Annotated in this window: 53 protein-coding genes, 2 tRNA genes, 2 rRNA genes, 1 other RNA gene and 3 pseudogenes (1 of these 61 running past the window's edge); 30 read left to right on the top strand and 31 right to left on the bottom strand. The window is 33.1% G+C overall.

What is annotated here, in order from left to right; all coding sequences use genetic code 11:
- Positions 1–104 carry the beginning of a DUF1801 domain-containing protein gene (locus AMD28_RS04940; protein WP_055443052.1) on the bottom strand. Its footprint begins 265 nt before the window's first position, so the window shows 104 of its 369 coding nt (coding positions 1–104); its start codon is at positions 102–104; its stop codon lies off the left edge, out of view.
- Between the two features lie 26 nt (positions 105–130).
- Here AMD28_RS04940 and AMD28_RS04935 point away from each other — a divergent pair, with 26 nt between their 5' ends.
- The 9 genes from AMD28_RS04935 to AMD28_RS04895 all read left to right on the top strand — a co-directional run bounded on the left by AMD28_RS04935 (position 131) and on the right by AMD28_RS04895 (position 5,888).
- A complete protein-coding gene (locus AMD28_RS04935) occupies positions 131–1,144 on the top strand; it encodes a transglutaminase domain-containing protein (protein WP_055443051.1) in 1,014 nt (337 codons plus the stop codon).
- Positions 1,145–1,213: 69 nt separating this feature from the next.
- Positions 1,214–1,822, top strand: a complete 609-nt coding sequence (locus AMD28_RS04930; protein ID WP_055443050.1) for a hypothetical protein — start codon at positions 1,214–1,216, stop codon at positions 1,820–1,822.
- Positions 1,819–2,139: a hypothetical protein gene (locus AMD28_RS04925; protein WP_055443049.1), complete on the top strand. Its 321-nt coding sequence runs from the start codon at positions 1,819–1,821 to the stop codon at positions 2,137–2,139. Before AMD28_RS04930 ends, AMD28_RS04925 begins: the two co-directional genes overlap by 4 nt.
- The gene (locus tag AMD28_RS04920; RefSeq protein WP_055443048.1) at positions 2,140–2,595 is read left to right on the top strand and encodes a hypothetical protein; all 456 of its coding nucleotides are present in this window, start codon (positions 2,140–2,142) and stop codon (positions 2,593–2,595) included. It begins immediately after the preceding gene.
- Between the two features lie 31 nt (positions 2,596–2,626).
- Positions 2,627–2,920, top strand: a complete 294-nt coding sequence (locus tag AMD28_RS04915; protein WP_055443047.1) for a winged helix-turn-helix domain-containing protein — start codon at positions 2,627–2,629, stop codon at positions 2,918–2,920.
- 92 nt (positions 2,921–3,012) lie between these two features.
- Entirely contained in the window at positions 3,013–4,383 is a 1,371-nt protein-coding gene (creD, locus tag AMD28_RS04910) for a cell envelope integrity protein CreD (RefSeq protein ID WP_055443046.1), read from the top strand.
- Positions 4,384–4,541: 158 nt separating this feature from the next.
- Positions 4,542–4,850, top strand: coding sequence for a hypothetical protein (locus AMD28_RS04905; RefSeq protein WP_055443045.1), 309 nt, complete (start codon positions 4,542–4,544; stop codon positions 4,848–4,850).
- 2 nt (positions 4,851–4,852) lie between these two features.
- The gene (locus AMD28_RS04900; RefSeq protein WP_055443044.1) at positions 4,853–5,230 is read left to right on the top strand and encodes a ribosomal maturation YjgA family protein; all 378 of its coding nucleotides are present in this window, start codon (positions 4,853–4,855) and stop codon (positions 5,228–5,230) included.
- Positions 5,223–5,888 carry a DUF1361 domain-containing protein gene (locus AMD28_RS04895; RefSeq protein ID WP_083478241.1) on the top strand — a complete coding sequence of 222 codons (666 nt, stop codon included), beginning with the start codon at positions 5,223–5,225 and terminating at the stop codon, positions 5,886–5,888. The genes AMD28_RS04900 and AMD28_RS04895 overlap by 8 nt, the downstream gene beginning before the upstream one ends.
- On the opposite strand, the gene AMD28_RS04890 is transcribed toward AMD28_RS04895, so the two are convergent.
- Both AMD28_RS04890 and AMD28_RS04885 read right to left on the bottom strand, forming a co-directional pair.
- Positions 5,885–6,667 (bottom strand): SDR family NAD(P)-dependent oxidoreductase, encoded by a 783-nt coding sequence (locus AMD28_RS04890; RefSeq protein WP_055443042.1) that lies wholly within the window; start codon positions 6,665–6,667, stop codon positions 5,885–5,887. The genes AMD28_RS04895 and AMD28_RS04890 overlap by 4 nt on opposite strands.
- 21 nt (positions 6,668–6,688) lie before the next feature.
- Positions 6,689–7,891: an NAD(P)-dependent oxidoreductase gene (locus AMD28_RS04885; RefSeq protein WP_055443041.1), complete on the bottom strand. Its 1,203-nt coding sequence runs from the start codon at positions 7,889–7,891 to the stop codon at positions 6,689–6,691.
- Between the two features lie 352 nt (positions 7,892–8,243).
- Here AMD28_RS04885 and ssrA point away from each other — a divergent pair.
- Both ssrA and AMD28_RS04880 read left to right on the top strand, forming a co-directional pair.
- Positions 8,244–8,637: a transfer-messenger RNA gene (gene ssrA / locus AMD28_RS18335) on the top strand.
- A gap of 322 nt (positions 8,638–8,959) precedes the next feature.
- Complete coding sequence (locus tag AMD28_RS04880) at positions 8,960–9,205, top strand: GIY-YIG nuclease family protein (protein ID WP_055443040.1); 246 nt, start codon at positions 8,960–8,962, stop codon at positions 9,203–9,205.
- 126 nt (positions 9,206–9,331) lie between these two features.
- Here AMD28_RS04880 and AMD28_RS04875 read toward each other — a convergent pair whose 3' ends face one another.
- The 4 genes from AMD28_RS04875 to AMD28_RS04860 all read right to left on the bottom strand — a co-directional run bounded on the left by AMD28_RS04875 (position 9,332) and on the right by AMD28_RS04860 (position 11,399).
- Entirely contained in the window at positions 9,332–9,721 is a 390-nt protein-coding gene (locus tag AMD28_RS04875; RefSeq protein WP_055443039.1) for a rhodanese-like domain-containing protein, read from the bottom strand.
- A gap of 15 nt (positions 9,722–9,736) precedes the next feature.
- Positions 9,737–10,048, bottom strand: a complete 312-nt coding sequence (locus AMD28_RS04870; RefSeq protein ID WP_055443038.1) for a rhodanese-like domain-containing protein — start codon at positions 10,046–10,048, stop codon at positions 9,737–9,739.
- Between the two features lie 101 nt (positions 10,049–10,149).
- A complete protein-coding gene (locus AMD28_RS04865; RefSeq protein ID WP_055443037.1) occupies positions 10,150–10,770 on the bottom strand; it encodes a thioredoxin family protein in 621 nt (206 codons plus the stop codon).
- A gap of 95 nt (positions 10,771–10,865) precedes the next feature.
- Positions 10,866–11,399, bottom strand: coding sequence for a TlpA disulfide reductase family protein (locus AMD28_RS04860; protein ID WP_055443036.1), 534 nt, complete (start codon positions 11,397–11,399; stop codon positions 10,866–10,868).
- Between the two features lie 428 nt (positions 11,400–11,827).
- Here AMD28_RS04860 and AMD28_RS04855 point away from each other — a divergent pair, with 428 nt between their 5' ends.
- From AMD28_RS04855 to AMD28_RS04795, 13 genes are all read left to right on the top strand, one after another.
- Complete coding sequence (locus AMD28_RS04855; RefSeq protein ID WP_055443035.1) at positions 11,828–13,228, top strand: anthranilate synthase component I family protein; 1,401 nt, start codon at positions 11,828–11,830, stop codon at positions 13,226–13,228.
- A gap of 395 nt (positions 13,229–13,623) precedes the next feature.
- Positions 13,624–14,193: an anthranilate synthase component II gene (locus tag AMD28_RS04850; protein ID WP_055443034.1), complete on the top strand. Its 570-nt coding sequence runs from the start codon at positions 13,624–13,626 to the stop codon at positions 14,191–14,193.
- 243 nt (positions 14,194–14,436) lie between these two features.
- The gene (gene trpD, locus AMD28_RS04845) at positions 14,437–15,429 is read left to right on the top strand and encodes an anthranilate phosphoribosyltransferase (protein ID WP_055443033.1); all 993 of its coding nucleotides are present in this window, start codon (positions 14,437–14,439) and stop codon (positions 15,427–15,429) included.
- 324 nt (positions 15,430–15,753) lie between these two features.
- Positions 15,754–16,539 (top strand): indole-3-glycerol phosphate synthase TrpC, encoded by a 786-nt coding sequence (gene trpC / locus AMD28_RS04835; RefSeq protein WP_055443031.1) that lies wholly within the window; start codon positions 15,754–15,756, stop codon positions 16,537–16,539.
- Positions 16,540–16,626: 87 nt separating this feature from the next.
- Complete coding sequence (locus AMD28_RS04830) at positions 16,627–17,262, top strand: phosphoribosylanthranilate isomerase (protein WP_055443118.1); 636 nt, start codon at positions 16,627–16,629, stop codon at positions 17,260–17,262.
- Between the two features lie 20 nt (positions 17,263–17,282).
- Positions 17,283–18,464, top strand: a complete 1,182-nt coding sequence (trpB, locus tag AMD28_RS04825) for a tryptophan synthase subunit beta (protein WP_055443030.1) — start codon at positions 17,283–17,285, stop codon at positions 18,462–18,464.
- A gap of 41 nt (positions 18,465–18,505) precedes the next feature.
- Positions 18,506–18,742, top strand: coding sequence for a GIY-YIG nuclease family protein (locus AMD28_RS04820; RefSeq protein WP_241492442.1), 237 nt, complete (start codon positions 18,506–18,508; stop codon positions 18,740–18,742).
- 109 nt (positions 18,743–18,851) lie between these two features.
- Positions 18,852–19,616, top strand: coding sequence for a tryptophan synthase subunit alpha (gene trpA, locus AMD28_RS04815; RefSeq protein WP_055443029.1), 765 nt, complete (start codon positions 18,852–18,854; stop codon positions 19,614–19,616).
- A gap of 74 nt (positions 19,617–19,690) precedes the next feature.
- Positions 19,691–19,840, top strand: coding sequence for a hypothetical protein (locus AMD28_RS18695; protein WP_162838498.1), 150 nt, complete (start codon positions 19,691–19,693; stop codon positions 19,838–19,840).
- A gap of 85 nt (positions 19,841–19,925) precedes the next feature.
- On the top strand, positions 19,926–20,585 hold the full coding sequence (locus AMD28_RS04810; RefSeq protein WP_055443028.1) for a hypothetical protein: 660 nt from the start codon (positions 19,926–19,928) through the stop codon (positions 20,583–20,585).
- A gap of 10 nt (positions 20,586–20,595) precedes the next feature.
- Entirely contained in the window at positions 20,596–20,820 is a 225-nt protein-coding gene (locus AMD28_RS04805; RefSeq protein WP_055443027.1) for a hypothetical protein, read from the top strand.
- Positions 20,810–21,262, top strand: a complete 453-nt coding sequence (locus tag AMD28_RS04800; RefSeq protein WP_055443026.1) for a tRNA (cytidine(34)-2'-O)-methyltransferase — start codon at positions 20,810–20,812, stop codon at positions 21,260–21,262. Before AMD28_RS04805 ends, AMD28_RS04800 begins: the two co-directional genes overlap by 11 nt.
- Before the next feature lie 91 nt (positions 21,263–21,353).
- Positions 21,354–21,578 (top strand): hypothetical protein, encoded by a 225-nt coding sequence (locus tag AMD28_RS04795; RefSeq protein ID WP_055443025.1) that lies wholly within the window; start codon positions 21,354–21,356, stop codon positions 21,576–21,578.
- 26 nt (positions 21,579–21,604) lie between these two features.
- Here AMD28_RS04795 and AMD28_RS04790 read toward each other — a convergent pair whose 3' ends face one another.
- From AMD28_RS04790 to porU, 11 genes and pseudogenes are all read right to left on the bottom strand, one after another.
- Complete coding sequence (locus AMD28_RS04790) at positions 21,605–22,285, bottom strand: SDR family NAD(P)-dependent oxidoreductase (protein ID WP_055443024.1); 681 nt, start codon at positions 22,283–22,285, stop codon at positions 21,605–21,607.
- Between the two features lie 4 nt (positions 22,286–22,289).
- On the bottom strand, positions 22,290–23,381 hold the full coding sequence (locus AMD28_RS04785; protein ID WP_055443023.1) for a M48 family metallopeptidase: 1,092 nt from the start codon (positions 23,379–23,381) through the stop codon (positions 22,290–22,292).
- Complete coding sequence (locus AMD28_RS04780) at positions 23,381–24,349, bottom strand: YjgN family protein (protein ID WP_055443022.1); 969 nt, start codon at positions 24,347–24,349, stop codon at positions 23,381–23,383. The genes AMD28_RS04785 and AMD28_RS04780 overlap by 1 nt, the downstream gene beginning before the upstream one ends.
- A 112-nt stretch (positions 24,350–24,461) precedes the next feature.
- Complete coding sequence (locus AMD28_RS04775; protein WP_055443021.1) at positions 24,462–25,472, bottom strand: M20/M25/M40 family metallo-hydrolase; 1,011 nt, start codon at positions 25,470–25,472, stop codon at positions 24,462–24,464.
- A 107-nt stretch (positions 25,473–25,579) separates the two neighbouring features.
- Positions 25,580–27,121: an aryl-sulfate sulfotransferase gene (locus tag AMD28_RS04770; protein ID WP_055443020.1), complete on the bottom strand. Its 1,542-nt coding sequence runs from the start codon at positions 27,119–27,121 to the stop codon at positions 25,580–25,582.
- A gap of 69 nt (positions 27,122–27,190) precedes the next feature.
- Entirely contained in the window at positions 27,191–28,786 is a 1,596-nt protein-coding gene (locus AMD28_RS04765; RefSeq protein WP_055443019.1) for a pyruvate dehydrogenase complex dihydrolipoamide acetyltransferase, read from the bottom strand.
- 3 nt (positions 28,787–28,789) lie between these two features.
- Positions 28,790–29,788, bottom strand: a complete 999-nt coding sequence (gene pdhA, locus AMD28_RS04760; protein WP_055443018.1) for a pyruvate dehydrogenase (acetyl-transferring) E1 component subunit alpha — start codon at positions 29,786–29,788, stop codon at positions 28,790–28,792.
- A 198-nt stretch (positions 29,789–29,986) separates the two neighbouring features.
- Positions 29,987–30,468, bottom strand: a pseudogene (gene cdd / locus AMD28_RS04755) (cytidine deaminase).
- Between the two features lie 240 nt (positions 30,469–30,708).
- Entirely contained in the window at positions 30,709–31,950 is a 1,242-nt protein-coding gene (gene porV, locus AMD28_RS04750) for a type IX secretion system outer membrane channel protein PorV (protein ID WP_055443017.1), read from the bottom strand.
- A gap of 34 nt (positions 31,951–31,984) precedes the next feature.
- Positions 31,985–32,188: a hypothetical protein gene (locus AMD28_RS19060; protein WP_338035223.1), complete on the bottom strand. Its 204-nt coding sequence runs from the start codon at positions 32,186–32,188 to the stop codon at positions 31,985–31,987.
- Between the two features lie 38 nt (positions 32,189–32,226).
- The gene (gene porU / locus AMD28_RS04745; RefSeq protein WP_338035222.1) at positions 32,227–35,865 is read right to left on the bottom strand and encodes a type IX secretion system sortase PorU; all 3,639 of its coding nucleotides are present in this window, start codon (positions 35,863–35,865) and stop codon (positions 32,227–32,229) included.
- A 265-nt stretch (positions 35,866–36,130) separates the two neighbouring features.
- Here porU and gldJ point away from each other — a divergent pair, with 265 nt between their 5' ends.
- Positions 36,131–37,810: a gliding motility lipoprotein GldJ gene (gene gldJ, locus AMD28_RS04740; protein WP_152975548.1), complete on the top strand. Its 1,680-nt coding sequence runs from the start codon at positions 36,131–36,133 to the stop codon at positions 37,808–37,810.
- 155 nt (positions 37,811–37,965) lie between these two features.
- Entirely contained in the window at positions 37,966–39,243 is a 1,278-nt protein-coding gene (locus AMD28_RS04735; protein ID WP_055443016.1) for a UDP-N-acetylmuramoyl-tripeptide--D-alanyl-D-alanine ligase, read from the top strand.
- A gap of 182 nt (positions 39,244–39,425) precedes the next feature.
- Here AMD28_RS04735 and AMD28_RS04730 read toward each other — a convergent pair.
- The 10 genes and pseudogenes from AMD28_RS04730 to AMD28_RS04685 all read right to left on the bottom strand — a co-directional run bounded on the left by AMD28_RS04730 (position 39,426) and on the right by AMD28_RS04685 (position 48,758).
- Positions 39,426–39,500 (bottom strand) — tRNA-Val (locus AMD28_RS04730).
- 470 nt (positions 39,501–39,970) lie between these two features.
- A tRNA-Val gene (locus AMD28_RS04725) sits at positions 39,971–40,045 on the bottom strand.
- Between the two features lie 119 nt (positions 40,046–40,164).
- Positions 40,165–41,382, bottom strand: a complete 1,218-nt coding sequence (locus AMD28_RS04720) for a bifunctional folylpolyglutamate synthase/dihydrofolate synthase (RefSeq protein WP_055443015.1) — start codon at positions 41,380–41,382, stop codon at positions 40,165–40,167.
- 1 nt (position 41,383) lies between these two features.
- Positions 41,384–42,232 (bottom strand): hypothetical protein, encoded by an 849-nt coding sequence (locus tag AMD28_RS04715; protein WP_055443014.1) that lies wholly within the window; start codon positions 42,230–42,232, stop codon positions 41,384–41,386.
- Between the two features lie 36 nt (positions 42,233–42,268).
- Positions 42,269–43,534 (bottom strand): energy transducer TonB, encoded by a 1,266-nt coding sequence (locus AMD28_RS18500; RefSeq protein WP_055443013.1) that lies wholly within the window; start codon positions 43,532–43,534, stop codon positions 42,269–42,271.
- Positions 43,535–43,664: 130 nt separating this feature from the next.
- Positions 43,665–44,057: an ExbD/TolR family protein gene (locus tag AMD28_RS04705; RefSeq protein WP_055443012.1), complete on the bottom strand. Its 393-nt coding sequence runs from the start codon at positions 44,055–44,057 to the stop codon at positions 43,665–43,667.
- Positions 44,058–44,145: 88 nt separating this feature from the next.
- Positions 44,146–44,847: a MotA/TolQ/ExbB proton channel family protein gene (locus tag AMD28_RS04700; protein WP_083478239.1), complete on the bottom strand. Its 702-nt coding sequence runs from the start codon at positions 44,845–44,847 to the stop codon at positions 44,146–44,148.
- A 152-nt stretch (positions 44,848–44,999) separates the two neighbouring features.
- A complete protein-coding gene (nhaD, locus tag AMD28_RS04695) occupies positions 45,000–46,394 on the bottom strand; it encodes a sodium:proton antiporter NhaD (RefSeq protein ID WP_055443011.1) in 1,395 nt (464 codons plus the stop codon).
- A 9-nt stretch (positions 46,395–46,403) separates the two neighbouring features.
- Positions 46,404–47,629 (bottom strand): annotated as a pseudogene (locus AMD28_RS04690) (Glu/Leu/Phe/Val dehydrogenase dimerization domain-containing protein).
- Between the two features lie 71 nt (positions 47,630–47,700).
- A pseudogene (locus AMD28_RS04685) lies at positions 47,701–48,758 on the bottom strand (anhydro-N-acetylmuramic acid kinase).
- A 91-nt stretch (positions 48,759–48,849) separates the two neighbouring features.
- On the opposite strand from AMD28_RS04685, the gene AMD28_RS04680 reads away from it, so the two are divergent.
- The 4 genes from AMD28_RS04680 (at position 48,850) to AMD28_RS04665 (ending at position 54,067) form a co-directional block, all read left to right on the top strand.
- Positions 48,850–49,992 carry an acyl-CoA dehydrogenase gene (locus tag AMD28_RS04680; protein WP_055443010.1) on the top strand — a complete coding sequence of 381 codons (1,143 nt, stop codon included), beginning with the start codon at positions 48,850–48,852 and terminating at the stop codon, positions 49,990–49,992.
- 370 nt (positions 49,993–50,362) lie between these two features.
- Positions 50,363–51,844: an SUMF1/EgtB/PvdO family nonheme iron enzyme gene (locus AMD28_RS04675; RefSeq protein WP_055443009.1), complete on the top strand. Its 1,482-nt coding sequence runs from the start codon at positions 50,363–50,365 to the stop codon at positions 51,842–51,844.
- 10 nt (positions 51,845–51,854) lie between these two features.
- The gene (locus AMD28_RS04670) at positions 51,855–53,243 is read left to right on the top strand and encodes a hypothetical protein (RefSeq protein WP_152975547.1); all 1,389 of its coding nucleotides are present in this window, start codon (positions 51,855–51,857) and stop codon (positions 53,241–53,243) included.
- 95 nt (positions 53,244–53,338) lie between these two features.
- The gene (locus AMD28_RS04665) at positions 53,339–54,067 is read left to right on the top strand and encodes a T9SS type A sorting domain-containing protein (protein ID WP_055443007.1); all 729 of its coding nucleotides are present in this window, start codon (positions 53,339–53,341) and stop codon (positions 54,065–54,067) included.
- Positions 54,068–54,155: 88 nt separating this feature from the next.
- Here AMD28_RS04665 and AMD28_RS04660 read toward each other — a convergent pair whose 3' ends face one another.
- From AMD28_RS04660 to AMD28_RS04650, 3 genes are all read right to left on the bottom strand, one after another.
- Positions 54,156–56,591, bottom strand: a complete 2,436-nt coding sequence (locus AMD28_RS04660) for a helix-turn-helix domain-containing protein (RefSeq protein ID WP_055443006.1) — start codon at positions 56,589–56,591, stop codon at positions 54,156–54,158.
- 308 nt (positions 56,592–56,899) lie between these two features.
- Positions 56,900–57,006, bottom strand: a 5S ribosomal RNA gene (rrf, locus tag AMD28_RS04655).
- A gap of 109 nt (positions 57,007–57,115) precedes the next feature.
- Positions 57,116–57,671 (bottom strand): 23S ribosomal RNA (locus tag AMD28_RS04650); the annotation flags it as partial.

The following is a 57,671-nucleotide window of genomic DNA, read 5'->3' as shown; positions in this document are numbered from 1 at the left end:
AATGCTGCTTCAGGTAAGGTATGTTCTATAACTACTTGCAAATGCATTAAGATAGAACGATATGGTTCTGGTTGATTGATTATATATTGCTCTGCTGGATTCATAGTTTTATTTTATGTAAATTGTAATTATGAAACTACTAATATCTACATTTTTTTTCCTAATTTCTCTAGCGTGTCACTCTAATATATATGAGTATAACTCTAATATATATGAGTATAACTCTATAGATAAAAAAGTAGCGAGCTATCCTACTTTCAGAGATGCAAAAACTTTAACCATTAGAATTTCTAATGATTTTAAAACCGACATCGAAAAAGCTAGAGCTATTTTCACTTGGATTGCGTTAAATGTAAAATACAATGATGATTACAATAGTATATACATCAATAAAACACATAACATTTACTTTTCAGAATATCAAAAAAATAGAGCCCGACAAAAAAAAGAGGCCGATATAATAAAATACGTTTTTAATTCCAAAGAGGCGAACTGTTATGGGTACTCGATTTTATATAAAACGTTATGCAACAAACTACATATAGAATCTCAAATAATTTATGGTTTAACGAAATCTAGTATTAATGATATTGGTATAGATAGAGTAATTAAAGATCACGCATGGAATTCTGTAAAAATAAATAACAAATGGGAACTTATTGATGTTACCTGGTCTGCAGGATATCAAGACATGCTAACCAAAAAATTTATTAAAAGCTTTAATGATTTCTATTTCTTGACTTCTCCAAAAGAATTAATAAACGATCATTTTCCTGCGAAAAAGCAATGGCAATTAATAGAAAACACCATCAATCTTGAAGAATTCTTTGCTACTCCTATATTATATTCTGCTTATTTTAATTCGAATCTAAAAATAGCCAAGCAACATAGTGGCATACTTTATATCACTAAAAACACAAAGACTATCACTTTACATTTTGACACCATACCCCAAAAAACCAATTTGCACGCACTAATGGATAATGACTTTAGAGCAAAAAAAATAGTCGTTAAAAAGAATAAAATAAGTGGGTATTTGGTGACATTAAAAGTTAAAAACAAAAACGCTAAAAGTCTTACCATATTTAATAATGGAGAAGCAGTTATTGGTTTTAAAATAGAAACTCAAAACAACAATTTATAAATCTTAACAAAAAATTATGTTGGTAGATTCCTTTAATTTTATTTACTTTGTAATTCAAAGTACTTTTATATGGAAGCCAAAGATTATTTAAAAGACATCAGTGAGATTAAAAACCTAATGAATAAATCCTCCCGTTTTATTTCATTAAGTGGTTTATCTGGAATATTAGCAGGAGTCTATGCACTTATTGGTGCAGCTGTAGCTTTTTGGTTGGTTACCAATCATAGTTATGGTACATTACTTGTAGATGGTTGGGTTTTTAAAACGTGTGTGTTGATTTTAGCTTTAGTTGCTTTTTTTAGTATTACAACAGCAATATTTTTAACCACCAGAAAAGCAAAAAAGAACAACGAAAAAGTTTGGGATGGCACTTCTAGACGTCTTATTCTTAATTTTTTAATACCGCTTGTTACTGGGGGTATTTATATACTAATCATTTTAGCACAACAAAAATACGGACAAGCAGGAGCGTTAATGCTAATATTTTATGGTCTTGCTTTAGTCAACGCATCTAAATACAGTATTGGAGATATTAGATATTTAGGTTTCATAGAAATTATTTTAGGCTTAATTTGCGCACTATTACCTGGATACGGTTTTATCCTTTGGGTTCTTGGTTTTGGTGTCTTACACATTATTTACGGAACCATCATGTATATTAAATACGATAAAAAATGAGTAAAGCAATAAAAATTGGGTTCATAGCAACGATACTAGTTTATCTACTTGGAGTAACGTACACGTACTATTCCAATCAAAAATTCAGTCAGCAGTTTGAACGTTTTGATATAGACAAAAATGGTACTATTGATGATTATGAAAATTCTATACAAGCAGAATTATACCTCAGCCAAATGGCGAAACGAAAAACAACAAACCAAGGAATTATTATATTAATACCAGTTTCTATACTAATTGGTTTTATTTGTTTTGCAATGGCTATTCTTTTTAATAAGATGAAAACTATTGATGATAATGAAATTAATTATCAGTAGATGAGTATTCTAATAATTCTTATTCTAGCAATTCCATCCTACTTTTTATCGAAGTATGTTTTAAAAAAGCTACATCTAGGAAACGAGAAAAACAGAAAATTAATAGCCATAATTCCAGCTATATTTTTGAGTCCTATAATTTATTTCGGATTAATTTATTTATGGATATTTTCGGTTTCGTATTATCCTTCAAATGATTTTGATAAACAAGAATGGGAAACAAATATTGAGGAAAGATATAAAATGTCTGAAGATATCATGGAAAGCAAAATATTAATCGGAAAAACGAAAGAAGAAATAACGGAATTATTAGGAAAAGATTTTTACTCCTACAACCAAAATCACATTGCCTATGGCATTGGATTTGTTCCTGGACTTTTTAATATAGATCCAGACGTATTAGACATCTATTTTGAAAATGGAAAAGTAACCAAAGTACTGCAACACCAAAATTAAATAAAAAGATTCCTGCCAACACAGGAAATGTATGAGCATAATAACAAACATAAATAAAGCATTCGATCATCGCATTAGATTAGGCATCATGTCTATTTTAATGGTAAATGAGTATGCCGATTTTAAAACCTTAAAAGAGTTGCTAGAAGTTACAGATGGTAACTTAGCAAGTCATACCAAAGCGTTAGAAACAGCAGAATACATTACCGTAGAAAAACAGTTTATTGGCCGAAAACCCAACACACGTTATGCAACCACAAAACTTGGTAGAGCAGCATTTAAAAAACATATTGAAGCCCTAGAAAAAATAATTAATAAACAATAGTTTCCCTCCTTTTAGGGGATAATAAAAAAGCACAGGCTTTTTTTTTGAATCTTTTACTTTGAAATTCAAAGTACTTTATAAACTCAATTATCATGGAAGAAATACAAAAACAACACACAAACAAATTTGGCAACTGGATAAAAACATCCATTACAGCTAGAATGCTAATGATTGGCTTTTTAACCTTAGTATTATTAGTGCCTTTATCTTTTATAGAAAGTTTAATAAAGGAACGCTCCTTCAGGCAACAAGATGTAGTAAGTGAAATAAACCAGAAATGGGGAAATCATGTTTTAGTATACGGACCCATTTTAAAAGTGCCTTACAAAACCTATAGCGAAACCAAAACCTATAACGAAAAGACAAAAACCTATTTTAAAGAAACCCAAACGCATACCAATTACGCGTATATTTTTCCAGAAAAACTGGATACCAAAACAACTGTAGCATCTAAAACGCTAAACAGAGGCAACTTTGAATCTGCTGTATTTTCAACCAATATGGACTTTTCAGGAAACTACATTCCTACAGATCTTTCCGCTAAAGGAATAAAAAAAGAAGACATCATTTGGGACAAAGCAACGGTAATCATTAAAACCTCGAACCTAAAAGGAATTAAAAGTGAAATGCTTTTAAAACTAAACAGCAACACCTATACGTTTCAAACCAATTTTAACGATACAAATAGCAATAACCATTTAGATATTTTAGAATCTGGTTTTCTAAAAGAAGAGGATATTACCAAAACCGAAAACACCAATTTTAGTATCACCATGTCCTTTAATGGTAGTCAGCAAATAGAGTTAATTCCAATTGGTAAAACAACCACCATGAGCATGACTTCTAATTGGGCAGACCCAAGTTTTATTGGAAACTATTTACCAAACGACGAAACCAAAACCATCACCAAAGACGGTTTTCAAGCCGACTGGAAAATCCTACATATCAACCGAGCATTCTCGCAACAACACCTCAACAAAATACCAAACCTCAACTCTTTTGCTTTTGGGACCAAATTTATGGTCATGGTAGACGAGTATCAAAAATCCGAACGCTCGGCAAAATACGGTTTCCTAGTAATCGGTTTAACCTTCCTTATATTCTTCCTCATCCAAACCATGAGCAAAATAAATATTCACCCATTTCAATATTTAATGATCGGTATTGCACTCACCATGTTTTACACCTTACTCGTTTCCATATCCGAACACAGTAACTTTTTAAAAGCCTATCTCATCGCAGGAATCTCGGTAATTGCGCTCATCACGCTCTACTCTAAATCCATCCTAAAAACCTTTAAATTCCCATTATTTATCGGTTTATCACTAACCGCATTATACACCTTTATTTACGTAATCATTCAGTTAGAAAACTACGCACTATTAGTTGGTAGCATTGGTTTATTCATCATACTTGCAACCGTCATGTTTGTATCTAGAAAAATAGATTGGACTAACGGATAATTAATAACTAGGGCGTTACCCTCTTTCGCAAAAAGCTTCAGAGGGTCGGGCTTTCACTACTCGCTTTTTTGTATTTCAACTTAAGCGTAATCCATAATCTTTTATCACAAAAAGAGCTCAAACAAACCGTTCCATCCCTAACGCAAATAATAACTACAATGAAAAATATAATTTTAACAGGAAAAATAACAGCAGCATCTAGTTTTATAATTGGTACATTATTATTGGCTGTTTATCTATATTTTGATAATCCTTTTGGAATAGAAAAAATCGGATTTGGCTTTACATTAATTGCATTTTGGGTAAACCTCATTTTATTAATAATCCTAATCATCTCGGCATTTGTATCTCCACGTTTTAAAATAGAAATACTAAAAACTTGTGGCATCATGCTATTAAACATTCCAATAGCATATGGATATATTCTTTTGGTAATATGGTCTTTAGATTCGGGTAATACTTTTTAATCATGAAACTACAGTGCAACAAAACCTACCTAATTGCTTCTATAATCCTTTTTATAGTAGAAGTTTTAATCGCTATCTTTTTAAAAGATGGTTTTATACGCCATACTTTTGGAGATTACCTAGCAGTAATTCTACTCTATTGTATGTTTAAAAGCTGCATTACAACCAAACCCTTTTATATAGCAATAGTAGTTTTAATTATTTCTTACGGCATCGAGTTTTTACAACTCACCAATTTTCTAGAAATCACAAACCTAGACAACAACAAACTAGCAAAAATTATTTTAGGAAGTACTTTTAGCCTTTCCGATCTAATAGCATACACACTAGGTTTTATTAGCATCCTCATATTCGAATTCAAAACACAAAAACATGCATAATTTAAAACCCGTTTTATTTAGCCAATTCAAAGTCATTGCGATACTAAGCGTGTCTATGTTTTTAAGCATATTCTTGCTCATGGTACGCATGAAAATCACACATACTTTTTTCTTCATATTCTTAATATGGAATCTATTTCTAGCCGTGATCCCTTATGCTATAACCACCTATTTAAAAAGTAAAAAGAAAACCAATAAATGGCAGCTTGCAATCTGGTTTGGCATTTGGTTACTCTTTTTGCCAAATGCACCTTATATTGTTACCGACTTAATCCATTTAAAAATAAGCGAAAACCCATACTTTTGGTTAGATGTTTTAGTAATAACTTCTTTTGCATATAATGGTTTAATACTTTTCTTTTTAAGTCTAGCAGATATAAAAGAAGTATTACAAATGCATATCCGTACATCCAAAGTAAGCTATGTTATTTATGCGCTCTTTCCGCTAACCGCTTTTGGGATTTACTTAGGTAGATTTTTAAGATATAATTCTTGGGATATTTTACAAAACCCTATTACCCTTTTTAACGATATTTTAAACATGATTATACAACCATACCAACATTTAGAAGTTTGGCTATTCACAATTACTTTTGGTAGTTTTTTAGCAATTAGCTTTCGAATGTTTCAAGTATTTCAAAAAACAGAAAAAATTTAATCTTCTCTGTTCTTTTCTTGTAGTTTTCTAACAATATTGGCTGCAACCTTTCTAGGAAGTAATCTTGGTAAGGTAGCCAAGAACTTATTAAAGCCACCCGGAATAGCACATACTTTTCCTTTAAGCATGGCTTTATAACCATAAGCTGCTACTTCTTTTGCACAAGCCATATTAAAGGTTATTTTATTGTCTTTGCTATCTTCGGAAACGGTTTCTTGAAAATGCGTTTTTGTTGGTCCGGGACATAATGCCGTAACCGTAACTCCTGTTCCTTTTAACTCACAAGCAATAGCTTCAGAAAAAGAAAGCATATATCCTTTAGACGCATAATAAATAGACATTAAAGGTCCTGGTTGAAATGCTGCCAATGACGACATATTTAATATTTTTCCAGAACCACGTTCTACCATCCCTTCTAACACTAATTTGGTTAAATGGGTTGTAGTCATGATATGCACGTGTAACATCGCAGATTCACGTTCCCAATTGGTTTCATAAAAATTACCGAACAAACCAAATCCCGCATTATTTACAAGTACATCAACTGGTGCATTATCTATAGCATCCATGATTTCTTGTGCTATATTTGGAAGACTTAAATCTTTAGTTAGCGTTATTACTTCGACTTTAAAATCACGTTCTAATTCGGATTTAACTTTAGCGAGATTTTCTGCATCAATATCTACTAGAATTAATTTATAAGCATCTTTCGCTAATAAAAGAGTTAGTTCATAGCCTAATCCAGATGCTGCTCCTGTTATTAATGCTGTTTTGGTCATGGGAGGTTTTAAATCTTAAAATTATTTTCCGTTTACGTAATCTTGTAAATACGAGAATCTTTCTGTTAGTTTTTTATTTTCTGTGATTTTTGCACGTTTTAAAATACCACGCTTATCTTCATTAAAGAATGCAGGAATTACGTGTTCTAAAAACATTTCGCCAAAACCTTCACTTGCGTCTTTTGGTAATTCACAAGGCAAATTATCTACAGCCATAACCGTTATAGCGGCTTTTGCATTGAAAGCAACTTCGCTTTCGGTTTTAGCATCATATCCGTAAAAAGGATCTGCAATAGTGGATGCTTTTAATGTGGAAGCTACTGGTCCATCTACATCACAAGAAATATCTGTTACTAAATTAATTTTAAAGTCTGGTGACTTAGCATCTTCTCGGGTAAACAAATAAGGCGCATTGTTACCATAGAAATGTCCAGCGATAAAGAAATCGGTTTCTTTGGCATACGGCATAAAGTTACTTTCATATCCTGTTGGATCTTTATAAAAAGCCCACTTATCACCTACTTTACCATCTTTACGCTTTGCGTATTCCATCACATCTGCCATTACATAAACGGGTTCTGTAAATTTAGAGGTTAGGTAAAGTGCATCACTTACTTCTTTTATTTGCAAATGGTCTAGAATTTCTTTAGCACCAAGTGCTACTTTTCCTGTTCCTGTAAGTAGTATTTTTATATTTGGAAGTGTTATTTTATCTAGTTCTGCTTTTACAGCATCTAAGTCGGCAAGACCTTCTACTTTAGGCAAGTTAAATAATCCATCACGTAAACCTAGTGCTCTAAACCCGTTGTATGCTCCAACCAATCCTGCATAGCGCCCAAAACCAATAAGTCTTGCGCCACTTTGTTTTACAATAGTTTCATGATCATACATCTCGATGTTTCTTTCTAGCATTGCTAGAAGTAACTTACGGTTGTATGGTTGTTTTTTTATGGTATGTGAAAAGTAGAAATATTTCTTATTGGGAATTAAATTTTCAATAGGCACTTCCTTTACACCAATCATGACATCTGCATCTGACACATCATCTGTCACCTCAAAACCTAATGCTTTGTATGCTGCATCTGGAAATACGCGAATATCGCTAGACTCTACAACAAAAGTTGCTTGTGGAAATTGGGCACGAGCTTCGGCTAGTTTTTCTGGGGAGAAAACCACACGTCTGTCTGGTGGGTTTTTGCGTTCTTTTATGATGGCGAATTTCATTAAAAATTTATTTTTTCATTCTCACATAAGTGGGAGTCTGATGGTTATACTATTGGATTTATTCTAGCTACGAGTTCACGAATATTTGTCAGGAACGTGTGGTTGGAATAATTTTTGCACTAAAGTAATAGGAATTGCGAGGTTATACAAACTTTTTAATAACTTTGCATTTGTAAACCGATGCTTTTGTGTAGGTTTGCGCGCGTTAAGGATTGAGGCATTGTTGAAGCTCTTTTTTGTTTTTCCCAAAAAAAGCGACTGCCGAAAGCCTGACGTTTTATGATCCTGACAGGTTTTAAAAACCTGGGAGGTATGAATAAAAGGTAACGCACTAATTACCATTATAAATTTTGGGGTCGACTGGTTTTGACAGCGAGATTAACGAAACGGTAAGCACGTCGAGTAATGAAATTATACTCGTAAATACTTATTTCAACTTTTTAAACGGCGAGAATAACTACGCTTTAGCTGCCTAATCCGAATTATAGTAGGATTAAGCCTCGGCTCACTAGGTGAGCGAGCTTTATGTCTCCGGAAAGCCTTAGTTAATGGCGTTCCATTTGAGATATCGTAAAAATTGACTATGATTGTGTAGCGCTTTGATGCACTTTCGAGATAAAGAAGATAAGTTGTAAGTGGGTTGTCTTTAACCAGCTTGCAATCGAAAACCTAAGAAAAGAATAAACGTGTAGAAAGCTCTTTGGTTACTTGTTTGGACGAGAGTTCGATTCTCTCCGACTCCACAACACTCACAACTGCGTTGTGAATGAAAACAAAAGAAATCCGTCAAGTTTGCTTGAACGGATTTCGTTGTTTTTAATCCTCTGCCTTGTAAAGACAGGCAGTTGTAATTGCACCTTTTAAGTCACTAGAGAACAACAAAGTTATTCTCTCTGACTCCACCTTCGCCCTACGAAGCTTCATTTTTTTTTGAAGCGAAGTAGGGCTTTTTTATGTTTAATTCTTATTGGATATTAAATCTTTAGGACTTCGGTGGACTCGTCCATTTTTTTTACAAAGTTTCAAAATTAAAGAATCGAAGCAGAATATTTTCCTTAATTTAGAGATATGGAATTATCTTATGCTGTTTATATTTTAAAATGTAATAATGAAACCTATTATACGGGTTTCACTACTAATATTAAGAATAGATTAAAAGCGCATAAGAATAAAGAAGTACATTATACAAAAGACAAACTTCCTATTGAGTTAGTTCATTTATCTCAATTTATAGACAAACAAAAAGCTTACGATTTTGAACGCTATTTAAAAATGAGTTCTGGAATTGCTTTTAGGAATAAGAGATTGATTTAAAATTCACATATAAACTAGAACACAAAAAATCATCCAATTTGAAAACATAAAAAAACCAGAGAAGTTAATTTCTCTGGTTTTTTATTATAATTTATTAAATCGGTCAAACTATTTCTGGACAGCTCATTACTTAACAGCCAACCCTTCATGTTTCCATCGGGATATGCCGCCTTCTAAATCGTAGATTTTAGTAAATCCTGCTAACTGAAGTTTTTCTGCACATTTGGCACTTCTCCCTCCAGACTTACAATATAATAATACTGGTTTATCTTTATCTAACTTTAAAATGTCTTCATCAAAAGTTGGCGAAAAGAAGTCTATATTCTGAGCAGTTTCAATATAACCACTTTTAAATTCCTTTGGAGTTCTTACATCTACCAACTGCACTTTATCCATCTTTAAAAGCGCCTGCATTTCCTGTGTAGAGACTACTTCTATATTCGTTCTATCTGTGTCTTTACAGCTAAAAACACTTAAAGTTAGTACAGCAATTAATAGTATGGATACATGTTTCATTAGTTAGTTATTTTTTTATTTAGTTACTTCTCCTGTCCACTCACTAAATCCACCAAGTAGGTTGTGTGCGTTTTCAATACCTAGTTGATTCATGATAGCGCAAGCTTGTGCACTTCTTCCTCCAGATCTACAATATACGTAAAAGGTCTTAGTTTTATCTAAAGCTTGAATTTTACTCATGAATTCTTGTGGCTGATAAATGTCTATTACTATTGCATTTGGTATAATACCTTCGTCTGTTTCTTCTTCTGTTCTAACATCTAATATTACAGCATTTTCATCTTGCTGTAATTCTTCTTGCCATTCTTGTTGTGTTAAATCTGCCATTTTTTATTTTTTTACAAAATTAAGATTTCTTTAGTTAGTAGACGAAAAAAAATCCGAAGTATTACTACCTCGGATTTTTTTTTATTAATTTCAAGTCCGTTCTACACTTTAATAGAACACCCAATTGCTCTTGTTTGCTTTTCTTTAATTTCCTTTCCACTTAATAAAGCATCCACAGCATTCTCCACATACTTTTTATTTACAGCAGTTTCGTCTTGGTAATTATCATCTATTGCTCCAATATATTTAACTTCATTTCCTTTCTTCGTTTTTTGAAGAATATAAACATGCGGAGTTTTTGTTGCTCCGTATTGCGGATATATTTTTTGTCCGCTATCCATTAAATAAGGAAAAGTAAATCCTTTTGCTTTTGCTCTTGCTTGCATCGCCTCTAATCTATCTCCAGGTTGTACTTCCGGATTATTAGGCATAATAGCAATTACAGGATAGCCTTTATCTGCATATTTTTTATTTAACGCTTCTACTCTATCTTCATAAGCAACTGCATACGGACAAGTATTACATGTAAAAACGACAATATATCCTTTTGCTTCATTGAAATCTGCTAAAGAAACCATTTTACCATTTATGTTTTTTAAAGAGAAATCTGTTGCTATATCGCCAACTTGGTAACCAGGATTTATATTATTTTTATTTAAAGTAAATGCACTTACAAGCAATACTATCGCTAATGCGGAAACTATTTTAATCGACTTTTTCATAATTGTTATTTTTATTTAATGGTATATTATTTTCTTGTCTACGATTGGTTTTTTTTAATTCTAGTTCTTCCGAAGCATAGAAGTTAAAGTTACATCTATTTAATAAACTTATCTACTTCCGCTTTCAACTCCTCATAACTAAAAGATTGTTCGTAAAACGCACGTTTATCTTTGTTATAAATAACAGTTGCTGGTAATGCTCCAGACCACTCCTCACTCACCTTGGGAATCCATGCATTGGAATCTGGGTCATTTAATGCTACCACTTTAGATTTCAATTGATGCTTTTCTATAAAAGGTATTAGCTTTTTCTCGTATTGTTTCGGAAAATCTAAACTAACCAATAATACTTCTACACTTTTATTTTTATAGGTTTCATTGATTTTCTCAAAATGAGGTAACTCTTTAATACAAGGAGCACACCACGTTGCCCAAAAATTAATCACGTATATTTTATCATCTTCCCGATTTAAAAATTTTTCAAATGCCGTAAAATTATACTCCTCCACATTTAGCTTCGGTTCCACAACTTGTTCCTTTTCAATATTAGAAGAAACCGCTTTTATTTTGTCTTCTTGCTTACAACTTACAACCAAAACAAATACTATAAATAAAACTCTTAAATTCATAAATATAAAATTATACATTACCATAACAAGCACAAGTGTGTTTAACATAAATTTAATTTGAATTTTCTGTTTATTTTTTCTACATTTAGTAACACTTTTAAAACATTATATAACTGAAATACAATCTAATTGACAATACGGTTACTAGATAAGATTCGATTAATAGCCAACAATTCACTCTTAATATCTAGTAACTGCACAAACTACCATGAAAATGGTAGTTTTTTTTTTATAAAACATTGGTAGTTTATATTTAGATTTATATCTTTGAAGTAAATTAATAACAATTGAACACAATTTTAAATAATACTTGGTGGTGGAACTCTCGAAAAACAATCTTCGTGAACTAACGCTATACCGTATATTTAACCAAAATATCAAAAAAGGCTTGTCATTCACGACAAGCCTTTTTTTAATTTATAACCTTAATGAAAACATTCAGTCTTTATACACATCACAAAAAAATATTAGCAGATACCATTACTCCTGTTAGTATTTATCTTAAAATAAGAGATAAATATCCTAACAGTATATTGTTAGAAAGTAGTGATTATCATGCTAATGATAATAGTTTCTCTTATATATGCTTTAATCCTATTGCGTCTATTAAAGTAGAAAATAATGAAATCGAACAACATTTCCCGGATGGAAGTTTCAAAAAAAATTACACCAAAAACGTTTCGGTTACCGAAGAAATTCACAAATTCACACAGCGCTTTAAAGTAAACTCAGAAGAGAAATTCAAGTTTATCAATAATGGTATTTTTGGTTATACTGCTTATGATGCTGTTAAGTATTTTGAGGATGTAGAAATTTCAAAAAAAGAAAACTCTATAGAAATTCCTGAGATTTACTACGCCGTGTATCAAAACATCATAGCAATTAATCACTTTAAAAACGAAGCTTATATTTTTGCGCATTGTCATGATACTGAAAATAATATAGACGAAATACTGCAGCTTATAAAAGCGAAGAATTTTGCATCGTATAAATTTTCAAAAAATGGAGAGATTCATTCTAATCTTAGTGATGAAGAATATAAATCGCATGTAGAATTAGCAAAAAAACACTGTGCGAGAGGTGATGTGTTTCAACTAGTACTTTCTAAAAAATTCTCACAAGATTTTAAAGGAGATGAATTTAATGTTTATCGCGCTTTGCGAAACGTAAACCCTTCGCCTTACTTATTTTATTTCGATTATGGGGATTTCAAAATTTTTGGAAGCTCGCCTGAAGCGCAATTAATAATTTCGGATGGCAAAGCTGAGATTCATCCAATTGCTGGTACTTTTAAACGTACTGGAAATGATGAAAAAGATGCAGAATTAGCAAAACAACTTGCCGTAGACGATAAAGAAAATGCAGAACACGTGATGCTAGTAGATTTAGCAAGAAACGATTTAAGCAGAAATGGAAGCCAAGTAAAAGTAGAAACCTACAGAGAGGTTCAATTTTTCTCCCATGTCATACATTTAGTAAGTAAAGTCATTGGCGAAAAACACAAAAATGTTTCTACCATGCAAGTGGTTGCAGATACGTTTCCTGCGGGAACTTTAAGCGGCGCTCCTAAACATAAAGCCATGCAACTTATTGAAAAATACGAAAAAACTAGTCGTGCTTTTTATGGTGGCGCTATTGGTTTTATGGATTTTGAAGGCAACTTTAATCATGCCATTATGATTCGAACCTTTTTAAGTAAAGACCATCAACTGCATTGGCAAGCTGGTGCTGGAATTGTTTCCAAATCCAGTCCTGAAAACGAATTACAAGAAGTATACAATAAGTTAGGTGCATTAACAAAAGCTATAGAATTAGCAGAAAGAATATAATTTTGGCGTTACCACAAGGGTCAGGCTTTCTAGGCTCGCTATCAAAGATGAGCTCAAACAAACCTTTCAATCCTTAACGCAAAAGAATTAAGAATTAAGAATTAAGAATTAAGAATTAAGAAAACTAAATAATAAATTTTAAAAGGTCAAAAAACAGCAGGAAATCATGTCCTTATTTCCGACATAGTCGGAATCAACGATTTTCAGAAATAAAGAGCGAAGAAGCGAAACTGCGAAGCGTAGCTTCAAGTATGCAGCTTTGAAAGCGAATGGTGCTTTAGCAATTTCCTAACAAATCGTTTTGATTTTTTGGTTCGTTTTGCATCAAGGCAAAATGAACAGAAATAAAAAATAAAGTATAATTAATAAGATTCCCACTTTCGTGGGAAATACATATGAAAATAAAAGTATTAGTAATAGATAACTACGATAGTTTCACCTACAATTTAGTGCACTATTTAGAAGATTTAAATTGTGAAGTAACTGTAAAAAGAAACGACAAACTGACTTTAGAGGAAGTAGATGCTTTTGAAAAAATTGTACTTTCTCCAGGTCCCGGAGTTCCAGATGAAGCTGGTTTATTAAAAGAAATCATTAAAACATACGCACCAACAAAAAGTATTTTAGGGGTTTGTTTAGGTCAGCAAGCTATTGGAGAAGTTTTTGGAGGAAAAATAATTAACCTAGAAGAGGTTTACCATGGTGTTGCGACCAATATAAAAGTAACCGTGGATGACGAATCCCTTTTTAACGGATTAGATAAAACATTCCCCGTTGGCAGATACCATTCTTGGGTTGTAGATCCTAATTTACCAGAAGTATTAGAAGCGACTTCTTTGGATGAAAACGGACAAATAATGTCGCTACGTCATAAATTTTATGATGTTCGCGGTGTACAATATCATCCGGAATCGGTTTTAACTCCTAACGGAAAACAGATATTAGAGAATTGGGTTAAAAACTAGTATTCAGTAAGCAGTTGTAGTAAATAGTACTTACTCCAATGAATCTTGAATATAAAAATAAATATAAGATGTCACTTCGAGTGATTTTTGAAGCATGAAAAAATAGTATCGAGAAGCTTTTATAAGTTCTAAATACCATTGCAAGAAAAAATTAAAATCACTCGAACGGACGAAAAATAAAGTAACAAAAGATCCATTTAAAAGATTTCCGCCTTCGCGGAAATGATAAATAAAAATTTATCAATGAAACAAATATTAAACAGACTTATAAACCACGAAAACATCTCTACAGAAGAGGCGAAACAGGTTTTAGTAAATATCTCAAAAGGCGATTATAACCAAAGTCAGATTGCATCTTTCTTAACGGTGTACATGATGCGAAGCATTACCACCGAAGAATTAAAAGGATTTAGAGATGCATTACTCGAGTTGTGTATTCCTGTAAACTTATCCGATTATAATGCTATTGATTTATGCGGAACTGGTGGAGACGGAAAAAACACCTTCAACATTTCTACACTAGCATCCTTTGTAACTGCTGGGGCTGGCGTACATGTTGCTAAACATGGTAATTACGGTGTATCTTCGGCTTCAGGATCTTCAAACGTCATGGAAGCTTTAGGTATAAAATTCTCAAACCAAGAAGATTTCTTAAAACATTCCATAGAAACAGCAGGAATATGTGTTTTACATGCACCATTATTCCATCCTGCCATGAAAAATGTGGCTCCAATTCGTAAAGAACTAGGCGTGAAAACCTTTTTTAATATGTTAGGCCCAATGGTAAACCCTTCGTTTCCTAAAAACCAATTAGTTGGTGTTTTCAATTTAGAATTACAACGTATTTATGGCTATTTATATCAGGAAACAGATACCAATTACAACATTGTTCATGCATTAGATGGTTATGATGAGATTTCATTAACTGGGAATACCAAAATTATTTCCAATACCACAGAAACCATGTTAACGCCAAAAAACTTAAACGTAGAACAGATTAATCAAAGTGATATTTTTGGTGGTGATACGGTAAAGTCTTCCGCTAAAATATTTTTAAATGTTATAAAAGGAAAAGGAACCGAAGCTCAAAATAATGTGGTTTGCGCCAATGCAGGATTAGCAATTGCTACCGTAAATAAAATAGATCATCAAACCGGATTTGAACTAGCAAAAGAATCACTACTAAGCGGAAAAGCAAAAGCGAGCTTAGATGCTTTGATTGCATTAAGTAAATAATGTTAGCAGTTAGCAAAAATGAAAAGGGTTAAGAAGAAACAAGAACATAACAAAAAAGAAAGCCCTGAATCAATTCGTAGAATTGAACATTGAAATGCAGAAATAATGAGCGAAGGAATGGAGATGCAAAACGAAGCTTTAAGCACGAAATTCCGAAAGAGAATGTTCCGCAGGAATTTCCTCATTTCAATATGATTTTTTGGTTCGTTTTGCATCAAGGCAAAATGAACAGAAAGAAAATAAAAAACCAAGTTCCTGAATCTAATTCGGAACAAAAAAATAAAGATTAACATAAACAGGTTTCCGAATTACAGGAAAACAAATATGGATATATTAGAAAAAATAGTAAAAGACAAACGCATCGAAGTAAGCCTTCGTAAGCAACTAATTCCCATCCAACAATTAGAGCAATCTATTTTGTTTGAAAGACAAACCATTTCCTTAGCAAAAAACTTAAGAAATAGTACCTCTGGAATCATTGCAGAACACAAACGTCGTTCGCCATCCAAACAAGTAATCAATCATGATTTAAACATTTTTGATGTTGCTAAAGGATACGAAGATGCTGGAGTTTGTGGAATGTCTGTGCTTACCGACGGAAAATACTTTGGAGGTTCCTTAGACGATTTACTTACCGCAAGAGCAAGTTGCAACTTACCTTTGCTTCGTAAAGAATTTATCATAGACACCTATCAAATTCTAGAAGCCAAAGCGTATGGCGCAGATGTTATTTTATTAATTGCTGCTATATTAACAAGAGAAGAAATTAAGCAATTTTCAGAATTTGCAAAAAGCGTATCTTTAGACGTGCTTTTAGAAGTACATAACGAAGAAGAATTACACAAATCAATCATGCCTAGTCTAGATATGTTAGGTGTAAATAATAGAAATTTAAAAACGTTTGAAGTCAGCCTAGAAACTAGTAAAAAACTAAGTACATTAATACCTAACGATTTTGTAAAAGTTTCAGAAAGCGGAATTAGTTCTGTAGCAGCTATAAAAGAATTACAACCTTATGGCTATAAAGGATTCTTAATTGGAGAAAACTTTATGAAAACAGAAAACGCTGGCGAAAGCGCAAAACATTTTATTGAAGAATTAAACAATTAGTTTGTCATTCCGCACTGGATGCGGAATCCATTCTAAATAGTACTAACATAAAAAAGATTCTGAATCAAGTTCAGAATGACAAAAATTATGAAACTAAAAATATGCGGAATGAAATCCGAAAACAACATTTTAGATGTTGCCGAAATACAACCAGACTATCTAGGTTTTATATTTTATGAAAAATCACCTCGATACCTAAATACCGAAATTCCTGAATTACCAGAAAGCATTGAGAAAATTGGAGTTTTTGTAAATGCATCGCTCAACTATATTGTAGAAAAAATTGAACAATATGATTTACAAGGGGTACAATTACACGGCGATGAATCTCCAGAATTTTGCGAGCAGTTGAAGGAATATGATGTATTCGTTATAAAAGTATTTTCGGTAAAGAATCAATTCGACTTTAGCGTTTTAGAACCTTATGAAGATGTTTGTAAATACTTCCTTTTCGATACCAAAGGCAAAGAACCCGGAGGAAATGGATATCCTTTTAACTGGAATGTATTTAAAAAATACCCTTCTAAAAAACCATACTTTTTAAGTGGCGGAATTGGTCCTGAAGAAATAGAACCTTTATTATTATTCTTAAAGCGTCCAGAATCCGATTTATGCTGTACTCTCGATTTAAACAGCAAATTTGAAAAATTACCAGGAGTAAAAGATCTTAGCAAACTAAAAGAATTTAAACACCAATTGGCTATTAACAACTATATCCGTTAGGAATAGAATATTGAAAAACCATGAATTATAATATTAACGAAAAAGGATACTACGGCGAATTTGGTGGTGCATACATTCCAGAAATGCTGTATCCTAATGTAGAAGAGTTACGTCAAAACTATTTAAAAGTGATGGCAGAACCCGACTTTATAAAAGAGTTCGACCAACTTTTAAAAGATTATGTTGGTAGACCTTCTCCGCTCTATTTCGCAAAACGTCTTTCTGAGAAATACAATACTAAAGTATATCTAAAGCGTGAAGATTTAAACCATACCGGAGCGCATAAAATCAACAATACCATCGGGCAAATTCTAATGGCACAACGTTTGGGCAAGCACAGAATTATTGCCGAAACTGGAGCAGGACAACATGGTGTTGCCACCGCAACCGTTTGTGCATTAATGGGTCTGGAGTGTATTGTGTATATGGGCGAAATTGACATTGCAAGACAAGCACCAAACGTTGCTAGAATGAAAATGTTAGGCGCAACGGTTATTCCTGCATTATCAGGAAGTAGAACGTTAAAAGACGCAACCAACGAAGCCATTCGTGATTGGATTAACAATCCAGTAGACACCCATTATATTATTGGTAGTGTTGTTGGTCCGCATCCATATCCAGACATGGTCGCTCGTTTTCAATCTGTAGTTTCCGAGGAAATTAAATGGCAATTACAAGAACACGAAGGCAAAACACAACCCGATTATGTAGTCGCTTGTGTTGGTGGCGGAAGTAATGCCGCTGGTGCATATTATCACTTTTTACAAGATACAGACGTGAAACTAATTGCTGTAGAAGCTGCTGGTTTAGGAGTAGATTCTGGCGAAAGTGCTGCAACTTCTGTGTTAGGAAAAGAAGGCGTTATTCATGGTAGTAAGACACTATTGATGCAAACCAACGACGGACAAATAACAGAGCCATATTCCATTTCGGCAGGATTGGATTATCCTGGTGTCGGACCAATGCATGCACATTTATATAAAACAGGTCGTGCAGAATTTATTGCCATTACAGACGATCAAGCCATGAAGGCAGGACTGCAATTATGCAAGTTAGAAGGTATTATTCCAGCTATTGAAAGTTCGCATGCACTTGCTGTTTTCGAGCAGAAAAAGTTTCAACCAGAAGATATTGTGGTGCTTAGTTTATCTGGTCGTGGGGATAAGGATTTACAGAATTATATAGACTATTTCGAACTATAGTTTTTTCATTTCCGCGAAGGCGGAAATCTCATGAATTAAAAATGGAATTACATTATGTTTACATATTAACAAATAAAAATCATACTGTTCTTTATGTTGGCAGATCTAAGCAACCTAAAATTAGAATAAAACAACATAAAAACAATAGTTTAAAAACTTTTACTGGAAGATACAACGTAGATAAACTTGTCTATTTTGAAACTACCAAATATGTAAACAATTCTATAAAAAGAGAAAGACAAATAAAGAAATGGAATCGGGAATGGAAAGAAATTTAATAAATGATATGAATCCAGATTGGAAGGACTTATCAGATTTACTATAAAAAAACCATCACTAAAATTTAAAAGATTTCCGCCTTCGCGGAAATGAAAAGACACATTTTCAATGAATCGCATTCAAACAAAACTAAAAGAAAGCAAAAAGCTCTTATCCATCTACTTCACAGCAGGATACCCAAGTTTAAACGATACTACAACAATCCTTCAAAACTTAGAAAAAAGTGGTGTAGATATGGTAGAAATCGGATTACCATTCAGTGATCCTTTAGCCGATGGACCAACCATTCAAGCGAGTTCTACACAAGCTTTACAAAACGGCATGACTACTGAAGTACTTTTTAATCAGTTAAAAGATATCCGTAAAACCGTTTCTATTCCGTTAATCATCATGGGTTATTTCAACCCAATGTTACAATATGGTGTAGAGGCTTTCTGTAAAAAATGTCAAGAAATTGGAATTGACGGATTAATAATTCCGGATTTACCGGTAGATGTATATAACGACGATTACAAAGCTATTTTTGAAAAATATGGATTGATTAACGTGTTTTTAATAACTCCGCAAACATCGGTAGAACGCATCCACTTTATAGACGCTATCTCTAACGGATTTATTTACATGGTAAGTAGCGCAAGTGTAACAGGAAGTAGCTCTGGTTTCGGAGAAGAACAAACCAATTACTTTAAACGTATTGCAGATATGAAACTTAATAATCCGCAAATCATTGGTTTTGGTATTTCGGACAATGAAACTTTTACACAAGCAACCACACATGCAAAAGGAGCTATTATTGGTTCTGCTTTTATAAAACACCTTACCAATAAAGGGGTTGCTAATATGGACGCGTTTGTTTCTAACATTTTAAAATAGTTTAACGCAATGTTGTGAGAAGTTTTATAATTAAATAGTATCTTAAAATTGAACCAATATAAATACTTTAGATAATGGGAATGATTAGAGATAGAAAGAAATTTAAGACTACAGTAAGACAAACCAATCCAACTAATCCAAAAGGATATTCTAAGATGGAAACTAATGATTTTGATATAGATAAAAAAACCATTAAAAAACAACAAAATAAAACGAATAGCTAATTACGTTTAGCTTCGTTATTTAATGCCTATTCAGTATATTTGAATAGGCATTTTATATAAATTAACATTTATAAAATTTAAATATATGAAATATCATCTTATTATAAATAGTGTAAAATCCGTTGAAAAATTAGAAAATGCTTGGTCAGATTCCGATTATATAAATCTATTAGATAGGTTTGGATTAGCGAATGCAGAAACTTCTAAACCAGAAGAATTACTAGAGCTACTATATCTTGCAATTTCAGATTTTGAGCCAGAAGAAGCGGCAGCAATTGTACTAGATTATAAATTATCTAATCATTTAAACAAAAACCAAATAGACGAAATTTCGCATGAAATGTTATTAGATAAGATTTCTGAAGAATATGCAGATATTACATTACACCATGAATTATACAATATTAATCAATTGTTAAACAGCGCATATAACGGAACATTTCCTAATGCAAAAGCAACCATCATTACTTTTGAAATCACACCAAATAAAGAAGTTACCAAAGAGATTGTGTTAAAAGCGTTGTGTGTTACACTTGCAAATAACAATGTAATAAAAAGGCTATTTGTAGATCAATTAGCAGGAAAAGAAGCATTTGATGAGGCTGAAGATATTATTTGGAAATTAGAATCCAAAGAAAATAACACCTATGCGTTAACCACTTCAGACTATTGGATGAGTAGAGATGAATTTATTGATGCAGAATTTGATGTAAATATTTTGGAATTTGAAGAAGAAAACGAATAGTTAAGAAAACATGAAATTACTAAACGACTGGAAACTTATAACATTATTATGTTTAACCTTAGGTCTAGCTCCTTTTTTACCCGAACCTCATATTATTGGAAAACTAAAATGGGTTTTTGGTGGTGCAAAAGGAATGCAATTTATGGATTGGTTTGATGTTGTTTTACATGGCTTTCCTTTTATATTACTTATACGATTAATCCTATTAAAACTTATTTCAAAAAATGCCGCTTAACATCGTACTCATAGAACCAGAAATACCCAACAATACAGGAAACATTGGCCGACTAGCATTAGCTTCTGGATCCAATTTACACTTGGTGAAACCTTTTGGTTTCGAAATTACAGACGCGCGTTTAAAACGTGCCGGATTAGATTATTGGCAACACCTCAACTTACATTATTACGACAATATAGAGGACTTTCTAAATAAAAATAAAGATGCCAATATGGTGTTTCTATCTAGTCATGGAACGCAAGATCATTGGGATATTGCTTTTGAAGATAATATGTTTTTAGTATTTGGTAAAGAGTCGGCAGGCTTACCTAAAGCCATTACAGAAAACAATAAAGACAAGCTATTTAAGATCCCTCTATACAGCGAACATGTTAGAAGCTTAAACTTAGCCAATGCAGTAAGTATTGTTGTTTATGAAGGTTTGCGTAACTTGCAGTAAGGATATAGCTTGGCTTTCTAACAAAAAACAGTTAAATTCGTTAAACCAAAGTCTAACGCCAGCTCTGGCATTACATTAATACATTATAATTATGAAATTAAACTTATTGTCTTGTGATGCACAGCGACCAGATAAAAGAGCAATAGCCCAATGTATAGCAGAAGTTTCTTCTAACATAAGTGATTCTTTAGCGCACGAACTAACAGACATCCTTCTAGAAGGCGATGCTGTAGATATTGAGGTACAGGATAAAAATTCTGGTTCGGCTTTACGATCTTTACGTAAACTAAGTATTGACTACGAAATTATAGAATAGCTAAAATTCTTTTTCTAGCCTTAAAATTAAGGCGTAGAATTAGAAACCTGTAGCATCTTCCCATTATACAGTTTATTTCCTGTAAGTGCAAAGTCATGAATATATGCAGCCATTTGCGCTGCTGTTGTTGGTGCTTGATAATCCGGAAAAGCTTCTTTTAGCATTTCGGTTTGAACGGCTCCTAAAGCCAACACATTAAATTGCGGACCTGTTTCTTTATATTCTTCGGCAAGCAGCTCTGTTAATGTAATAACGGCTCCTTTACTAGAGCTATATGCTGCAAGTCCCGGAAATTTCATACTCCCTTGAACACCTCCCATAGAACTTATAGTTACGACATGACTATCTTGTTTCATAAATGGTAAAACGGTTCTAGTCATTTCGGCAACACCAAAAACGTTGGTTCTATAGACGTTTTCAAAATCTTCCATAGTTGTTTCGGCAAAAGGTTGATTTAATAAAGTTCCTGCGTTATTAATCAAAACATCTACCTGCTTCCATTCGGTTTCAATAAATGCCGCTACTTTTTTATAGTCTTCTGCATTGCATAAATCGAAAGCCATAGAAGTAATATTTTCAAAATGCAGATTATTTACGGGTTGTGCATTTCGCGATAATGCCAATACATTATGTCCTTCATTTGCAAAAAGGTGTACTAGTTCAAAACCAATTCCTCTACTTGTTCCTGTAATTATTATGTTTTTCATTTATTTACTTTTTTTGAAGTTCAGCAAATACTGTATTTAACTTCTTGTTTTCTATAAAAGTGTTCGCTTTTTCCTTAATCTGCTCCTTAGTATACGTAATCCTTTCATTTATTAATGGATGACTACTAATATATTTTAAACTTTCAAAATCTTCACTTTCTGTCTCTTCTTTTAAAACCTGAAAAAGTGCTATCATTCCTTCCGGATTTACCTTATTTGCATATAATAATTCTAATCCGCCTTGGTCTGCTTCTTGTTCTAAATCACGAGAATAACTCATTCTTTTAAACAAGTGTGCGTTTTCTATAAAAACAGAAGTGACACCATTGATATCCCCAAATACGACAGACAGAAAAATATATCCAGATAGATCTCTACTTACATTTTTTAAAACATGCCGTTTATTGATATGCGATACTTCATGACCTAATAATGCAGCTAATTGATTTGCTTCTGTAAGCTTATCTAACAATCCAGAATAGACTACAATCTTACCTCCAGAAATAGCAAATGCATTAATTGCATCTTCATCCACCACATATAAATCTAAAGGGTATTCTGCCTTTAAGTCTAATTGATTTGCGAATTCTTGTAATATTTTGGAGCGCTCTTCATTTATTTCTAATTCCGGTTTTATAGTATTAAATACAAAATCACCAAAGTTCTTTACATATTTACTATTTACATTCTGTGCAAATTTTTCAGCGACATTAGGAATCACATAAAAATACATTCCTGCACTGAAACCCACAATTAATAGCATTAGTAATGCAATAGACTTTAGCTTAAATTGATGTAAAAAAGTATCCACTTTACTGTGAAGCTTTTTTTGCTCAGGATGTTTCTCTATTTCTGGTATTAGCAAATCATCTTCACATTCTATATATTGAAAAGGATACTCGCCGTAACTAAAGCTTTTAATATTTTTAGTATAGACTTTAGAGGACTTTATATTAGTAACATCCCAACGTATGCTATTTGAAAAAGGACTAGTGTTGTCCATACTAATTTTCCAATACTGAGGAAACACCACTAAGGTAGCTTCGCTAGATTTAGAGGACTTTCCGTCAAAATATGTTACTATAAAGGTTCTCATTATAAAAGATCTAAATCAAAGAAATCTAAATAATCATCTCCAGCAGCATCGTTATAATTATCTAATTCCGCTTGTTGTATTTCGTCTTCATTAAATGCACCTTCTAATTCCAGGTTATTAATAAAAAAACCAAGCGTTCTTGTTGCTACCCAAGGAGAAGCTAATCCTAAAGTGAAAACGATTAAAAGGGCATTAATAACTACCAACTCAAAAACATCACCTGCTGCAATATTAAACTTTGTTTTTATTCTTTTTTCATCTTGAAACAATTCGATATTCTGAATATTAAATTGGTATAATTCGCGCATATACCAAAAAGAGTAAATACCTAAGGTGATATACGTCAAGAAGATTCCTTTAAAATGAATGATAAATAAATCGAATCCATCACCTTTAAAGCTAAAAGTAATGTTACCAAATTTCAGGTGTTTAGTGATGTACTTTTTTAAATCTACTTTAAACCAAGAAGAATAAATTCCAAAGGTTAGTATCGTTAACAAAAATCCAATCACACATAATTTATATAACTCTTTTCTGTTTCCAAAATATTTAAAATGAATACCTCTCCAAGACGACCTAGAAGATCGATATCTAGCAGAACCATGAATAGCTAATGGTATGATTAAAATAATAGATCCATAGAAAAACAAAAGTGCAACTGCTGTTATTGTACCATTTCCAGAAGATGCTCCATATAATAAAAATAAGTATAGCGCTACAAATAAAACATAGACCTTGATAAAGCCTTTAAAAACTTCATTTCCTGTTCCATGAAAGGTGAAACGATTTCCTTTAAACTCGGTAGCCTGATAAAAATACTTTAGTTTTTCTACTTTTGCCCAAGGATAATATAATCCTAAACTAACAATATTTAGTAGTAAATTTTTAAAAAATATAATCGCATATTCCGATCCTTTTCCTAAAAATGAAAATTTATGTGATGTAGTTTTTTCTGGTATTAAATCCATGTATTCAATTTATTGATTAAAATTTGAGGTGTAAAATTATGAGGTTACAAGAACAAACAGCAAAGGTATTATAGTACAAACACTTCTGTTTATCGTTGCTATTATACGGTGTTTATTTTCCTTTTAGAGTGACTTCTTTAGTTGGTGCATTCATCATTCCTTCTAGTGCAGGAATCATTTTATTCATAAAACTAGACATGTGTTCATAATCCATTTCACTAGCCTCATCATCTACATGATGGTAATATTCAAAGTTTGTAAAATCGAAAGTGGAAATGGCATGTGCAGGAATATTAAGTTCATTAAAGAATGGATAATTATCCGATCTCATAAATAAATTAAACTCCTTAGCTTTCGGAAAAAAACCAACGATTTCTTCTCCTGCATATCGGTTTAAAGTTTCAGCAAAATTAGATCGTTCAAAGCCACTCATATATGCTATCGATTTATCAGCGGTTCTTGGTACGCCAATCATTTCAAAATTAATCATGGTATAGGCATTTAATCCTGCTTCCTGAAGTCTTTTTGCTAAATGAGCAGAACCTTTTAATCCCATTTCTTCCGCAGAATAAAGCGTCACTAAAATACTGCGTTTGTTGGTTTTTGTTTTTGCAAAATATGCTGCAAATTCCATTGCTGCTATAGTTCCTGATGCATCATCATTTGCTCCATTAGCAATACTATCTCCATCTACTACTTTTGCAAAACCAATATGATCATAATGACCACCTAAGATAATATATTCGTTTTTTAATTTTGGATCATTCCCTTCTACAACACCAACAACATTAAATCCTTTTATAGTTTCCTTATTGGTTACTCCATCTTTAGTTCCTTTTTTTGCTATTTCAAAATCATCACGGTAGGTTTCAAAGTATGGTTTGATATTATTATCTTTTAAGAACGTCTCTATAAACACAGCGGCTTTTTCAATACCCACACTTCCTGTTGCTCTTCCTTCTAGTTCATCGGAAGCTAAATACTCCATACTTTTCTGAATGGATTCTAAAGTAATGGATGCTTCTATAGCACTTTCTGAAGTAGCTTCTGTATTGGTAACTACTTTTGAAGAACCACAACTTAAAATGGAAACAAAAATTAATGTTATTAGTATTTTTTTCATGAGATACATTTAGAGTATAAATATAAAAAAATCCTGTTAGTAACAGGATTCGCATTTGGTTTATCTTTCCGATAATTAATAGCTCTTTTTTTAAGAATAAACCTATTTTATTTTTTTGCTATTTTGAAAACCGCAGATGAATAATCCTCCATTTGTACACGTATAAAATACAATCCTGAAGACAAATCACTATTAAATATTATTTGATTTTCTTGAAGGTTAATATTGGATACTTGTTTTCCTGAAATATCATAAACAATTACAGATTCTATTTTGCGATTATTCGTATCTATATAATGTACCCTATCTATAAAAGGATTTGGATATAATTTAGAACTAGCAACTTCAATATCATTAATACTTAAACTAGAAATACAATCTTGAGAGATGGTGTTTTCATTTTCTAAGATTCCTTGCGGATTAAAATCATTGCCTTGAAAGCCTAAAAAAGTACTAGGATATTTTTGGGCTTTAAAAACGACATTTTGATTTAATGGAATAGCACTTCCTTGGGCATAATTTTGAGCTGCAACAGGATTTTTATAAGACCATAACAATTCGCCTTGTAAATTTATTTCAGAAATACGTCCTGTAGTAGCTTCACATATAACAAAATTACCGTTTGGCTGCATATTAGCGCCACTTTGAGAGTTACTATACATGGTAACATTAAGGATATCTCCACTCCAAGTCCAATCAAAATCTAAGGGAGCAAATACATTTCCCGTTACTGTATATTGACCATTAACATCGAATTGTGTTTCTATTATATTTACTGTTGAAAAGTTAGTAGGACGACCTAAACCGTTATTAAACACAGAAATCATTCCTGCATTTGGGTAACCATCAGGAATCCAACGAGGATCATGTTGTCCATATAACAAACGAGAATTAGCGTCTCCTTGATTATAATTTTCAGGATTTCCCCAACGCCATAAAATATCACCTCCTTTTCCAGAATTACCGCCACTACTTGAGGATGCTTCTAGAGTAGTTGTACTGTGGTCTATGATATAAATCTCACTAGATGTACGGGAAGATATTACTATTTGATCTAAGGTTTCATTGTAATCAATCCCATTTGTATGGAGCCAATTAGTAGATGTTTGCGAATCGAAATTTAAATCCATTAATTCTGGATGATCAGCAACTACACCATAATTAGGTTTGGTATTGTCAAAATCTTGAATTAAATGATCCCAAAATTTCCATTCCCAGACAATTTCAAAATCATTGGTTCCAATAGGTCTTATTTCTAAAACTCTTTCCGAAGAAAAATTAAGTGGCAATAAAAAATCTGTATCTCTACCTTGGGCTGTTGCTTCTGCTGGACTATAAAAATCACGTGCCAAAACCAAAATATTACCATTAGGTAAAAGCTCTATATCGTGATGCAAACTAATTCCATGAGTATCAAAGTTTAGAAGCCAAACTAAATTGTCATCCCAATCTCTAATCTCAATTTCATTACTTGCAAATTTAATAGCTTCTCCGTTTTCAGATAAATAAGACACGGATACATTACTATTAAACGTCCAGCTATTTACTACTTGACCACAAGTATCTAATAAGTATAAATCACTATCTTGTTTATAACTCATTAGCAAATAACCGTCAGAAACTTCCTCGTCATGATACAGTAATCCCATTGTATTTTGAGATTGAACTTTAAATACAATTAAGAAAACGAAGCAGACAAGAAAATTTCTAAACATTATTTATGATACTATCATGGTAACAGGATTTTCGATATACCCTTTTAACGTTTGTAAAAACTGCGCTCCAGTTGCTCCATCTACTGTTCTATGGTCACAAGCAAGAGTAAGTTTCATGGTATTACCCACTACTATTTGTCCTTCTTTAACTACAGGTTTTTCAACAATATTTCCAACAGACAGAATTGCAGAATTAGGTTGATTAATAATAGATGTAAAACTTTCAATACCAAACATTCCTAAGTTAGAAATAGTAAAAGTACTTCCTTCCATTTCATCTAAAGCTAGTTTTTTGTTTCTTGCTTTACCAGCATATTCTCTAACCGCTCCTCCAATTTGCGTTAAACTTTGCTCGTTAGCAAACTTAACTACAGGAACTAATAAACCGTCTGGTACAGCAACTGCAACACCAATATGTACATGGTTGTTTAATTGCATACGATCATCAAACCATTGTGAGTTTACTTGAGGATGTTGTTTTAATGCTAAAGCACAAGCTTTAACAATCATATCGTTATACGATATTTTTGTATCTGGAATAGAATTGTATTGTTTTCTAAATGCCATTGCATTTTCCATATCAAACTCCACATTTAAATAATAATGTGGTGCTGTAAACTTAGACTTCGCTAAGTTTTTAGCAATTGCTTTACGCATGTTTGAATTTGGTACCTCATCAAAATCTTCTTGTCCTGTTGGTACAAATTTACCAACCGAAGCAGTAGCTGCAGAAGGTGTAAAGTTTTCTATATCACGTTTTACAATTCTTCCGTTTTCACCAGATCCTTGTACTTGTGATAAGTTTATTCCTTTTTCATCTGCCATTTTCTTCGCTAAAGGAGAAACGAATACGCGTCCATTAGCATTTAAATTAGCGTTTGAATTTGGAGCAGGTTTCGAAGCTTCTTTTTTAGGAGCCTCTTTTTTAGTTTCCGCAGGTTTTGGTGCTTCTACTTTTTCCGCAGGAGTTCCCTCTGCATTAAAGTTTTTGGCTATATCTGAAACATCTGTTCCTTTTGGGCCAATTATAGCTAAAAGAGCATCTACTTTAGCAGAATCTCCTTCTTCTAATCCTATATATAATAAAGTTCCAGATTGAAAAGACTCAAACTCCATGGTTGCTTTGTCTGTTTCAATTTCTGCAAGAATATCTCCTTCTTCCACAACATCACCAACTTTTTTCATCCAAGTAGCAACAGTACCTTCTTCCATCGTGTCGCTTAATCTTGGCATAGTAACCACTATTACTCCTTCTGGAATTGCAACACCTGTTGCCGATTCTGTTTTTGTTTCTGTATCAGGTTTCTCTTCGACCTTCTCTTCGGTTTTTGCACCTGAAAGTATTGCAGAAATATCTTCTCCTTTTTCACCTATAATTGCTAAAAGCTCGTCTACTTTAGTAGTTTCCCCTTCTTGAACACCAATGTGTAATAAAACACCTTCGTGAAAAGACTCAAATTCCATGGTAGCTTTGTCGGTTTCAATTTCTGCAAGAATATCTCCTTCTTCAATTTTATCTCCTACTTTTTTAAGCCATGTTGCAACGGTACCTTCTTCCATCGTGTCACTCAGTCGAGGCATATTAATTATTTCTGCCATAGCTTATAGTTTATGTTGTATAAATGGATAATCTTCTTGTTCGTAAACTACATCGTACATTACGCTTTTGTCTGGATATGGAGATTCTTCTGCAAATTTCTCACATTCGCTTACTAACGCTTTCACACGCTTCGCAATAGCAGCAATATCATCTTCAGTAGCATACTCTTTTTCTAAAATAACCTCTTTTACTTGCGTAATAGGATCTATTTTTTTGTATTCTTCTACTTCGTCTTTTGTTCTGTAATGTTGCGCATCACTCATAGAGTGTCCTCTATAACGGTATGTTTTTAATTCTAAAAATGTTGGTCCGTCACCGCGACGAGCACGTTCTAGTGCTTCATCAAAAGCTTCAGCAACTTTTATTGGGTTCATTCCATCTACTGGTCCGCAAGGCATTTCATAACCTAATCCTAGTTTCCAAATATCGGTATGATTTGCAGTACGTTCTACAGAAGTTCCCATGGCGTACCCATTGTTTTCACAAACAAAAACTACTGGTAATTTCCATAACATTGCCATGTTAAATGTCTCGTGTAAAGAACCCTGTCTAGCAGCTCCATCACCAAAACAACAAATAGTTACAGCTCCTGTTTCGTGGTATTTATCTCCAAAAGCCATTCCAGCTCCTAAAGGTATTTGACCACCAACAATACCATGACCTCCATAAAAACCTTTTTCTTTAGAAAAGATATGCATGGATCCACCAAGACCTTGAGAAGTCCCTGTTGCTTTACCAAATAGTTCTGCCATTACGCGTTTTGGGTCTACTCCCATTCCTATTGGTTGCACGTGATTTCTATATGCAGTAATCATTTTATCTTTAGAAAGGTCCATTGCATGTAAAGCTCCTGCTAATACTGCTTCTTGGCCATTATAAAGGTGAAGAAAACCTCTTACTTTTTGTTGAATGTATACTGCTGCTAGTTTGTCTTCAAACTTTCGCCAGAATAACATATCTTCATACCATTTAAGGTATACTTCTTTGGTGATTTTTTGCATTGGTAGTGCTACTTTAAAGAAATTATAAAATTTTTGTTTTTATTACCAATATTGAATTGGCCTTTGCTGCTTTGTTATATGGAAATACTTATAAAAATAAATTTTTCAAAAATAAGTTCCACTAACAAAAGTAATACTTTAGTTAGGAATAAAAAAGGCTGAAAATCGTAAAGTTTTTCGAAAACGATTTCGAAAGGTCTATAGAACCGATTTATCAAATACTAAAGGTAACAAATTAGCAAGAGAATTCGATTTTACTATTTTTCCTGTTTCTCCCATGAAATAAAGTTCTATAGCATCCTCTTGTTTTACTTCGTATTCTGCAATGGCTGTCTACATGCGCCACATGGAGGAATTGGCTCTGTCGTTTTATTTTTCACAGATCCTGCTATTATTGCCATCGTTTTCATTGCAACGCCAGGATATTTTGCTCCTGCGTAATAAATTGCGGTACGTTCTGCACATAAGCCCGATGGATACGATGCATTTTCTTGATTACTTCCTGTTACTACTTCTCCATTTTCTAATGCTATTGCAGCACCAACAAGAAATTGAGAATAAGGTGCATACGCATTTAATCTAGCTTCCATTGCTTGCTCCATTAAAGAAGCGATGTTTTTTGGTAATTCGTTAAAATCATCAAAAACGGTTAAAGTAGATTCTATTTTTATTTCTTTCATCTATTCGTTTTTATTGCCTTTTATATAAAAGATGTAACCTTATAAAAAATACATCCTTTTTTAATTAGGTATTTATCCTACCTGTTTTAGCGTTTAAATATAAGAAACTCTAGTATACCAAAAAAACTTTAAAAACAATCGACTGCATTCGTTTCTATTTCCTTTAAATCCCATTTGGTATAAGCCAAAAAAAACTATTGCTTTTGGCAATAGTTTTTTTTGGTATTTCTATATTAAGTATTAATATTCTGTATACGTATCTGCACCAAGATTGAAGGCTAAAGAAAAACGCAATGTATTTTCTAAAGGACTTGCCACTTTAGATGCACCGAATAAATACGATAAATCTACAGTTACTGCACTAAATTTAAATCCGGCACCAATAGCAAAAAACTTTCTTGCTCCTTTTTCTTCTGCCTCGTTAAAATATCCTGCTCTAAAAGCAAACGAGTCTTGATAAGAATATTCTGCACCAATAGCGTATGTAAATTCTTTAATTTCTTCACTAAATCCTCCTGGAGCATCTCCAAAAGATTGAAACATACCAGAAATAAAGCTTACGTCTGGATCTTTACCATCTATAATATAATTATCATTTACTAGATCTCCTTTAGGACCATCTATATCTTCATTATATTCACCATTACCATCTACATCTGTATATTCATACTCATCACCAGTAACTGGTGGTGTTGGCACTAATAATTTAGTAACCTCTCCTGTTACGGCAACTTTATTGTAATCGTCTAATATAAAATCAAAACCACCACCTAAACGTAAGGTTGTTGGTTGAAAGTTCTCTACACCACCTTCTGCGTATTTAAATTTTGGTCCAATATTTTGAATCGCGAATCCTAAACGTGTTCTACCATTAAAACTATCATACGCTTCTTCTTCACTTTGGTAGTATCCTGAAATATCTACACCAAAGGTGCTAGCTGCTTTTGCATCAGGATCAAAACCGTCTAACTTTAAATCTGAATTTAAATAACGCATACCTACAGACATGGCAAATTGTTCACTTAACTTAAGTGAATAAGCGACATCTAATGCAAATTCATTTGGCTTTTGAATTAAAGGTTCCGAAAACTCATCTTGAACAAATTCTATTTCTCCATAGCTGAAATATTTTAAACTAGCTGAAACAGCACTTCTTTCTGTTAATTTATTATAATAGGAAACATATGAAATAGAAATATCATTAACCAATTTGCTTAAATAAGGCGTATAATTAAATCCTACTCCTTGTTTAAATGTTGAGAATGCATATTTAGATGGATTCCACTGTTGTGAATTAGCATCTACAGAGGTTGCAACTCCCATATCTCCCATTGCAGCTGCTCTTGCGTCTGGTGCAATAAGCAAAAATGGCATACCAGTTGTTATTACCCTAGAATCGTTAGAGTGGGCAATTACAGTAGTTTGGGCATTTATTTTAGCAATTAATAATAAGCATGCTATAGTTAAAATTGACTTCTTCATTTGGTATCTTTTATTTGACAAATATAAATTAATATTATAGTATTACAAGTTTCTCTATTTTTTCGACCTTTTTATTTAGGGTATTAGAGCGCACTGTTAGTTTGTAAACATAGACTCCTTTTCCAATTTTATCTCCAAAATCGTCTCGTCCATCCCAAACAATATCTCTAGATAATGCAGATGCTCCTTTACCACAACATTCGGATGAATTATTGGTTTGCCCGTTTAAGGTTCTCACCAATTTACCTGAAACTGTAAAGATTTGTACTGAAACGTCTAAGACTCTGAACTATTGTGGTTAAACCAAAATTCTGTATAATTTACAAAAGGGTTTGGATAATTTAAGACGTTATTAATTACTAGTTTTTCGTCTTCATCATACACCACAAATTGAATTTCTTGTATGGATGAGTTATTATAAACATCCCAAGCTTTAAGTGTTAAGGTATGTAAACCAGGTTCTAAATCTCTAAAAGGATAATTTACTAATCCTTTGGTATAATCATCTACTTCCGTTTGGTAATAATCATTTAAAACAAAAGGGTTTGTTTCGTCTCCATCTATAATAGCAACAATATCATGACCAATTCCGCTGGCTGTATTGATTCCGTTTTCATCTTCTAATTTCACTAATAGTGAAGGAGATTCATTCGTTATACCTCCAGAAACAAAACTTTCGTCATTCATATAAAGGGTTACTAGAGGTCCAGCATTATCTTCTGGCGCATCGGCATTGATACCTCCTATTTTAATAGTTCCTACACTTGCTCCTGTTTGGTCTTGTAGAAATGGAATTTCAGATTTCGCATAAAAACTAGCTTTACCAAATCCTACAGGAATACCAATATCTCTTGGCACTACAAACTCAAATTCAAATAAACCATTGGTTATAGAAGCTTGTCCTCTAAAAATGATTTCACCTAATGTTTTATAGTTCAAATAAATCAATTGGTTTCCTTCTCGAGTTCCATCATTTGCTAGTGTTCTTCTATCTATTTCTTTATCGTAAATAGTTGTAGATAGTACGCCGTTATAGTTAGTAAGCAAATTACCAGATACATCGGTTACCTCTCCAGATAATTTTACACGCCCTAAAGCTTCCAAAGTATCTGTTTCGTCTTCTATAAGTACATCATTTATTTTAGTCAGTCTTATATTAGGTTTTGCAAAGGTTAATTTCATTGCTGGATCGCCAATAAAAAACACTAATCTTCTTTGTGATATATTAGAAATAGAAGGATCATTTTTTGTTAGTCTAAGTGCTTCGGCAATGGAAGGATATTCGTCATCGGCATAATCATCTGTATCATTATAAGAAAACATATATTCTCCTAAAACTTCATTAAAAGTAATACCAACACTTACAAAAATCTGTCTTGTGGTTGTTACTAAAGCTACAGCACCTCCTGTTTCGTTCCAAAAAGTATATTCTCCTGCAGTTGGTCTTAACGGGTTATCAAATCGAGTATATTCACAGGTAACGGTTACGAAACAATTTAGTCTACAAACATTATTTACGTCTTGTGCATCTGGTTTCTCAAAAATATGTTCATGTGCAAGTCCGTCTTCACCACCATGGCCAAAGTAATTAACTACAAGTGCACCATTTTCTATGGCACTAACTAAAGCTTCTTTTACTTTAGGGTAACGTGCACCACCAGCCGAAGCTTCTTGTAAATAAGCATCCGAATGTATTTTTATTGGATTTAAAAACGGTTTCTTTTCAGCTATCGTATTTGCTAATTGATCGGTGGTTTCTTGAAGTACTCTTTCCCAGGATTCGTCTACATCATCGGACACCACAACAAAATTATTTCTCCAACTACCATAACTTGCTTCATTGTGATAGGAAATAATTTTATCTACAATCTGTTTTGCTTGTTGCGATGAGTTTACAAGAACTCTACCAACAGCGATGTCTAGTTTTTCTGAAGGCTCCATAGTTCCTTCATTTGCATCCATCATTCCAAAAAAGTCATCCGATACAAAAGAGTTTGTTAAGTTAAAACTTTCTATCGCGTGCCAAGAAGGAACCACATTGGTATTGTTTGATAATCTTTCTTTATAGTCTATAGATCCATCTCCAAAAAGGCATAAATACTTTATTTTATTTTCTGGCGTACTTGCATTATCGTAAATATACTTGACAAAATTTCTAATAGCACCAATATCTTGGTTTCCTGTACTAAACTCTTTATATATATTATCTAATGTTTCTACTTTTACATTTAAACCATATTGTTGTCTGTTTATATCGGCAAGTCTTTCTGCTTGTGTTAAAAGATAACTAGGTGTTACAATTAAATAATCTACATCTTGAAAATTCCCTTGATCATTTAAAAAAATAGTTCCCTTTAAATCTTGATTGGTTACCGTAGTATTACCATCTCTTTTTGGAAGATAAACATCTGCATTGGTAACGACAGCATATTCTTTAAAACTTCCTAAAACAGAAGTAAAACTTAAAGAGGCACTTGCATCTGTATTAACAGCGGTAGTAATGTTAAACCTGTCTGTAATGTCCCAAACTTCGGAAACATTTGTAGCATTGGTTAAAGTATATCTTCCAATTCCTGAACTTCGAACAACGTCATCATTTTTGAAAACAAATTGATTTCCTGAAAAATTTAATGCACGAGTTGCTTCTATTGAAATATAATCTAAATATGCATTAGAGCTCGGATTCCCTCCATTATCATAATTAAGGTTTACAGAAATTTCTGAAGAATTAAGATTTACATTTCCATTAAAAAGAGCTTCAACAGCTAGATTCGGACTTCCAACAGCCGACAAACTTAAAGTAGTTATAGCACTTCCATTTACATCTATCTGCATACTTGAAGCCGTTTCGGAATCTGATGCAACAGAAACTTTAAGTGCTACTGGTTCACTTGTAACTAAATCCGGAAAACTAAAGGTAAATGTTTTACTACTTTCTATATCGAACTTATCCCCTAACCATCTTCGGCCTACATTTACTAGGTTATATTCATCTACTTCATGAAATTGATAATCTTGAAATTGATTAATTTCTAAATCTACAGTACCTGTTGGTTGTATAAAAGGCTGCACCCTTTTACCTTGTCCATTACTTATGTTTATATAATAGTATGTTTTATCTGTATATAAGTTGATGTTGGTTTTACTTTCCGCTTCATATCCTCTTGGACCTCTCGCATAAAACAAAATATAATCCTCATTATTAAATGTTCCATCATTTTCACCTACAACTCGTATGGCATTTTCTTTAATGTCAAAGTGTTGTTCGGCAGCATTACTATAAGGTATCATTTGTCCGCCATTACCAAATAATTTAATATTTCTAGGGTCCACACTATTCACATTAACACCTAAAGAACTTAAAAAGTTTTTAGAAATTTTAAAAACACCTGTCGTATCTACATAAAAACGGTACCATTCACCAGAACTCAAAACAGAATTTGTAATCGCTCTTCTTGATGTATTAGAAAATCTAGAGCCATTACTATTATTATAATTTACAGTAAACGATGTTATTTTTTTATAAACGCCATTTTCTTTAATTATAGGAGAAACAATTAAATACGCATTACGTTTATCTCTAGCAATAGAATTAGCCAAGCTATATTTTAATTTATTTGGAATTGTTTTAAGGTCCACTCCTTTTAACTCGTTTAAAGAGATACTTGCGTAACTTACTTTAGATAAAGTTGCAGAAGTTTCATTAATAAGGCTGGAAGTATTCCATTGTGCTACAAACTGTAAGCCATCCTTTAAAGTATAATTAAAATGTTCTTTATCAAAGGCAGGAACCTCTATAGAAAATTTTTCGTTGGATATCGTTTTGTAGTCTTGCCAGGTAATTTTAAATGTTTGCTGCTGCGCAAACATCATCAACGGCATTATTAGTGTGAGTATAAGTAATTTCTTTTTCATTGCATAAATAACGTGAATAATTGAATGTTATTATTAAAAAACATACAATTTTAAAAAATCACATCGAAAGAACAATACTATTTTATAAAAATGTTCGTTATTAGCTTTACAAATGAACGATGAAATTATAAAAAACATCGTTATAAGGTTTAATAACTAGGGTGAACTGCAATTTTTTTTAATCAATTTTTACAATTTATCTTGTAGTATTGGCTTTAATTCTTATATTGCGTCACTAAATTAACAAGTAGCTTACTTTAAAAGTATGAACATGAAAAAAGTAGTATTATTATTAATCTTAGCAGTATCTGTAACTGCAGTTAGCTGTAAAAGATCTAGTTCTAAAAATACATCTAGAGCAACAGGTTGGAAAATCAATTCTAAAGAAGGTGGTTTCCAATACAACGAAAAATTTAAAGAACAGGAAACTGCTCCTGGATTAGTTTTTGTTGAAGGAGGTACATTTACCATGGGTAAAGTACAAGATGATGTAATGCATGATTGGAACAACAACCCAAATCAACAACACATTCAATCTTTTTATATGGATGAATCTGAAGTTACAAACTTTATGTACTCAGAATATTTATATTGGTTAAAATCAACTTATCCTCCATCTGAAGAAAATTTCAAAGCAATTTATAATGGTGCTGCTCCAGATACATTGGTATGGAGAAACCGTTTAGGTTACAATGAAGTTATGACAAACAATTACTTGCGTCATCCTGCGTATGCAGAATATCCTGTAGTTGGTGTTAGCTGGATTCAAGCAGTTGAATTTGCTAACTGGAGATCTGACAGATATAATGAGTTAAATCTTGAACAAGCCGGATGGTTAACAAGAGATGCTAAATTAACTGCAACATCGGATGCCAACTTTAATACAGATACCTATATCAATGCGCCAACGCAAACATATGGTGGTAACGACAGTATTATCAATCCGGAAAGATCAAGACGTCGTGTACAAACTACAGCGACTGGAGATACTATTAACAAATACGCTACTAGAGAAACTGGTGTAATTTCACCTATGTACAGACTTCCTACAGAAGCGGAATGGGAATATGCTGCTTTAGGTATGTCAGATATTAGAAGTTATAACACATACAGAGGTAGAAAAAAATACCCTTGGAGTGGACAATATACTCGTACAGGAAAACGTAAAGTTCGTGGTGACCAAATGGCCAACTTTAAACAAGGTAAAGGTGATTACGGTGGTATTGCTGGATGGAGTGATGATGGAGCAGATATAACAAAACAAGTAATGTCTTTCGCACCAAACGATTATGGTTTATATGATATGGCTGGAAACGTTGCTGAATGGGTTGCCGATGTTTACAGACCTATTGTAGATGATGAGTTTAATGACTTTAACTACTATAGAGGAAATGTGTATACTAAAAACGCTATTAATGATGACGGAACAGTAAAAATTGTTACTTCAGATGAAATAGTATATGATACTTTATCTAACGGAAAAATTGTAGCAAGAAACCTTCCTGGTGAAATTGCACAAGTTGGTGTTGATGAAAACGAAACGTACTTAAGAACTAACTTCGATAGAAGTGATAACCGTAACTTTAGAGATGGTGATAAACGTTCTTCTAGACAATATGCTGATTCTTTTGATGAAGAAGAAGGTGAAGAAAGTGAAAGTTCTGAAATAACTAGAAAAATGTATAACTCTCCAAAGCATAATGTAGAAATGGATTCTACTGGAACTATGATTCGTGAGTATGACCAATCTGCTAAACGTACTTCTTTAATTAATGATGAAGTAAGAGTTTACAAAGGTGGTTCTTGGAAAGACAGAGAGTACTGGTTAGATCCAGCACAAAGACGTTACTTCCCTCAAGATATGGCAACAGATTATATTGGGTTTAGATGTGCAATGTCTCGTGTAGGTTCAAAATCTAAAGGAAAAAACAAAACAAAGAATTAATAATTCTTTTATAAAATTTAAAAAAGTCCTGACAATAGTCAGGACTTTTTTTTATACATTTATTTTATGAAACGAGCATGTTAAAAAACGTTATCGCTTAAGGGAATAATGAATAGCAAACAGCATGTGACAGCAAAAAAGAATAAACAAAGCACATGAAAATAGCACAATTACATGAGCTGTTCTTACAAAGTAATACCGTAAGTACAGATACAAGAAAAGTCACAAAAGACGGTATGTTTTTCGCTTTAAAAGGCGATAATTTTAATGGAAATACTTTTGCTAAACAAGCACTAGAAAATGGTGCTAAATTTGTGATTATTGATGAAGAAGCCTTTCTTATTAATACGCAAACCATACTTGTAGATAACGTTCTAAACACACTACAAGAATTAGCAACCTATCATAGAAATTACCTAAAAATTAAAATCATTGCTTTAACAGGAAGTAATGGAAAAACAACAACCAAAGAATTAATAAACGCAGCACTTTCTCAAAAATATAAAACAGTAGCTACCATTGGTAATTTAAACAACCATATTGGCGTTCCTTTAACCCTATTATCGATGAACACTGATACCGAAATTGGTATTGTAGAAATGGGGGCAAATCATTTAAAAGAAATTGAGTTCCTATGTAATATTGCACAGCCAGATTATGGCTACATTACAAACTTTGGCAAAGCACATTTAGAGGGCTTTGGAAGTATGGAAGGCGTAATTAAAGGCAAAACCGAATTATATAATTACTTGGTAAAAAATAACAAGCATATCTTTTTTAATGCGGATGATCCTATTCAAGCGGGAAAACTAAGTGGCTCTATTAATAAGTTTGGTTTCTCCCAAACCAATGCTACATACTACAAGATTGAGCTTTTAGAGGCAAATCCTTTTGTAAAACTAAAAGTGGAAGATTATACCATCACCTCGAACCTAATAGGTGCATATAACTTCACAAACCTTTGTGCTGCAACTAGTATTGCAAAATACTTTGATGTACCTTTAAAAGACATCAAAATAGGGATTGAAAATTATACACCTCAAAACAATAGGTCGCAAATCATTCATTTAAAAAACAACAAAGTAATACTAGACGCTTACAACGCAAACCCATCAAGTATGCAAGCAGCACTAACTAATTTTTCTAATTTAAAAGACGATAACAAAATCGTTATTTTAGGAGATATGTTTGAATTAGGAACAGAAGCGGAAAAAGAACATGAAAATATAGCGCAACTGGCAATCGATTTAAACTTTGACAAAATATATCTAGTAGGTGAAAATTTCTTTAACACGGAAACGTTTTCTAATAAATTGCAAAAACACATCTCTTTTGAAGCTTTTAAAAACAGTTTTACAAAACCAGAGAATGCAACACTTTTAATAAAAGGATCACGCGGAATGGCTTTAGAAAGAACCCTAGATCTCATGTAATAGTATTATCTATTTATAAAAGCATAAAAAAAAGCTTCTCTTAAAAGAGAAGCTTTTTTTATTAGTAACAAGCGCTTAAAATCTGAAATCCAAAACGTATTTACGATATAAGAAAGAACATCTAACTTCGTTCTTTTTAAAACAAAAAATCCTGACACTTATGTATCAGGATTTTTTTTAAGTGGGCGACAAGGGATTCGAACCCCTGACCCCTTGGGTGTAAACCAAGTGCTCTGAACCAACTGAGCTAGTCGCCCGAAATATTTTTATTAGGTTTCGGTAACCTATACTCTAAACTACTTTTGTCTCGAGTCCCTTTTAACAGGACTGCAAATATACACCTGTTTTTGGATTCTCAAAAACTTTTTACAACAACATTGCTACTTTATTTAAAAAAAAGAATGACTACGTAATAAGCAAAAATCTCTTTACAAAGGAAAGTATATGTAAACACAAGTCTTTCAAATATTTAGAAAATAGTTTCACAAAACTTAAACATAACAGCTTATTATTAAATAAATGTCAAGGCATAACTTTATAAAGCGTTTTAGATATCTTCTAACAGTATTACTTATTTTAAGTTCGTTAAAACGAAAGCATGCCTATAATAAATTGTTAGTATTACTTTGCCCTACTCTCTCTTGATATTTGAGAAAAGAAGTCACTAAATACAATCTTTTTTAAAACAAAAAATCCCGATACTAAGTATCAGGATTTTTAATTTCTGTGGGCGACAAGGGATTCGAACCCCTGACCCCTTGGGTGTAAACCAAGTGCTCTGAACCAACTGAGCTAGTCGCCCGAAATATTTTTTAAGGTTTCGGTAACCTTATCTTTAATCGTTATGACTAAAGCCCTATTGTTTGGGATTGCAAATATAGATTAGTTTTTGGATTCTCAAAAACTTTTTTAAAGTTTTTTTTAAATAATTTCTGCAACAACAAAAGTACTTCCTCCAACATAAATAACATCGTTCTTTTTAGCTTGAATTAGCGCTTGTTTATATGCTTCATTTACAGAATCATAAACATTTCCGACATAGTTTTTTTTACTAAAGTAAGTGAACAACTCTTCGGCATTTTTTCCACGAGGAATATTTGGTTTACAAAAATAATAGGTTGCTTTTTTAGGTAAAAGAGCAATTATGGAGTCTAAATCTTTATCATTTACCACTCCAAAAACAATATGAAGCGCTTGAAAAGATTCTTCTTGCAATTGTTTCATCACATAAGCAAGCCCTTCTTTATTATGTGCAGTATCACAAATAACCTTTGGGTTTTCATTTAGGATTTGCCATCTTCCTTTTAAACCTGTGTTTTTTACTACTTGCTGTAAGCCTTTCTCTATGTTACTTTGCGAAATCTTCCAATTTTGTTTTTGTAAAACGCTAATGGTCTGCAAAACGGTTTTTATATTTTTTTCTTGATAACTTCCTTTTAAGTCACTTGTATAAGATGTAGTAATTAATTGATCTGCATAATCTATTTTGGAAGAAGCTTCCGCTGCAATACGATTAAAAACGGATTTGGTTTCGCCTTGTGTTTCACCAATAACTACAGGAATATTCTTTTTAATGATTCCTCCTTTTTCTTCCGCAATAGCGGGCAAGGTATTTCCTAAAAACTGTGTATGATCTAATCCTATGTTTGTAATGACAGAAACTTCTGGAGTAATAATATTGGTAGAATCTAATCGTCCGCCTAAACCAACTTCTATAATGGCGATATCTACTTTTTGTTTTGCAAAATAATCGAAAGCCATTCCAACGGTCATTTCAAAAAAGGAAAGGGAATGCTTTTCAAAAAATGTTTTATTTCGTTTAATAAAACCAATGACAAACTGTTTGCTAACTTCTTTACCATTAATCTTAATACGCTCTCTAAAATCTTTTAAATGCGGCGAAGTGTATAATCCAACCGTATAACCAGCTTCTTGTAATATAGAGGCTAACATGTGACTTGTAGAACCTTTCCCATTGGTTCCAGCAACATGAATGGTTTTAAATTGAGTTTCCGGATTTTTTAAATGTTTTGCAAGGATTAGCGTGTTATTTAAGTCTACTTTATACGCTGCTTTACCTTGTTGTTGATACATTGGTAGTTGGCAAAACATCCAATTTACAGTATCTTGATATGTCATTTTATTGCCCTAAATTGAAGTTAACTTTTACAAAACCTACTTGTTTTGCCGGTGCTTTATTGTCTGCTCGCCATTTATGAGATAAAGCGATTCTTTTAGCTGGTTCTAATAAACAATCTGCTGTATTGGTGGTTCCTTTTACTCCTGCTTCTGCTTCCACTACATTGCCACTTCTGTTTACTACTATTTTCACAATGACCATTCCAGACTCATTACAGTCTTGTTTAAAAACGTCTTTTGAAGGTTTCCCTCTTCCGTTTAAACCATAACCTACGCCTCCATTTCCAGATCCTGTATTTCCAAAATAGCTTGGCGCATACGGATCGCCATTTAATTGTCCTTTGTCTCCTGCTTTGTCATCATCACCTTCACCACCTGTTTCACTTCCTTCAGAGTTACTAACGCCACCAATTAGAGCATCTAACTTTTTCTTTTTCTCTTCTTGTTCTTTTTTCTCTTTTGCAATTCTATCTGCTTCGGCTTTCGCTTTAGCATCTGCAATAGCTTTCGCTTTTTTTACTGCGTCTTTTTGTTTTTGTATGGCAACAGCTTCTTCGGTTTCTTGGGTTAAGACTTCTTCTGTAGCTTCCGTAGCTTTTGTAGGTTCTGCTTCGGTTGGCACTACTTCTGCTGGTCGATCTATATTTACATCTTCCGATTTTATTGGTTTTGTAGGTTGTACATTACCACTTCCAAAATCTGTAGTACCAAAATTTACAGCAACACCATACTCTTCTGGAGGATCCATATATTTTGGACCTACCACAAAAATGAGCAATAACACGATTAACGCAACAAGCGTTGTTATTTTTGCCGAATCTTTTTCGTGTTTGGTATTAAAGTATTTCATGTAGATATCCTGCTTGCAAAGCGATTAGTATAAAAACTATTCGCTCATTTTAATTCTAATTGGTAATCCATAGGAAACTGTTACAGGACTCCCCTGTTGCATTCCTGGTTTCATTTTAGGAAGTAATCGAGTTACACGTTTTGCTTCTGCCTCTAATTTAGGATCTGCAGCTCTTGCACCAATACTTACTACATTACCGGAAGTATTAATTTTAAATGAGATATTGATTTTTTGTACTCCTACTAAATCTGAAGCTAAGTCCGTATCAAAATTATTCATGATAAACTCTTTTATTTTATCACTCATGCATTGTTTTCTAGTTGCATTAGTTCCGCCTTCACAACCCGGATAGATTGGTACATTTTCAATCAATGCAAAGGATGTTTCACCACCTCCAGCATTTGCTTTGGCTTTAGCTGCTGCATCTGCTGCTGCTTTTGCTTCACCAGCCGCTTTTGCATCTGCTGCCGCTTTGGCTGCTGCACTTGCTTTTGCTGCGGCATCTGCCTTAGCCTTTGCTGCTGCTGCTTTTGCATCTGAAGCTGCTTTTGCTTTCGCCGCTGCTGCTTTCGCGTCTGCTGCTGCTTTTGCCTTTGCTTCTCCTTCCGCTTTGGCTTTCGCTTCGTTTTCTTTTTTTAACTTTTCTGCGGCTGCTGCTTTTGCTTTAGCTGCTGCTGCTGCTTTATCTTTTGCATCTTTGGCTTCTTTAGCCTCCTTTGCATCTTTAGCTTCCTTTGCGTCTTTAGCCTCTTTTGCTAATTTTTCCGCTTTAGTTTTAGCATCGGCTATTGCTTTTTGCTTTGCTTCTTTTTCTGTTTTTAGTCGCGCTGCTTCTTCCGCTTCTTCTTTTAATATTTTTTCAGCTTCTGCAGCTTCTTTTTTAGCATCTTCTTTTTCTTTAAGCGCTTTTTCTTCCGCTGCTTTTTCTTCTTTTAATTGCTCTTCTTTGAGCAACTCTTCATTAACTCTTTCTTCCTCTGCTTTGGCTTCTTCTTCTGCTATAGCTTCCTCTTCTGCTTTTGCTGCTTCCGCCGCTTCTTCGGCTTTTGCCGCTTCTATTGCTTCTTCATCAATTTCATTCTCTGTAGGTTCCTCAGGAGATTTTTCTTCTACTATTGGTTTATTAGGCTGCACATTTCCTCCTGCAGGTGCTGCATTACCAAAGTTTATTGCTACGCCAAACTCTTCTGGTTCTTCTTGATATTCTTGACCAACAACAAAAAGCAACAAAACAAAAATCAACATTATTAATGTTGTTATTTTTGCAGAATTCTTCTCATGTTTGGTTGTGAAATATTTCATTATGCTTTTGGTATTGAATGTGTATTCAAAACTTAACTTCTTCCTTAAAGAAGTGTTATTTGACTTTTGTTTCTTCAGCTAAAAAAGCTAAAGACACCTTTCCTAAAAAATAGAAAAGGTGTTTTTGTTATTACTGTGACTTTACTGCTAAAGTGGATTTTATTTTATTTCTGTTAGCAATATCCATTATAAATACCACATTTTTCATTTCAACATCTTGGTCGGAACGAATGGTAATAGATGGCGAATCGGTATCCCCTACTTTTGCTAAAACTTCTGCTTCTAAATTATCTTTAGATACTTTTTTCATATCTACATAATAGTTTACATCTTTATCTACGCTTACAGATACATTTTTTGTTTGCGTTGTTTTGCTTGAAGATTTTGGTAATAATAAATCTATAGCTTCTGCCGAAACAAGTGTAGATGCAATCATAAAAAATATAAGCAGCAGAAATACGATGTCTGTCATAGAAGACATGTTAAATTCTGGTGTTACTTTATTTCTTCCTCTTAAATTCATACGTATTTATTGAAAGGATTAAAAAATTTAATACTTATTTATTTATCGACTTATAGAAATTTCTATTCCAATAAACCTTTATAATATTTTAAACTGGCTCGTTTAAGTGATCTAAAAACTCTAAAGAATTAGCTTCCATTTGGTACACCACCTTATCTGTTTTCACAACTAAATGGTTGTATGAAACATAAGCGATAATACCAACAATTAATCCTCCAACAGTAGTTGTCATTGCGGTATATAAACCATCGGCTAATGTTTTAATATCTATAGAACCTCCGGAGTTTGCTATTTCGAAAATAGAAAGAATCATCCCTATTACGGTACCAAGAAAACCAATCATTGGTGCTGCTCCAGAAATAGTTGCTAGTACACTTACGTTTTTTTCTAATCCGTAAATCTCTAATCTTCCTGCGTTCTCAATAGCGGTATTTATATCTTCTAACGGTTTACCAATTCTACTTATTCCTTTTCCTATTAATCTAGAAACTGGTGAATTTTGTTGTACACATAGCATTTGTGCTGCATCTACTTTTCCGTTAGAGACATGGTCTTTAATTTGATTCATAAAATTGGCATCTACTTGTGATGCTGCTTTGATAGCAAATAGTCTTTCAAAATAAATATAGATAGCAACTATAAGTAGTACAAATAGTAGGGCCATAATTATCATTCCTGCTGTACCACCACTTGATATAAGTTCTATTATGGAAAGTGTTTTTTTAGCAGATTCTCCATCCACTAATAATTCTGCACCTTCTTGTGCATCTTGTAATATTGTATTTAACATAAAAAAATTGTTTTGACTAATGTATTAACGTTGGTTTTTTTACTAAAGTATAATAAAGATTTTTAAAAGAATCTTTATTATAGATTCCCGCTTTCGCGAGATTGACAATTTTAATAGAATCCTCGAAAAAAACTCGAGGAATTATTTTTTGATTAAAACAAAGTTCTTGTGACCATAAATGCGGCAGATCCTACAAGGAAACCGATTAATGCCAACCAAGATATTTTTTTTACATACCAAAAGAAATCTATTTTTTCCATTCCCATTGCAACTACTCCTGCTGCAGAACCGATAATTAACATACTTCCACCTGTTCCTGCAGAATATGCAATAAAGTGCCAAAGTTCGTTATCCATAGGCTCAGAGAACATACCTAAACTTGCTGCTACTAAAGGAACATTGTCTATTACTGCAGATCCTACTCCTAATAATAATACTACTAAATCGGAAACACCACCATGATGTAACTCTGTACCTAACATTGGCATAGTATCTTGTAATGTTGTTGCAAATCCGAATAGAATTCCTAAAGATTCTAAAGCTGCAACTGCCATTAAAATCCCTAAGAAGAATAAAATACTTGGCATCTCAATTTTAGAAAGCGAATGATGTACAGGACTATGGTGTGCATGCGCATCGCTTTCGTCAGAATCATGACTAGAAATACTAAATTTAGAATTACTATAGATTTCGGCAAAAATAGCAACGATACCTAAAGCCAACATCATACCAACATACGGAGGTAAATGTGTAACTGTTTTAAAAATTGGCACAGATACAATTCCTGCTAAACCAAGATACAACATGGTTGCACTGTACTTACTTTTTGGTTTATCGTTATCATCTTCCACTTTTTCTAAATCTCCTTTAAAAGCTGGTAAAAACGAAGCTATAAAAGTAGGAACTAACATACATAATAACGATGGTATAAATAGATAACCTATTAAATGTCCTGTGGTTACTTTTTTACCAATCCAAAGCATGGTTGTTGTAACATCTCCAATTGGAGACCATGCTCCACCTGCATTTGCTGCAATAATGATTAAACCCGCATACCAGATACGTACATCTCTGTCTTTCACTATTTTTTGAAGTATAGATATTAAAACAATAGTTGCTGTTAAGTTATCTATGATTGCTGAAAGTATAAACGCTAAAAACGCGAAAATCCATAAGATTTTAGATTTCTTTTTTGTTTTAATAAAGCCTTTAATCGTTGCAAAACCATCAAAATAATCAATGATTTCAACAATAGTCATTGCTCCTAATAAGAATACTAATATTTCTGCTGTTTTACCTAAATGGTGTAGCAGAGTCTCTTCCATCATGTGCATTTTTTCTTCATGACCAAGCAAACCAAAATTATCCATTAAATGGTGTTTGGCAGAATCAAACCACTGCGGAAAATTATCTATACCTAAAGAAATTAAAGCCCAACAAATAGCCATCATGACTAATGCAGGAATAAGCTTATCTATTTTAATGCTATGTTCTAATGTAATGGCTAAATAGCCTAATACAAATACTAAAATAATTACTGTTTCCATAAAATTGTGTTATATAAGTTGGCTTAATGCAATTTCGAAAGCAGTTGCACTAATTCCTGTTTTTGATTGGTTTTTGCTGTGTACGTTTTGAATTGCTTTTTTGATGATTTCTGAAGTATCGTTAAATATAGCTTCATCTGTCATTTGTACTTTACGTTCCATAAAGTAAGCAAAAACTCTTGCCATACCACAGTTCGATATAAAATCTGGAATAAGACTTACGCGATTATCGGTATGTTCCATAATAGAACCAAAAAAGATTTCTTTATCTGCAAATGGTACATTTGCACCACAAGAAATAACCTCTAATCCAGTGTTTATCATTTGATCAATTTGATCTTGTGTAATTAGTCTAGAAGCTGCACAAGGTGCAAATATTTGTGTTTCTAACGACCAGATTTTCTCGTTAATTTCTTCAAAAGGAATAAGTTTATCGGAAACTAATGTGTTACCATCTTTATTTAAAAATAAATCAGTTATTTCCTCAAAAGAAAAACCGTCTTCCTTTATTAAACCACCTTCGCGATCGATAATACCAACAACTTTTGCTCCCATTTGAGAAAGGTAGAATGCTGCTGCAGAACCTACATTACCAAAACCTTGAACGATTGCTTTTTTACCAACTACAGATCCTCCGTAAATAGCGTAATATTGTTTTACAGCTTCGGCAACACCAAAACCTGTAATCATATCTGCAATGGTATATTTTCTAGATACGTTTGGTGAAAAATTCGGATTTTCAATCACTTTAATTACACCTTGACGTAATTGTCCGATTCTATTAATTTTATCTGCTTCCGTTGGTTTAAAGTGTCCATTAAAAACACCTTCTTGCGGATGCCAAACACCACTTTCTTCGGTAATTGGAATTACTTCATGAATTTCATCCACGTTTAAATCGCCACCAGTACCATAATAACTTTTAAGTAAAGGGGAAACTGCGCGATACCAACGTTCTAAAACGCCTTTTTTTCTTGGGTCGCTTGGGTCAAAATTAATCCCTGATTTTGCACCACCTATTGCTGGTCCAGAAACGGTAAATTTAACTTCCATTGTTTTGGCTAAAATAAAACTTCGTTCATATCCAATCCTTTACGCATTCTGGTTCCTCCACCAGCTGCTCCACCACGAAGTGAGTTTATTACTGTCCAACCCTCTGCATCTGTTTCCGCATCTTTCCAATTAAATACAATTTCAGGTTCTTTATTTTCGTACTTACTAAGTAAATCTTTCATTAATTTGGTTCGTTGTTAGTGTTAACAAATATAAAAAACAAAAAGTGCTTTATATTATATTTATATTTTTTTTAAGGAAGATAAATTTTTCCTGAACTATGATCTTGTTTCGCTCCTGTCACACTTGCTAAACAATTTATTTCTTCTCTCATTTTTAGAACTCCTAGAAACCCAAAAATCAAAGCTTCTTTAAACTCTATAATTTCTTTAGAAGGTGTAATAAGATTTATTTCCTTGTTATATAAAATTCGAGATAAAAGATAGTCATTATATGTACCGCCTCCAGTTACTAAAATAGTACTTCTAATATTAACATTTTTTGCTATTTCACTTGCAATATGTTCTGTAAATGTGCGAAGTACATCTGCTTCTTTTCGTTTTGAAGCTTCTAGTCTTGGAGTTATTTCTTTTTCCACCCATTCTAGTCCTAAAGATTTTGGTGGTCTTTGTTTATAGTATGGTAAATTTCTTAATTCATTTCCTAAATTTAATAAATAGATTCCAGATTTTGCGATTTCACCTTTATCATCATAAGGGACACCTAATTGATTTGCGTATTTGTTTAAGACTATGTTTACCGGACAAATATCATAAGCTATGCGTTTTTCATTTTCTGAAGAAGAAATATTTGCAAATCCTCCTAAATTAAACAATAGTCATATTCTGAAAATAATAATTGATCCCCAATAGGTACCAAAGGAGCACCTTGACCTCCTAATGCTACGTCTTGCACTCTAAAATCGCAAACCACTTTATTATTCGTTAAAGTAGCCAGTTCTTTTAGATTTCCTATTTGATAGGTTAAAGCCTTTTCTGGTTGGTGCAATGCGGTATGCCCATGAGAACATATAGCATCTATATTTTCAATATTATTTGCTGCTATAAAAGTATTAATTACTTCTGCTAAATATGCCGTATAATGAATGTCAATCTGCTGTAATTCTTCTAAAGAATTAAACACTAAACCTTTAAGTGTTTGTAACCATTCTTCCGTATAAGCAACGGTTGTACAGCATTCAATTTTAAATTTCCAAGAGTTTTCAAAATTAAAAGTGATGTAAGCTAAATCTATTCCATCTAATGATGTTCCAGACATTACGCCAAGCACTTTATATTCATTTTTTATCATATTTGTAAAAATAGTAATCTCTATTGAAAATATGCTATTAAAAAGTTATATTTGTACTCATTTTTTATCATAAAAACATTTAATTAGAACTATGGATTTTAACTTAACAGAAGAACATATAATGATTCGCGATGCAGCTCGCGATTTTGCTCAAACGGAATTACTTCCAGGAGTTATTGAACGTGACAATGCACAAACTTTCCCGCAAGAATTAGTTCGTAAAATGGGAGATCTTGGTTTTATGGGAATTATGGTAGATCCTAAATATGGAGGAAGCGGAATGGATGCCATTTCTTATGTATTAATTATGGAAGAACTTTCTAAAATTGATGCCTCTGCTTCTGTAATGGTTTCTGTAAACAACTCTTTAGTTTGCTATGGTTTAGAAGCTTATGCAAATGAAGAACAAAAACAAAAATACTTAACAAAACTTGCTACTGGAGAAGAAATTGGAGCTTTTTGTTTAAGTGAACCTGAAGCTGGTAGTGATGCAACTTCGCAAAAAACAACTGCTATAGATAAAGGAGATCACTACTTAATTAACGGTACAAAAAACTGGATTACTAATGGTGGACGTGCAGGAATTTATATAGTAATTGCCCAAACAGATAACCATAAAGGTTCACACGGGATTAATGCTTTTATTCTTGAAAAAGGAATGCCAGGCTTTGATATTGGACCAAAAGAAGATAAATTAGGAATTCGCGGAAGTGATACACATACTTTACAATTTAATGATGTAAAAGTTCCTAAAGAAAATAGAATTGGTGAGGACGGATCTGGTTTCAGATTTGCTATGAAAACTCTATCTGGTGGACGTATTGGTATTGCAGCACAAGCGTTAGGAATTGCAGCTGGTGCTTACGAATTGGCTTTAAAATACTCGAAAGAACGTAAAGCTTTTGGTACCGAAATTTGTAACCATCAAGCGATTGCTTTTAAATTAGCAGATATGTATACCGAAATTGAAGCGGCACGTATGTTAGTGATGAAAGCTGCTTGGGATAAAGACCAAGGAAATAATTATGATATGTCTAGCGCAATGGCAAAATTATATGCATCTCAAGTTGCTATGACACATACAGTGGAAGCGGTTCAGATTCACGGAGGAAACGGTTTTGTAAAAGAATACCATGTAGAGCGTTTGATGCGTGATGCAAAAATCACACAGATTTATGAAGGTACTTCTGAAATACAAAAAATTGTAATTTCTAGAGGATTGATTAAAGGATAAAAAAAAGTAATTTATTATATTTTTAAAGATTCAACTAAACGTTGAATCTTTTTTTTTACCAATTATACAGTTTTTACTACCAAAAACATCTGATTCAAGTTAAATCATACATTTACACATCAAAACAATCACGTGAATCCTTATCTTTAAACAGTATTAAACACTGAACATCAATAATTTACACGTTTTTCACCGTAAATCATTCTAGTTTCCTTACCACTAATTTCAATGGTGTAATAAGTAATATTACATATTTATCGTTCGCCCTAACTAAATTTAGTAATCCTACTAAACTTAAAGAAAATCTTCCCCAAAGGTTAACCTTATAAATAATAAACCATTAACCAAATATAATTAAAAACCAAACATTATGAAAACTAGAATTACTACATTCATTGGTCTGCTTTTCTGCTATTTCAGTTTTGCAAACAATATTACGGTCAGCAATATTTCATTAGAAAATGTGAATAGTGCAAGTAATTATGTATTTATTGAATTTGACTTAAGCTGGGAAAATTCTTGGCGTGTAACCGGTGGACCTGCCAATTGGGATGCGGCTTGGGTATTTGCAAAATTCCGAGTTAATAGTGGCCCATGGACACATGCTCGTATTAACTATGTGGATGGAACAAATGACGAACATATTCCTGCTCCTGGTACTACTATTACTACTGCATCCGATTTTACCGGTGTTCTTGTTCATAGAGACGCAGATGGCTCGGGAGATCTTAATTTACAGGATATGCAACTCCGTTGGAATTATGGATTAAACGGAGTGGAAGATGACGATATCATTGATATTAAGGTATACGCTATAGAAATGGTTTACATACCTGAAGATCCTTTTTATGTAGGTGGCACAAGCGGAACTGAAACAAATAAATTTTATCAGTATCCAAGTACAAACTCTTCATATCAAATAAGCTCGGAAGCTGAAATTGCTGTTGGAACAACAAATGGCTTTTTAAATTATAATGTTGCTGGAAATAGTGGTGATGGTTTAGGGCCAATTCCAGCTGCTTTCCCTAAAGGATTTAATGCTTTTTATATCATGAAATATGAAGTGTCAGAATCGCAATGGCTCGGTTTTTTTAATTCACTTAGTGAAACTCAAAAAGCAAACAGAGATGTTACTGGTCCTGATGGAAAAAACAGTGATAATGTTGTGAACGGAAACACAATATCTTGGACTGGTGGTTCTACCAATGCAACAACCACAGCTCCAGATAGGAGTATTGCATATTTAACATCTGGCGATATGAGTGCCTATTTAGATTGGTCTGGATTACGACCAATAAGTGAACTAGAATATGAAAAAGCATGTCGAGGTACCGCCTTTCCGAAACCAGGAGAATTTGCATGGGGAAATGCTAATATATATAGTGGTAGCAGCTATACTATTACGAATAGTGGCGCATCCAACGAAATGATTTCTAACCCACCACAAAGTACTGGAAATGCTTCGTATGTAACTACTACTGGCTCAGTAGGACCTGTCAGAAATGGAATTTTCGCTGCTAGTGCCATAAATAAAAACCGGGAAGAAACAGGTGGAAGTTATTATGGCGTTATGGAACTCTCTGGTAATCTTTATGAACGTTGTGTAAGTGTTGGTACTCTTAGAGGGAGACTGTTTACAGGAAATCATGGTAATGGCATAATAAGTTCTACAGGTAATAGTACAGCTAGTTTTTGGCCAAACTTTGCAACTGGTGATGGGTTTAGTTATCGTGGTGGTGGTTATTTTAATGGAGCAAATTTTCTTCGTATTTCCGATCGATTTGATGGTGCTTCGCTAATCCCAGGTTCAAGTAGTAGAATAGGGTTTCGAGCTGGCAGAACAGCGCAATAAAAGTTCTATTATGAAACATAAACTATACATATTATGCATAATGTTTTGTTTTTCTTATTCTGCTAAAGCACAGTTTCAAGGAAGTAATGGCGACGGTTTTTCTGTAGATACATCTATTAAAAATTTATTATCAAATGAAGCTATAGCAATATACTTTGGCGGAAACGGGGATGGATTTGCAAGTAATGAGTCTATTAAAAACGTACTAACAGGAGATGCCATAGCCATTTATTTTGGAGGCATTGGTGATGGATTTTCTGAGGGTGAATCTATTAAGAACTTAATGTCTGGTGATGCTGTTACAATATATTTTGGTGGAAATGGTGATGGGTTTGCAGTGGATGAATCTATCAAAAACTTACTTACTGGTGATGCTTTAGCCATTTATTTTGGAGGAAATGGTGATGGGTATGCAGTAGATGAATCTATTAAAAATTTACTAACTGGTGATCCTATAGCTATTTATTTGGGTGGAAATGGTGATGGATTTGCAGTGAGCGAATCTATCAAAAATTTACTAACAAATGAATCCGTAGCTATTTATTTTGGTGGAAATGGCGATGGGTTTTCAACTAGTCAAGTAAACGTTATCATAGATCCTAACCAGGTCGTTGACTTAAAAATTAACATCAAAATCATACTTCAAGGACCAGCATTGATTCCGATAAACTCAGGATTGATGAATGATAATTTACGTATAGATGGAAAACTGCCTACATCTAGTCCATATTCCGATTTAGCATCCATTAACGCTTCCATTTTAAATAATGGAGGAACAACTGGAACCGGATTATCTTCGGAAGACATTGTAGATTGGATTTGGGTTGAAATTAGAGATGGTGCAGACAATACCAATGTAATAAATAGTAAATCGGCCCTTCTGCAACGTGATGGAGACATTGTAAGTTTAGACGGAGTTTCAGAACTTACCATACCAGGTAGAACTAATAGTTATTTTGTAGTGGTAAAACACAGAAATCACTTAGGGATAATGACATCCTCACCAATTGCTTTATCCGTTGCGCCAGTAAGTTTAAACTTTACAAGTAACACCACACCAACTTATGGTAGTCATGCACAAGTACAACTTTTATCAGGTGAAATGGCACTTTGGGCTGGTGATACTGATGGCTTAGGAGAAATACGGTATTCTGGTTCAAATAATGATAGCAATCCAATAAAAGATTATGTGCTTTTAGATCCAGCTAATGGATTTCATTCTGTAACATTCCCATCATCTGGATATTTATTGGAAGACGTAGACTTAAATGGATTTGCAAAATTCTCGGGATCGAATAATGATAGTAATTACATAAAAGATAATGTAATAAATCACCCATCTAATGGATTTAACGCATTGAGTTTTACTATTTTTTATACAGTACCACCAGAAAATTAATTTAAAATACTAGAAAAATGAAAAATAATTATATTCTCATATATCTATTAACATTTAGCATATTTACTTATGCTCAATCATACCAGTTTGGTATAATGCATAATTTTGGACATAATTTTAAAATTGTAGCAATACCAGATTTTACTTCAACAGGAAACACGGATGCTTCAGATATTGGTTTTTCATTAGTGTTACCTACTGGAGAAATTGATATCATTAATGAAAGTAGTCTTCTATCTGGTAGAATTTGGACAGTACAACAATTTGATGCAAATTTTTTAACAGGTGAAGGTTTAGGAGATGGAACAAAAGATATATTCTTATTCAACAATCCTCCTGGTCAAAGTTTTATTTCTCACAACGCTGGAGATTTAATAGATTTAATTAGTTTTGAGGTTAGTAATATGCCTTTAACAGATGAAATGTACTTCTTATTAAACACTGATCCAATTGCAATAGGAGCTGTAAGTGTTCTAGATAGTTTTTATAACTCAAATATTGATAGTACAACAACACAAGATTATTTTACGGGAATCGCAATAGGATTAGGCAATTTTATGTTTTCAACTTTAAGCATAGAAGATTTAGAAATCCTAGCTACGGAAATAATTTTATATCCGAATCCTGCAAAAGATAACGTACAAATAAGTGTCCCAAATAACAAAGAAATTTTTAATATTGAATTATTTGACACATTAGGAAAACAAGTTTTCGTAAAAACAAATAACAACAAATTCAATGTAAGCCATTTACCTTCAGGTGTATATTTAGTTACAATTCATTTCAAAAAATCAAAAATAAACAAAAAATTGGTAGTGCATTAAGTAATTATTAAAGTTGGTAGTTAGACATATAGTGTTAATGGCTGGAAATAATATCGGATGGTTATTCCATCCGATTAAACTCCTTTTTTTATTTCTTTAAATCATCTAACACCAAACGTATTTCTCCATACGTGTACTTATCATCTATTTGATGTTTCAATTCAGAAATATTTTCAAACTTCTGTTTTGGAATAATTTTCTTCAACTCTTTATAATGCTTTTCGGAAATCAAGTCAAGAATTTTTACTTCACCCGAATCTAAAAAACTTGCTAAATGTCCTGCTATGGTATTTACATTCAAATCCCGTTCCATAGCAATTTGCTCTATAGCTTTTCCGGATTTAAATAATTCTAACGAAGTTCTCTTAGTATCTCCTTTTTGTGGTTTTGGTTTTGGAGCATCAAAAATTTCAGCATTCTTAGAAGTTTCTATATTATTTTCATCACAATAATCTCGAATCACTTTTATAATTTCGGTTCCATATTTTTCAACACGTGTTTTACCAAAACCATTTACTTGTAGTAATTCGGTTTTATTGGTTGGTAAGGTTTCGCACATTTCATATAAAGACTTCTGATTGAAAACTTGATAGTGAATTAATTCTTTATCATTAGCAATCGTATTTCTTAACTCACGAAGTAATTCAAATAATTCCACATTAGTCGTTCCATCAATCACCGTTTTTCTAGGTTTCTTTGGTGCTTCTTTTGCTAAAAAAACAGATTTAGCTCGTAATTCTAGAAATGGCTTTACCTGAAAACCTTCCGCTAAACCAGTAAAATATAATTGTTTTGTAGCTAATAATTCTTCAAATACATCTAATGCTTTGGTAAAGTCACTTTCTACCGCTTTATTATCTGTAGTAAAACCAAAGGTTTTATAAGGTTCAATAATCTTCGTGGTTACTTGTATTTTGTAATACGCTAAAGCCTTTGTAAAACGTGCTTGAATTTCTTTACTCGATTCTGGGATTTGCGTAGCTTCAGAAAGTTCTCTCAGTTGTGCTTTAAAACCATTCGCGACTTTAAGTAAATTAGCAACACAGTCTTTAATAGAAACTAAAGGAGCTTCCACATTCCCTTCAATAATTCCTCTGTTTTTATAATAAACATCCAGCACACGATTCACAGGATACAGAAACTTGTAGTAATCAAAAATTTCAGAAATCAAATTTAGTTGAAATTCAGACTTCGATTGATTTAAAATAGCTTCGTCTGGCTGATTTTCTTCCGCTGTTTTGTTAAACGAAATCACATTACTATCGCTAATAATCTGACTGGAATTAATTTTACTTTTTAAAACCAAACCTTCCAAACTTTTACAACGACTCAACGCTACATAGGTTTGTCCGTGAGCAAAAGCACCTTCTGCATCAATGATTGCTTTCTCAAAAGTTAAACCCTGACTTTTATGAATAGTAATCGACCAGGCCAAACGCAAAGGCATTTGCGTATATGAGCCAATTTTATTTTCTGTAATCGCCTTGGTCTCCTTGTCTACATCGTAATTGATGTTTTCCCAAATCTCTGGAGTAGTAATAATATTAAAATCGTCATCCGGACATTTTACAACCACTTCATCTTTATCTAATAAAATGACCTTTCCAATCTTACCATTAAAATAACGTTTTTCTGTAGAGCTGTCATTTTTAATAAACATCACCTGAGCACCAACTTTCAATATGAGCTCTTCTTTATTAGGATAAGAAAACTCCGGAAACTTACCTTCTACCGAAGCATTATACGTTACCTTCTTTCCTTTTAATTTCTCTAATTCTAAATGATTGGTTCGCTCTGCTTTGTTATTATGTGTAGTTAATGAAATATATCCCTCATCTTCGGTAGGTGAAAAATCGGGTTGATACCTTTTATTTAATTCATCTGCCGAAGCCTGCGTTAATGTATTGGTTCTAATCTCATTTAGAATATCTATAAACTTCGGATTGTCTTGTCGGTAAATATGTTTTAATTCTACAGTAATCGCATTGCTTTGCTGATACGCAAGACTACTAAAAAAGAAAGCATTACTATAAAAAGGTTTTAATAAATGCCATTCATTCTCTTTTACAACAGGAGATAATTGTTGCAAATCGCCAATCATTAATAATTGCACACCACCAAAAACTTGATCTCTATTTCTAAACCTTCGTAGTGTTTTATCAATACCGTCTAATAAATCTGCACGCACCATACTAATTTCATCAATCACTAATAAATCCATGGACTTAATAATGTTGATTTTGGTCTTCCCAAATTTTCTGTTAAAACCACCAGATCCTTTTAAATCTTCATTAGGTAAAATAGGTCCAAATGGCATTTGAAAAAACGAGTGTATCGTTACCCCCTTTGCATTAATAGCTGCAACTCCAGTTGGCGCTACAACTACCATTCGTTTTAAAGAATTCATTTTCAACTTGTGCAAAAACGTTGTTTTTCCAGTTCCTGCTTTTCCTGTTAAAAACACATTTCTATCTGTGTTATTTACAAAATCCCAAGCTAAATCTAATTCCTTATTTGTTGCCATTATTAGTGTTTGAATACAAAACTTGAAGATAAATAAAATGAATAGTTATTATGGCGAGTTTTTTAATAAAAATTAAAAACCGTGCTATCCACTATATCTTTTTTTACTTATACCTACTCATAAATAGTGAAACCATTTATAAAAATCATCAAGATATTATGTTATTCCTATTTAAATAAAAAAAGGATGCCGTTACTATCACTCTCGCATCTACCCTTCCAGTTCCTTTTAAGGGATAACCTCTATATTTTCATTTCAGTTTATTGCATAAAAAAATCCTCAACAAATAAATGCTGAGGATTCTCTAAAAAAGGCGACGACCTACTCTTCCACAATGTAGTACCATCGGCGCAAATGGGCTTAACTTCTCTGTTCGGAATGGTAAGAGGTGAGCCCCATCGCTATAATCACCTTAAGTTTAAAGTTAGGAATCTATGATTCTTAACTGCAGATCACCTGCAAATATCTTAACATATTGAAAAAATTACATGAATTGTATTGTATGTACTCTAAAAAAACAGGCGTACAATAAGCCTATGGGTTATTAGTATCACTCGGCTATGACATTACTGCCTTTACACCTATGACCTATCAACGTAGTCATCTCCTACGACCCTTTAAAGAAATCTCATCTTGTGGTGGGTTTCGCGCTTATATGCTTTCAGCGCTTATCCCTTCCAAACGTAGCTACTCTGCAATGCTCCTGGCGGAACAACAGATACACCAGAGGTTTGTCCATTCCGGTCCTCTCGTACTAGGAACAGATCCACTCAAATTTCTAACGCCCACAGTAGATAGAGACCGAACTGTCTCACGACGTTCTGAACCCAGCTCGCGTGCCACTTTAATGGGCGAACAGCCCAACCCTTGGGACCTTCTCCAGCCCCAGGATGTGACGAGCCGACATCGAGGTGCCAAACCCCCCCGTCGATATGAGCTCTTGGGGGAGATCAGCCTGTTATCCCCGGCGTACCTTTTATCCTTTGAGCGATGGCCCTTCCATGCGGAACCACCGGATCACTATGCTCTACTTTCGTACCTGATCGACTTGTAGGTCTCTCAGTCAAGCTCCCTTATGCC

Source organism: Lacinutrix himadriensis (assembly GCF_001418105.1).
Classification (GTDB): Bacteria; Bacteroidota; Bacteroidia; order Flavobacteriales; family Flavobacteriaceae; genus Oceanihabitans; species Oceanihabitans himadriense.
Note: the sequence above shows the minus strand (reverse complement) of the source record. Positions and strands in the feature narration are given on the sequence as shown.

Coding starts and splice junctions, on each gene's coding strand:
- AMD28_RS04795 (WP_055443025.1), top strand. CDS start 21,354: ATGAAATTAAACTTATTGTCTTGTGATGCACAGCGACCAGATAAAAGA.
- AMD28_RS04700 (WP_083478239.1), bottom strand. CDS start 44,847: ATGTTAAATACAATATTACAAGATGCACAAGAAGGTGCAGAATTATTA.
- AMD28_RS04680 (WP_055443010.1), top strand. CDS start 48,850: ATGGATTTTAACTTAACAGAAGAACATATAATGATTCGCGATGCAGCT.
- AMD28_RS04925 (WP_055443049.1), top strand. CDS start 1,819: ATGAGTAAAGCAATAAAAATTGGGTTCATAGCAACGATACTAGTTTAT.
- AMD28_RS04775 (WP_055443021.1), bottom strand. CDS start 25,472: ATGAAAAAAATACTAATAACATTAATTTTTGTTTCCATTTTAAGTTGT.
- gldJ (WP_152975548.1), top strand. CDS start 36,131: ATGAACATGAAAAAAGTAGTATTATTATTAATCTTAGCAGTATCTGTA.
- AMD28_RS04905 (WP_055443045.1), top strand. CDS start 4,542: ATGAAAAATATAATTTTAACAGGAAAAATAACAGCAGCATCTAGTTTT.
- AMD28_RS04765 (WP_055443019.1), bottom strand. CDS start 28,786: ATGGCAGAAATAATTAATATGCCTCGACTGAGTGACACGATGGAAGAA.
- porU (WP_338035222.1), bottom strand. CDS start 35,865: ATGAAAAAGAAATTACTTATACTCACACTAATAATGCCGTTGATGATG.
- AMD28_RS04875 (WP_055443039.1), bottom strand. CDS start 9,721: ATGAAACATGTATCCATACTATTAATTGCTGTACTAACTTTAAGTGTT.
- trpB (WP_055443030.1), top strand. CDS start 17,283: ATGAATTATAATATTAACGAAAAAGGATACTACGGCGAATTTGGTGGT.
- AMD28_RS04880 (WP_055443040.1), top strand. CDS start 8,960: ATGGAATTATCTTATGCTGTTTATATTTTAAAATGTAATAATGAAACC.
- AMD28_RS04805 (WP_055443027.1), top strand. CDS start 20,596: ATGAAATTACTAAACGACTGGAAACTTATAACATTATTATGTTTAACC.
- AMD28_RS04820 (WP_241492442.1), top strand. CDS start 18,506: ATGGAATTACATTATGTTTACATATTAACAAATAAAAATCATACTGTT.
- AMD28_RS04665 (WP_055443007.1), top strand. CDS start 53,339: ATGCATAATTTTGGACATAATTTTAAAATTGTAGCAATACCAGATTTT.
- AMD28_RS04780 (WP_055443022.1), bottom strand. CDS start 24,349: ATGGATTTAATACCAGAAAAAACTACATCACATAAATTTTCATTTTTA.
- AMD28_RS04930 (WP_055443050.1), top strand. CDS start 1,214: ATGGAAGCCAAAGATTATTTAAAAGACATCAGTGAGATTAAAAACCTA.
- AMD28_RS04735 (WP_055443016.1), top strand. CDS start 37,966: ATGAAAATAGCACAATTACATGAGCTGTTCTTACAAAGTAATACCGTA.
- AMD28_RS04895 (WP_083478241.1), top strand. CDS start 5,223: ATGCATAATTTAAAACCCGTTTTATTTAGCCAATTCAAAGTCATTGCG.
- creD (WP_055443046.1), top strand. CDS start 3,013: ATGGAAGAAATACAAAAACAACACACAAACAAATTTGGCAACTGGATA.
- AMD28_RS04705 (WP_055443012.1), bottom strand. CDS start 44,057: ATGAATTTAAGAGGAAGAAATAAAGTAACACCAGAATTTAACATGTCT.
- AMD28_RS04890 (WP_055443042.1), bottom strand. CDS start 6,667: ATGACCAAAACAGCATTAATAACAGGAGCAGCATCTGGATTAGGCTAT.
- AMD28_RS04860 (WP_055443036.1), bottom strand. CDS start 11,399: ATGAATTTAAGAGTTTTATTTATAGTATTTGTTTTGGTTGTAAGTTGT.
- AMD28_RS04660 (WP_055443006.1), bottom strand. CDS start 56,591: ATGGCAACAAATAAGGAATTAGATTTAGCTTGGGATTTTGTAAATAAC.
- AMD28_RS04790 (WP_055443024.1), bottom strand. CDS start 22,285: ATGAAAAACATAATAATTACAGGAACAAGTAGAGGAATTGGTTTTGAA.
- AMD28_RS04935 (WP_055443051.1), top strand. CDS start 131: ATGAAACTACTAATATCTACATTTTTTTTCCTAATTTCTCTAGCGTGT.
- AMD28_RS18500 (WP_055443013.1), bottom strand. CDS start 43,534: ATGAAATATTTCACAACCAAACATGAGAAGAATTCTGCAAAAATAACA.
- AMD28_RS04900 (WP_055443044.1), top strand. CDS start 4,853: ATGAAACTACAGTGCAACAAAACCTACCTAATTGCTTCTATAATCCTT.
- AMD28_RS04920 (WP_055443048.1), top strand. CDS start 2,140: ATGAGTATTCTAATAATTCTTATTCTAGCAATTCCATCCTACTTTTTA.
- AMD28_RS04855 (WP_055443035.1), top strand. CDS start 11,828: ATGAAAACATTCAGTCTTTATACACATCACAAAAAAATATTAGCAGAT.
- AMD28_RS04770 (WP_055443020.1), bottom strand. CDS start 27,121: ATGGGATTACTGTATCATGACGAGGAAGTTTCTGACGGTTATTTGCTA.
- AMD28_RS04830 (WP_055443118.1), top strand. CDS start 16,627: ATGAAACTAAAAATATGCGGAATGAAATCCGAAAACAACATTTTAGAT.
- AMD28_RS04850 (WP_055443034.1), top strand. CDS start 13,624: ATGAAAATAAAAGTATTAGTAATAGATAACTACGATAGTTTCACCTAC.
- trpD (WP_055443033.1), top strand. CDS start 14,437: ATGAAACAAATATTAAACAGACTTATAAACCACGAAAACATCTCTACA.
- trpA (WP_055443029.1), top strand. CDS start 18,852: ATGAATCGCATTCAAACAAAACTAAAAGAAAGCAAAAAGCTCTTATCC.
- AMD28_RS04800 (WP_055443026.1), top strand. CDS start 20,810: ATGCCGCTTAACATCGTACTCATAGAACCAGAAATACCCAACAATACA.
- AMD28_RS18695 (WP_162838498.1), top strand. CDS start 19,691: ATGGGAATGATTAGAGATAGAAAGAAATTTAAGACTACAGTAAGACAA.
- AMD28_RS04870 (WP_055443038.1), bottom strand. CDS start 10,048: ATGGCAGATTTAACACAACAAGAATGGCAAGAAGAATTACAGCAAGAT.
- AMD28_RS04670 (WP_152975547.1), top strand. CDS start 51,855: ATGAAACATAAACTATACATATTATGCATAATGTTTTGTTTTTCTTAT.
- AMD28_RS04785 (WP_055443023.1), bottom strand. CDS start 23,381: ATGAGAACCTTTATAGTAACATATTTTGACGGAAAGTCCTCTAAATCT.
- AMD28_RS04915 (WP_055443047.1), top strand. CDS start 2,627: ATGAGCATAATAACAAACATAAATAAAGCATTCGATCATCGCATTAGA.
- AMD28_RS04720 (WP_055443015.1), bottom strand. CDS start 41,382: ATGACATATCAAGATACTGTAAATTGGATGTTTTGCCAACTACCAATG.
- porV (WP_055443017.1), bottom strand. CDS start 31,950: ATGAAGAAGTCAATTTTAACTATAGCATGCTTATTATTAATTGCTAAA.
- AMD28_RS04675 (WP_055443009.1), top strand. CDS start 50,363: ATGAAAACTAGAATTACTACATTCATTGGTCTGCTTTTCTGCTATTTC.
- AMD28_RS04865 (WP_055443037.1), bottom strand. CDS start 10,770: ATGAAAAAGTCGATTAAAATAGTTTCCGCATTAGCGATAGTATTGCTT.
- AMD28_RS04715 (WP_055443014.1), bottom strand. CDS start 42,232: ATGAAATACTTTAATACCAAACACGAAAAAGATTCGGCAAAAATAACA.
- nhaD (WP_055443011.1), bottom strand. CDS start 46,394: ATGGAAACAGTAATTATTTTAGTATTTGTATTAGGCTATTTAGCCATT.
- trpC (WP_055443031.1), top strand. CDS start 15,754: ATGGATATATTAGAAAAAATAGTAAAAGACAAACGCATCGAAGTAAGC.
- AMD28_RS04810 (WP_055443028.1), top strand. CDS start 19,926: ATGAAATATCATCTTATTATAAATAGTGTAAAATCCGTTGAAAAATTA.
- AMD28_RS04885 (WP_055443041.1), bottom strand. CDS start 7,891: ATGAAATTCGCCATCATAAAAGAACGCAAAAACCCACCAGACAGACGT.
- pdhA (WP_055443018.1), bottom strand. CDS start 29,788: ATGCAAAAAATCACCAAAGAAGTATACCTTAAATGGTATGAAGATATG.